The following is a 49,462-nucleotide window of genomic DNA, read 5'->3' on the forward strand; positions in this document are numbered from 1 at the left end:
GCTCTTCCGATCTTCTAACCCTCTTTGCCACTCACGACCCCCTCGCCAAACCGGGCATATGACCTTGAAGCGCGCATTTCGTCGCTGGAAGGCGACCTTTGTGGACACTGAAGAGCGCAACTGATTCCTGTCGGCCAGTCCGGAACCACGCCGCGAAGGCCACTTCTCTGCCTTGACCCACCGAAGTGGTCCTTCACCGCAGAGGCTCGGTCACGCCACCTTTGACTTACCCCTCAATAGAACCGTCCCTACCACTCACGAGGTCGTCTTCCCGGTGCTCCGGGCGGCGGTCGACGACGCGGCCGAGCGGGCGCAACAGCACGTTGACCCCGACGATCACCACGGTCCCGGCGAGCGCGACGACGTAAAGTCCCGCTCCCGCAAGGGATCCGACGGCCGCCGAGCACCACAGCGTGGCCGCCGTGTTGAGCCCGCGCACGTTCAGCCCGTCCCGCAGGATCACCCCGGCGCCGAGGAAACCGATACCAGAGACGATCTGGGCCGCGACGCGCGTCGGGTCGGCGTCGCCGCTGGTGTTCAGCCCGCCGAAACCGTGGGCGGACAACAGAACGAAGAGCGTCGCGCCGACGGCGACGAGGGCGTTGGTGCGGAGTCCGGCCATCCGGGCGCGGTACTGGCGCTCGATGCCGATGACGGCGCCGAGGCCGACGCCGGTGCCGACCCTGAGCAGCATTTCGAAGGTGTTCATGATTCCGGCTCTTTTCTGGCGTGCGTACACAAAGCCAGACAGGGAAAGGAGACCGGTGAAGGTCAGCGCACCGCGCACACGGGTGAACGGCGACCATGTCCGGTCGGTCCAGAACTGTCTTCCGGCATGTGCCGCTCACCTCGCTTCCGTACTCGATCGGTGTTGATCAACCTTCGGGACTGTACCACCGGACGAGCCGAGCGCGGCGTGGATCGTGTCACGCAGCCAGCGCTGGGCGGGGTCGGCGTCGAGTCGCGCGTGCCAGAGCTGGCAGACCTCGATGGGCGGAAGTTCCGCGGGGACCGGGAACCAGCGGATTCCGAGCGACCGGCCGTACTGCTCGGCGAGCCGCTGGGGCGCTAGCCCGATGTAGTCGCTCGACGCGACCAGGAACGCGGCGACGGCGGAGGTGGGGACGACCGCCGCGACCCGGCGCTGGAGACCGGCCGCCTCGAGCACGTCGTCGAGCGGTCCCCTGCCTCGCCCGCGCCGTGAGGCGGAAACGTGCGGATACCGGCAAAGCTGTCTCAACGTCGGGCGGCGCACGCCGCCGAGCGGGCCGTCCGCCCTGACGATCGCGACCACTCGTTCGCGGTACAGCAGCGTCGAACGGATGTCGGGCGCGGCGATGTCGCCCGCGCCGATGTCCAGGTCCACCGAACCGTCCCGCAGGGCCTCGGTGCTTTCGCTGCCTTCGGCGACGAAACGCAGGACGACGCCAGGCGCGACCGCGGCGGTCGCCTCGGCGGCGGCTGTCACCAGTGTGGCGGCGACACCGTCGTTGATGCGGATGGTGAAGGTCCGTTCGAGGTCGCCGATCGCCAGCTCGCGGTCGGCGCTGATCAGGGCCGACGCCTCGTCGAGCAGGGACCGCACCCGCGGGGCCGTCCGGAGCGCGAACGGCGTCGGCACCATCCCGCGGCCGGCGCGCACCAGGATCGGGTCGCCCATCGCCCGCCGCAACCGGCCCAGCGCCCGGCTGGCCGCGGGGATCGACAGGTGCAGCCGTTCGGCCGCCGCCGTCACGCTGCCCTCTCGCAGCAACGCGTCGAACACGCGCAAGAGGTTGAGGTCCAGCTGATCGGCCATTGTTGCATCGTACGCAACTCTGGGTTGTGAAAGTTGCGTGGCACGAAGAATGCGCTGGCCCCTAGCGTCGTGGACATGCCACTCCGACTTCAAGTCCGCGACGCTCCCGAAGTCGCAACGGACCCGCGCGGCCTGCTGACCGCCATGTGCGCCTGTGTCGTGCTCGTGGTCGGGATGGTCGCCGCGATCAACCTCGCCGTCCCGATGCTGGCCGCGAGCGAGCTTCACCCGTCCGCGTCGGCACTGATCTGGATCGTCGACACCTACGTCATCTTCTTCGCCTGTCTCGTGATCCCCGGCGGAGCGGCGGGCGACCGCTTCGGCCGCAAGGGTGTCCTGCTCGCCGGCCTGGCGCTGTTCGCCCTCGGTGCGCTGCTGTCCGCGCTCGCGCCCACCGTGCCTTTCCTGCTGGCGGGCCGGGCGATCACGGGGATCGGGGCCGCCGCGGTGCTGCCCAACACCCTCGCCGTCCTGCTGCACGCCGTCCCCGCCGAACGCAAGGGCGTGACCATCGCGACCTGGGCCTCGATGACCGGGATCGGCGGTGTCCTGGGGAACGTCGGTGGCGGAGCGGTGCTGACAGGAGGATCGTGGCGATGGCTGTTCGCGGCCGCCGTCCCGCTCTCCCTGGTGCTCCTCGCGCTGGCCGCCCGGATCGCGCCGGTGTCCCCGCGGCACGACCGGCCGCTCAGTCCGCTCGGCGCCGTCCTGCTCGTCGGCGCGTCGGTCGCGTTACTGCTCGGCATTGTCGAGGGACCTGAAGCGGGTTGGGGTAGCCCGATCGTTCTGTCCGGGTTCGCCGGTGCGGTCGCGCTCTTCGCCCTGTGGACGTTCGTGGAACTGAAGGCCGAGCACCCCCTGCTCGATCCCCGGTTGTTCCGCGTGCCCGCGCTGCGCAGTGCCTGCCTCGGCATGACCGCGATCTTCTTCGGGATGTTCGCGCTGTTCTACGTCAACGCGTCCTTCCTCCAGTACGGCAAGGGATTCAGTGTGCTGCTGACCGGGCTCGGGATCATCCCGCTGACCGTCCCGGTCATCCTCGGCGCGCGGCACGTCGGCAAACTCGTCCGGCGCGCCGGCGTCGACGCCACTGTCGCCATCGCCTTCGTCTTCTGCGGCTGCGGCCTCGTCGGCCTGTCCACAAGTGACTCTTCGACTCCGTACCCGGTCTACGCGGCCTGGCTCGTGGTGACCGGGATCGGTGTCACGCTGGCCCTTCCGACGCTTTCCGCCGCGATCTCCGGTTCGCTGCCTCCCGCCCAGGCCGGTGTCGGTGCCGGGCTGCAGGCCACCACCCGGGAATTCGGCAGCGCGCTCGGTGTCGCGGTCATCGGCACCATCCTCACCGGACGGTTCGTCGCCGCGCTGCCGTCCGATGTCCGCGCGGACCGCGATCCGCACACCGTGGCGCAGGCGCTGGCAACCGTCCCCGGCCGCTCTCCCGAAGTGATCTCCGCGTTCGTCACCGGCGCGAGCACGGCCCTCCGGGTGATCGGCGTCAGCGTGCTCGTCCTCGGGGCGCTCGTCGTCCTGCAATCAAGGCTTTCCCGTAACCCCCAGTAGAAGGAGCTTCCATGCAGGTATCCGTCACCGGGGCGACCGGCTGGATCGGCTCGGCCGTCCCGGATCCGCGGCGACGACCTGGACGATCTCGACGGCCTCTGGCGAACAAGCACGACTGGGCGCGTTCCCGAGAACTCCTCAAGTGAACCCCGTACGGAGCCCATGACCCAGGACATCGAAACCGGTGACCGAAAGGAAACACCATGTCCGAAGTGACCGCGTTCATGCTGGTGAAGACCACACCGGAATGGCTCGGCCTCACCGTCGAGCAACGGGTGGAGTCCTTCAAGACCGAAATCCTCCCGGTGATCGAGAGCAAGGTGAAAGGTGTCCGGTCCCGGTTCTTCGACACGGAGTTCTACTCCGCGCGCGTGACCGACGTGTGGGTATGGGAGGCGGAGGACCATCACTCGTACCAGTCGCTCATCGAGGCGCTGCGTGAGACGCCCTTCTGGGACCGGTACTTCGAGGTCGTCGACCTCCTGGTCGGGGTCGAGAACGCGTACGCGGCGAACTACGGTCTCGACGCCTACGCGAGCGTCAACGTCTGAAGCCGGAAGGCGCGTCTCGCCGGTAACCCACCAGAAGACGGCCTCCCGCACCGTCGAGGACCGCGGCGGCGACCCGCCGCATCAGAGCCCGATCCCCACTGCATACGACCTGCCGGTAGCCGAGCAGGAGTTCCCGGCAGGTCTCCGGATCGGCCTCTCGAAGCCGTCGCAGGAGCCATTTGCCGTGGGATCGCCATCGTCCCCCGGCCAGGAGGATCAGCTCGGCCACAGCGGTCAACAGCCGATCGGCGATGAAGATCAGTTCGTCGGCCCCGTCAAGATCGTCCAGAAGGTCGGTGAGCAGATAACGATGCTCCTCCAGTTCGGCCGCGGACAACGGCGGAGGCCCGGCGCGCAGTCGCGCCCGGGCTTCCGCCCGGGTCCGACACCCGAAGCCGTCGCGATCGAGGAGAACGACACCCTCAGCGCACATGTGCAGGAGAGGCGAGCGGCGGTTCGCCGTCTCCTGACCGGCGAACCGCTCGTACGACTCAGTGGTATGGCAGAAAAGTTCCACCGGCACGCCGTCGTGTTCGGTCGTTTCGCGGTACGGCGCGGGTGGGCCGTCGAGGATCACGACGATGTCGAGATCCGAACTCGCGGTACGCCATCCGGTGATCGCGCTTCCGCCCAGAATCGCGGCCCTCGCGCCGGGAAAGCGACCCTCGACCACCTGGCGGGCGATTCGGACCGGATCCATCCGTCCAGCATGCCTCAGCCTCGTCGGCCGGTGGGTGAGCCAGGCGCACCGGCGGCCGCGACCACGCCGAAGCCGGTGCCCTGGTTACCCACCCGGATGGCCTGGACGAGCAGTCGTCCGGCCTATCCGGCCCTCCCCGTCCGGAACCCTAGGGCCGGGCGTTGGGGACCGGTCCCCGGACGCCACGAAGGCCACCGCCGAGACGGTGGCCTTTGTGGTCGTTCGCCCAGGATCAGGCAGTGGTTTCGAACGGCTGGACGTTCGGCTGGAACACCTGGCCGTTGGCCGGGACCTTCAGATCGATCAGGTAGTCGGCCGTCACCTTGTCCACCCCGAGCGAGTCGCCAAGGATGCAGTGCCCGAAGGCGTCGACCGAGAGCAACCGGGCGTTGCCCAGCTGGTCGGCCATCCGCTTCGAGAACAGGTACTGGGTCGCCGGGTCGTAGTAGTTGCCGATGACCAGCACCGGGGTGTCGGTCTTGGCCTGCCACGGGCCGCGATAGACGTCAGGCTTCTTCGCCGGCCACACCGGGCACGCCGCCACGTCCGAGAACGCCTGGTAGCGGCCGAAAGTGGGCGATTCCTTCTCCCACTTCGCGGCGATCTCGGGGACCTTCTCCTGCTTGATCGTGATCTTCTTGTCCGAGCAGTTCACGGCGAAGTACGAGTCGTCACCGGTGTACGGGCTGTCCGGGCTCACGTCCGCGCGCCCGTTCGCCCCCGACCGCAGCACCTTCAGCTCGACGGCCTGTGCCGTCTGCGTCTGCGCCGCGGGCGGGTGGACGATGTTGTACAGCGCCTGCAGGTCGTCGGCCAGCGGCGGGAACGACGTCGGCGAGTACAGCACCCCGGCCACCGTGCTGGTGAAGGCGTTGATGTCGTAGCTACTCCCGTCCGGCAGCTTGATCGGCTGCCGGCGCAGCTGGTCGCGGATCTCGTCGAACTTCTCCCGCGGCGTGCCTGGGCTGAAGGAGCACTTCGGCCCGACCTGCGCGCACTTGCGCAGGAAGGCGTCCAGCGCGGTCTCGAACCCGCGAGCGCGCTCGCGGTCGTACTGCACACCGTCGCTGGTGCGCAGCGCCGGGTCGACGTTGCCGTCGATGACGATCGCCCGGCTCTGCTTCGGGAACATCGACGTGTACGTCGACCCGATCAGGGTCCCGTACGAGAAGCCGACGAAGGTCAGCTTCTGGTCGCCGACGGCCGCCCGCATCTTGTCGAGGTCACGCACGACGTCCTTGGTGGACATGTGGTTCAGCAGCGCGCCCGCGTTGTTCTTGCAGAACTGGCCGTAGTCGCGGTACGAGGCCAGCGTCCCGGAGATCTCCTGCCGGGTCAGCGGCACGGGGATCTGCGCGGAGAAGACGTCGTCCGCGTCTTCCTGCGTGGTGAAGCACTTGAGCGGGTTGCTGGCCCCGACCCCGCGCGGATCGAACCCGATCAGGTCGAACCGGTCCAGCACCTGCGGCTGGAAGTAGTTCGCCGCGCCGATCGGCATCCGGAAACCGGAACCGCCGGGACCGCCCGGGTTGAGGAACAGCGAACCGACCTTCTTGTCGGGCGTCTTCGCCGCCCGCTTCAGCATCGCGATGTCGATGGTGCCGAGCGCCGCGTTGTCGTGGTCGATCGGCACGCGATACCGCGCACAGCTGTAGAACTCGGCCTGGTCGGCGGGAACACCGCGGATCTGGTCCGCCGTGCAGGCACCCCAGTTCACCGGCGCCGTCGCGCCGATCCGGGCGGCGGGCGTCCCGGCCTCCTGGGCGGCGACCGCCGTCCCGGACGCCCCGGTCAGCGCGGCGCCGGCCACGAGTGCCCCTACCAGTGCGAAACCGCGCACCGGCCTCCTTGTGGATCTCGGCAAAACGACTCCTCCCTCGGCTGGCGACGTGATGGGCCACGTCGCTCGGCGCGCCGTCGACGTCACGGCGCGTAACACCAAGCGAGCCTCGCACAAGCCGGTAACCCAGTCACCGGCCGAAAGGATGGTACGAACCTATCGAGTGGTTGTCTTCAACTCGAAAATCGGTAACACACGGCGAGCGGCTTGCTCCTCCATGGAGTAACCGGGCCAGAATTCCAGCAGCAGTTTCCACATCGCTTCGTACTCGTCTCCGCGCAGTTCCCTGGCCCTGACCGGGATCTCCTTGCCCGCCAGCGCGACGACCGCGTCGGGATTCGACCTCAGGTTGTGTGTCCACGCGGGATCGTTCGGCCTCCCCCAATTGGAGCCGACGAGCACGAAGTCCTCAGCGCGCGGGAAGTACAGGAGATTGGTACTGCGGGGCAGGCCGCTCTTGCGGCCGGTCGTGGTCAGCCGCAGGGAAGGGAGCCCGGCCAGCGCGACCAGACTCACCTTCCCCTTGAACAGCCGGTGGAGTCTCTTGTCCACCCAGATGATCCCGCCCGCGAGCCCCATCAGCCACGGTTTCGTGCCGAGCGCGCGGGCGAGCGACGTGAGAGGGTTAGCCACGGACAGATCTTGCCAGGCTCACCCCGAACCGCGATTCCGAGTCCGTCCACCATTTCTCCACCGAGAAACCGGCGGCGGCCAGTTCCGCGGCGATTCCCTCCCGCCGGAACTTCGCGGAGATCTCGGTGCGCACGTATTCGCCCTCGGCGAACTTCACCTGCAGGTCGGCGCCCGGGATGTCGACGGTCTGCGGTTCACGGGCGCGCAGACGCATTTCGATCCATTCGTTCTCCTCGTCCCAATGCGAGACGTGGTCGAAGGCGGCCGGGTCGAAGTTCGCGCCCAGACCGTTGTTGATCACGCGGAGCATGTTGCGATTGAACTCGGCGGTGACCCCGGCCGCGTCGTCATACGCGCGTTCCAGGGTTTCCCGGTCCTTCACCAGGTCAGTCCCGAGAAGGAACCACTCCCCCTCGTCGAGCACCTCGCGGACCGAGCGCAGGAAGGTGGCGCGGTCGGCGGGAAGGAAATTGCCGATCGTGCCGCCGAGGAAGACCACCAGCCGCGGACGGTCGCCAGGCAACAGGTCCAGATGACGGGTGAAGTCACCGACCACGCCCCGGACTTCGAGGGACGGGTAGTCGGCCGTGATGGCTTCCGCGGCTTCGGCGAGCGCGGTTTCGGAGACGTCGAGCGGGACGAACTCCTTCAACGTGCCGTGGCTCGTGAGCGCGTCGAGGAGGAGCCTCGTCTTTTCACTCGATCCGGAACCGAGTTCGACAAGGGTGTGCGCGCCCGAACTCTCGGCTATCTCGCCACCGCGCGCGGCGAGCACCTCCCGCTCGCTCCTGGTCGGGTAGTACTCGGGGAGGGCGGTGATCTTCTCGAACAGTTCGCTGCCGCGAGCGTCGTAGAACCATTTGGGCGACAACCATTTCTGATCCGCCTCCAGGCCGGCGCGGACGTCCGCGCGCAGCTGCTCGGTGATATCCGATTCGCTGTGGTGTACGTCGAGGTCGACTTCGGTCATCGTGCCTCAGGGCTCCGATCGGGCTTCGAGGGGAAGGATTTCCACGCCCGCGCCGGTGACCCGGACGGCGTGGCGGTCGGGAACGGGAGTCCAGCCGGGATCGTCGTCGCACGGTTCCGACGCGACGAGCACACCGCCTCCGATGTCCCGATAGGACAGGGAATGCGTCCACGCGGTACCGACGAGTGTCCGGCCGTCGGTCAGCAGGAGATTGAGCCGCGAACCCGGCCCCGCCTCCTCGACCACTCCGGTCAGCCACGTGACGGCCGCGAGCGGGTCTTCGCCCGCCTCGAGCCGCTCACTCAGCAAAGCCCACAGCAGTACCGAATCCGTGGTCGCCTCCAGCGTCAGCAGCCGGGTGATCGGCAGTTTCGCGGCGAGCTCGGCCATCGAGTCCGGCCAGCCCCGCACCAGCCCGTTGTGGCTGAAGAGGTAACGGCCGCCGGTGAACGGCGCGTTCGCCGCCTCGACCACGGGCATCCCTGTCGTCCCGTTCCGGACCGCCGCCAGGAAGGCGTGCGACCGGACCGAGCCGGCCAGTGCCGGCAGATCCCCGTCCGTCCACAAGGGAGCAGACCTGCGCAGCCGCAGCGGTTCGGAGCCGTCGGCGTACCAGCCGAGGCCGTACCCGTCCGCGTTGACCGAACCACCGCCCCGCATGTCACGGGGAGCGTAGGACTGCACGAGCAGCGAATGAGGGGCGTGAAAGAGTGTCTCGGCGGGCGAGCACGGCTCGCCGAGATACGCGAGGTGACGGCACATGCCCCTCAGGCCACCTCGCTCGGCCGTGCGTCCCGGGCACAACGGAACCCGGAGAAGATCTGTCGCCGGATCGGGTGATCCCAGTTGCGGAAGGTGCCGCGGATGGCCGCCGCGTCCGTCCCGAACGAGCCACCGCGCAGGATCCGGTAGTCCCCGCCGAAGAACACCTCCGAGTACTCCTTGTACGGGAACGCGGCGAATCCCGGGTACGCCTCGAAGCCGCTGCTGGTCCACTCCCAGACGTCGCCGATCAGCTGGTGCACGCCCAGGGGCGAAACGCCCGCCGGGTACGCGCCGACCTCCGCGGGCCGCAGGTGCCGCTGCCCGAGGTTGGCGTGGTCGGGGGTGGGTTCCTCGTCGCCCCAGGGGAACCGGCGTGACCGGCCGGTCGCCGGGTCGAACCGGGCGGCCTTCTCCCACTCCGGTTCCGTCGGCAGGCGCCGGCCTGCCCAGGCGGCGTACGCCTCGGCCTCGTGGAAGGAAACGTGGACCACGGGTTCCGCGGCGGGCACCTTCTCGTAGACGCCGAACCGCGTCCGCCACCAGCCGTCCTGCTCCCGCTTCCAGAACCGCGGCGCGTCGATGCCGTGCTCGCTGCGATACGCCCAGCCGCGCTCACTCCACCACTTCGGGTCTTCGTAACCCCCGGAGTCGAGGAACTCGGCATACGCCCCACAGGTGACCGGCGTGGTGTCGATGAAGAACGCCTCCACCGCGACCTCGTGCGCCGGACGCTCGTTGTCCAGTGCCCACGGCTCGGCGGAGGTACCCATGGTGAAGGCACCGCCGGGCACGAACACCTCCGCGGGCAGCGGCCCGGACCGTGACAGCGGCGGGGCGGGCGCGTGCAGCACCGGATCGCCCTTGCGGAGCTGATGGGTGGCCAGCATCGTCTCGTCGTGCTGCTGCTCGTGCTGGGTGATCATGCCGAAGGCGAAGGCGTCCTCGGTGAGCCGCCTGCCTTGCAGCGGAACGCTTTCCAGGATGTCGAAGGATTTTTCCCTGACTTCGCGGACGTACTTGCGCGCTTCCTCCGGGCCCAGCAGCGGCAGCGCCGGACGATCCACGCGAGCGTGCTGGAACGCGTCGTAGATGTCGTCGATGTCGGGCCGGAGCGCCTCACGGCCGCCCACGTCACGCACCAGCCAGAGCTCTTCTTGGCTGCCGATGTGCGCGAGATCCCAGACCAGCGGCGACATCAGTTTCGAATGCTGGCGGACCAGGTCTTCGTCGTCCACGTCCGTCAGCGCGACGCTGCGCTCGCGGGCCCTGGTGAGCGCCTCTGCCGCGTGCGCCCGCAGGTCTTGCGGGCTCAGCGCGCGAAGCGGGTTGGTCTCGGTGCTTTCCACGCTCATGACTGGTGGCTCCTCGAACGGTGCACGAGGGACTGCACGCCCTCGCTGATCTCCGTGATGGTCTCCGGCGGCAGACCGGTGGTGCCGAGTTCGGCACAGCCGAGGTCCACCACCTTGCTCGCGACGCCGGCGATCGCCGGGTCGGCCAGGCCGTACCGGGCCGCGCGCTCCCAGCGGCCCGTGACCGGTTCGCACAGTTCGAGCACCTTGTCCACTGTGGACGGCCGCGCGAGCAGCGCGGCCAGCAGGGCGACCGAGTGCAGCCACCTCGCGGCGGGCTGGGCGTCCAGGTACCGGATCTCCAGATACCCCTGTGGACGGACCGGGGTGAAGAACGTCGTCAGGTGATAGGCCAGGTCTTCCTCGGTGGGCCTGTCGAGCCCAGCGCCCTCGCCCCTCCCGTCGATCCAGTCGGCGAAGGTCAGGGAATCGGGCGCGTCCCAGCGGCCGTCACGGCCGGGAAGGACCATCAACGGGGTGTCCAGGATCCTGCGTGCCCACTCCCCCGCCGGATCCTTGCCCGGTTCCGCCGACCGGGTGCGGACCCGTTCCGTTTCCATCACGGCCAGCCAGCGCGCGGACGCGTGGCCGGTGTCGCGTCCGGCGTGGACCCGGGAGTTGGCGAAGGTGGCCAGCAGGGGCGGACCGAGCGCGTGGACGGCGGCCCAGCGGTCGGCCAGGTCGCCAGCCTCGCCGGTGTCGACACAGACCTGCAGGCCGGCGGTGCTGCACATCATCGTCGCGCCCCCGGCGCCCATCGGCGCGAAGCGGCGTTCCATCGCGGCGTAGCGCGGTGTGCCCAGTTTGCGGGCGGGGGCGCGATACCTGTCTATCCCGGAGTCCCCCAGGTGCAGGCCTCGGGCGGCGAGAAGATTTTCGAGGTGGGCCAGATCGGCCGAGACGACGGCGTCCAAGTGGCGCAGCGTGGTCTGTGGTTGAGCGGAGATCTCCACCTGACATCCGGGCTCGAGGCTCAGCGGTGAACCTGCCGGAAGCGGGAGGGCGGGGCTGTCGGGGCGCAGGGTCCGCGGGGTGTGCGGGCCGAGCGCGGTGGCGAGATCGTCGGGATCGAGAGGCCGGGCGGGCTCGTCGGCGTAGTGCACGGTGAATTCCAGCTCTACGCCGAGGAGTCTCGGTGGCCCGTGCTTGAAGCACACGGAAGCCACATACGCCTCACCCTCGGCGCGATCCGAGAGGACCTTCGCCGTCGCGTTCGACGCGCTCCCGGACTTCTCGGGGAAATCATGAACAGTAGTCATCTTTCCGCCGTCCAGTCGGTTGTCCGATAACTGAGATACCTTGACTTCGGACGCTACACGCGGAGTCCGACAAATTCAGGCCGGTTCTTGCGGGGCAAGATCCTCCGACCACCTCTTAGGACCGGACGATTCAGGGCAAAGCAGGCTCCGTGCCCAGCCCGAGCGCGGCGGCCGCGTCGCGGACCGCCTCGATCACCAGCTGCAGGGCCGGTCGCCGTGAAGACGTAGTCCGGTAGGCGATCGAAACCGTCCGAAGCAACGGTGTGGTCAACGCGACGACGTCGATCCCCGGCGGCCGAAGCCCGAGCCCGAGATCCGAAACGAGGGTTACCCCGAGCCCCGCCCGGACCATCGCCATCGCCGTCGATTGCTCCTCGACCTCGTGGTTGATCTTCGGCTCGAACCCGTGGCGGTGACACGCCGTGCGCACCGCGCGGCCGAAGTGACTCTTCGGGCTGGCGAGGATCCACGGGTGCTCGGCCAGTTCGAGCAACGACGCGCTCCCCGCGGGGACGGCACCGGCCGGCACCGCTGCGTGCAGCCGTTCGACCGCGATGACCGCGCGTTCCAGACCGGCGTCCCACGGCATCGGCGCGTCGGAGTAGTCGATCACGAACGACAGATCCAGTTCGCCGTCCCGGACGGCGTCGGCGGTGTCCTCCGGCGCGAGCTCACGGGTCCGGACCTGGATCCCCGGATGCTCACCCGCCAGTGCGGCCAGCGCGTGCGGAAGCAGTCCCGAAGCGACCGACGCCCACACCCCGGCCATGAGCCGTACCGAAACGGTCTCCTGCGCCTCCTCCAAGGCCAGCGTCGCCCGCTCGACGGACCCCAGGATCTCCTCGGCGTGCTCGGTCAGCAACAGCCCCAATTCGGTCAGCTGCACCCGCCTGCCGAAGCGTTCGAACAGCTTCGCACCCACGTCCCGCTCCAACTGCGCCAGCTGCTGCGACACCGCCGAAGCGGTGTAATGCAGCGAAGCGGCGGCCGCCGTGACGGTGCCACGTCGGCTCAGCTCGCGGAGCATCCTCAGGCGGTGCAACGAAAGCTCCATGACCCCAACGTAATCGGGTGCGGTCACGGACGCCGGATGGCGCGTTACACCAGTTTCTCTGCACGACATCGTTCAGATTCGGTAAATGGACGCCCGTGCCCGGCAGGGCGCACCCTCGGAAGTGGCGCAGGACGACCCCGAATCCCGAAGGAGGTGGCCGCATGGCCGCGAGGAACGCCGAACCGCTGATGAGGCTCATCTGGACCGACCCCGTCACCGGTGCCACCGGCTACCTCGTAGTGCACAGCCTGGTCTCCGGCATCGCGACCGGGGGGACCCGGATGCGCGCGGGCTGCACGATGTCGGAGGTCGAGGACCTGGCTAGGGGGATGGCGAACAAGACCGCGACCTTCGGCCTGCCGGTCGGCGGGGCCAAGGGCGGCATCGACTTCGACCCGAAGGACGAGCGTGCTTTCGGTGTGCTGGAACGGTTCTGCTCGTTCCTGCGGCCGTGGATCGACAACCACTGGGTGACCGCCGAAGACCTCGGCGTACCCCAGCACCTGATCGACGAGGTGTTCGCGAAGCTCGGGCTCGAGCAGTCGTACCACGCGGCGATCCGCCGTTCGGCCGACCCGGCGCACACCCTTCGCCGCGTGCAGGCCGGGTTGAGCACACCGGTCCCCGGCGGCCTCCTGCTCGGCGACGTGATCGGCGGCTACGGCGTCGCGCAGGCCTGCCTCGGTGTCGCCGACGCCTGGGAATGGGCGGCCGAGAAGACCACGGTCGCCATCCAGGGCATCGGCACCATGGGCGGCGGCGCGGCCTGGTACCTGCACGAAGCCGGCATGAAGGTCGTCGCGGTCGCCGACGCGGCCGGGACGCTCTACCGGCCCGAAGGCCTTGACATCCCGGCGCTGCTGGAGCTGCGGGACTTCTACGGCGAGATCGACCGCAGCCGCCTTCCCGCCGACGTCCGGCTGCTCCCGCGCGACGAGATCGTGGCGACGGACGCCGACATCCTCGTCCCGGCGGCCATCTCCTACGCGCTGCGCGCCGGGAACCAGGGCGTGGTCAAGGCGAAGGTCGTCATCGAAGCGGCCAACGCGGCGACCACACCCGACGCCGAGGCGGGGCTGGCGGCCCGTGGCATCCCGGTGATCCCGGACTTCGTCGCGAACGCGGGCGCGGCCGCGTGGGCCTGGTGGCTGCTGCTCGGTGAGGTCGGCGCCGATCCCGCCGATTCGTTCCTGCGCCTGCGAACCGAGATGCGGGCGAAGGTGGCGCTGCTGCTGAGCTCGTGGAACCTCGACCGGATCGCGCCGCGCACCACCGGGCTGCGGCTCGCCGAAACCACCCGTTCGGACGCCACCACTCCCGAAACCGCCCCGGCCCTGGTCATCCCCTGAGAATGCGCGTGAAGGCCTCCTTCCCTCGGGGCTGGAAGAGGCCGACTCCTGGGCGGTCGACGGGCACAAGTGGCTCAACGTCCCCTACGACNCTCGCGTCTGGCGCGAGGAAGGGGGCCTTCATGTACTTGGCCTGTGGCTAGCCTGGCAGGGTCCCGGCGACGTGCCGGAGCGCGTCGGCCAGCTCCGCCGGACCGGCAGGTCCGATGTGGACCACCGCGTCGTTGCCGTGTCCGGTCGTGTAGCTGAGGTACCGGCCCCAGTCCGTGTCGGCGAAGTGGAGCGGATCCTCGACGGACACGTGCCTGCCGATTTCGTCCCGCTTGCCGACGTAGAGCTCGCCGCTCCCCTCGACCGGGCGCTGCACGAGGCTGACGATGTCCGCGATCACCGGCGGCAGCGAATGCGTGTCCGGGCCGCGCCGGGCCGCCTCTTCGAGCTCGTACGCCCGGACCGTGCGAAGCCTGCCGCCGCCCGCCGGGACGGGCGGCAACTGTTCGATCAGCGTTTCCGGCAGCCGCCGCCGATCGATCTCCTGAAGCCCGACCCAATCACCGGACGCAACGGCCAGCACCGCCTGCAGTCCCAGCGACGCGGCGAGGACGCCGTAGGTCTCGCCTCCGGTGTTCACCCAGCCGTAGTACTCGATGGCCGGTTTCGTGAGCACCGGAAGCCAGTCCAGGAAGTCGACCGACGTGCGGCCACTCGAGTCCAGCAGCCCGGCTTGCGCCAACGCCGCTTCCACTCGCTTGTCCGCCTCCGCGCGGGCCGTCCTGGACAGCCAGCGCGGTTCGGGACGCACCGTGATGTGCAGGTCGCCGACGCGTTCGCGTTCGGCGAGCACCGCCAAGGCTTCGACCGGGACGTCCACCCGGCCCGTTCTGACGGTCATCCGTTACTCGCCGATGACCGGCGGGCTGGTCCGCTGGTCGGTGCCGAAGATCGCGTCGGGGTCGGCCTCGATCAGGTAGTCGGGACGCTGGTGCTCGTCGTCCTCGTCACCATCGGCACGCCTGCCGCCTGCCCCCATCGGGCCCATCGCTCCGGCGCCACCACGGCCGGCACCACCACGCCCACCGGCCAGGTCTCCGCCACCCAGGCCGCCGAGCCCGCCCATGCCGGACCCCCTGCCCGCGCCCAGACCGCCGGAACCCGGCCCACCGGGACCGCCCGCGCGGCCACCGGCGCCGCCCTCGCCACCGAGAAGCCTGCCCGCCGCGCTGTTGGGTCCGGGAACGTTGCGTCCGCTGGTGCCGCCGGGCGGGTTCTGGCCCGGGCCACCGCCGGGGTTGTAGCTCTGACCCGGCCCGTTCGGGAGGCCGATGACGTTGTCCGAGTCACCCGGTCCGCGTCCGGGCGTCCTGCCCGGGATCTCGGTCGTCGGTCCCGGCTTGCCCTTGCCGCCGCCGGTCGGACGCGTGGTGTCGTCGTCGCCGGTACCCGGCGGCTTCCGCGTCGGCGTCGTGATGTTGCCGTCAGGCCTGTCCCTCGGAGGCACCGGACGGTCCTCGTTGGTGCCCGGCCTGTTCTGGTTCTGGTCGCCGCCCGGCCTGTTCTGGTTCTGGTTGGTGCCGTTGTCGTCCGTGCCGCTGGTGTCGGTGCCGTCGTTGTCGTCACCGCTGCCGTTCCTCCCGGGCTTCACCGGGGGGTACGGCGGAATCACGACCGGGGGCGTACCGCCGGGGGTCTTGACGCTGACGTTCGCGCCGTCGTTCTTCAGTACGCCGTAATCGGTCGGCAGGCTGGAGCTGGTGCTGCTGGTGACCGAGTCGTACTGGTCCATCACGCGGACGTTGTTCTGGTTCGCCGCCTCGTGCTTCGCGACGCCCTCTTGGTAGTTCTTGATGTCGTTGTTGACCATGAACGGCCCGGCGATCGGGATCGCGCCCTTCAGGCCGGTGGTCCAGGGGTTGGGCTTGTCCGGCTTGGGCGGCACGGGCACGACCGACGACCCGGAGTCGTCGAAGCTGTCGGCCTGCATGGTGACCGAGGCCTTCGTGGTGAACAGCGGGTCCGCGGTCTCCTTGAAGGCCTGTTCGAGCGGGCCCGCACCGGCGTTGGCCGCGTCCGCGGCGGACCCGGTCCAGGAGGACGTCATCCGCGACTGCAGGGACTTGATGCCCATGCCGCGCTCGACATAAGCGTCCGAGAGTTCGGCGATACGATCGGCCGCCGAACGCAGGTTGCGGGTGTCGCCTTGAGTGAAGTTCTCGTAGATCTGCTTGCCGTCCACCCTCATGCCCCCTTGAGTGTCTTGATCACGGCCGACGCGAGTTTCTGCGCGGTCCCACACGAATCCTGTTCGTTGTCGTAGCCCTTGGCGAGGGTGCTGATCGCCAGATCGTCGGCGACGCCGACCGCGAGGTCGCAATTGCCACCGGCTCGCCTGTCCTGGATTCCGTAATAAGCGGTCGGATAGCCGTCGACCTCGGGTCCGGGCTCGAGGAACCTCAGTTGCCCGGCTTCCTTGGCCTTGTGCAGGCCGGCCAGACCACCCATCCCCTTTTCGCGGTTTCCGCTGCCGAGGATGATCAGCAGGCTGTCGGCCTTGCCGCGGATCCCCCAGCTGCAACTGGGGTTGCTGGTCTCGTTCCCCGGTTCGCCGGGCTGCGTGAACCCCAGTTCCGCGGCGGCAGCGGCCGGAAGCAGTTTGCACGCGTCACCGACGTACGCCGAGGCGTCGAGCGGATTCGCCACCTTCGGGACGTTCGGGTCCTGCGGTGCGGCCGACGACTCCGGTGACGAAGCCGTCCCGGTGCTGGGCGACGGTGTCCCGGGGTTCTCTCCCGAGCAGCCCGCGACCGCGACGGAAACGAGCACGAGCGCCGCCGCGGCGACGCGATTCCTCAACACGTTCGGCATCCTCAGGTCGTGCGCAGGGTGTTGGCCTGGTCGGTCGCCATGGTCTTCGTGCGGGCGATCTCCAGCTTCTCGATGTAGCCCTCGATGTACGCCCGCATCGAGTCGTTCTGCTTCTGCAGGGAGAGCAAGGAGTCGATACCGGAGTTCACATAGCTGGCGCTGGCCTCGTCCTGGCCCGGCGGCATCAGGTCGGCGAGAATCTCATCGATCTTGTCGCCGTCTTTTACGACCTTCTTCAGCTCGTCTTCCCAGAGCCCGATGACGGTCTTCAGCTCCTCGGGGCTCATCTCGAATCCGCCGCCACCGCCGCCGCCACCGCCGTAAACGGTCGGCTCCTTCGGCGTGGTCAGGTCACCCCAGACGGCCTTGATCGCGCTCGCGGCGTCGTCGATGATGTTCACGCCCGCACCTTCCCCTCAGCATTCACGCACCGTGACGGACAAAGCGTAGCCAAGCGGCGGACGGCGTGTCAGCCGATCCGGCCGAGTAGTCCGACGTGTCGCGAAGCCATCCGGTTCCCCGACCGGCGGAACATCCCGCGAACTGGTCACAGTACGTACGTACGGATTGCATTGACCGGGTTCCCGGTGACAGGATTCCAGAATGCCACGGGTCAGCCAGGATCACCTCGACGCACGCCGGCGCCAGATCCTCGACGGCTCACGCGTGTGCTTCGCACGCTATGGCTACGAGGGTGCCACCGTCCGGCGCCTGGAAGAAGCCACCGGCCTTTCCCGTGGTGCGATCTTCCACCATTTCCGGGACAAGGAGTCCCTCTTCCTGGCCTTGGCCGAGGACGACGCGGTGCGCATGGCCGACATCGTCGCCGAGCAGGGTCTCGTCCAGGTGATGCGCGAGCTGCTGACGAACCGCAGCGAGCACCCCGCCGACTGGCTCGGCACGCGGCTGGAGGTCTCCCGGCGGCTGCGCACCGATCCCGAGTTCCGCGCCCGTTGGGCCGAGCGGTCCCACCAGCTGACCGCCGCGACCCGCCGCCGCCTGCTCCGTCAGCGCGACGCCGGGATCCTGCGTGACGACGTCGACGTCGACGTCCTGACCGCGTACCTCGAGCTCGTTCTCGAAGGTCTCGTCTCCCATCTCGCGATGGGCCAGCCGGGTGACGATCTCGGCCCCGTGCTCGACCTGGTCGAGGAGAGCGTGCGGCGGCACCGGGCCCACGCGGCCGGGGGAACGCGTTAAGATTGTCCCATCGTCGCAGTACAGCGGCGGTGTCTGTTGGTTTCCGATCGAGGAGTGACTCTTTTCGTGCGCGACGCGCAGTCACCTGGTGACAGTATCGAGCCGGGTGGCACACCCGGCTGTTCCGTGGCTCTTCCCGCCGACCCCGCCGGCAGGGAATGATGGAAGTCCTGCTCGCCGTTCTCGGCATTCTCCTGTTCCTCCTGCTGACCGTCGGCACCGGCCTCGCCGTCGCCGCCGAGTTCTCCCTCACCGCGCTCGAGCGCAGCACGGTCGACGCGAACGTCCGCCAGGTCGGCGACAAGCGCGCACACACCGTGCAGAAGGCGCACCGCACGCTCTCGTTCCAGCTCTCCGGCGCGCAGGTGGCGATCACCATCACCACCCTGATCACCGGTTACCTCGCGGAGCCGGTGATCGGTGACCTGCTCCACCCGCTGTTCACCGCCGTCGGGTTCTCCGAAGGCGTGGCGAACGGGGTGTCGCTCGCGGTCGCGCTGATCCTGGCCACGTCGCTGTCGATGATCCTCGGCGAAATGATGCCGAAGAACCTCGCGATCGCCCGGCCGCTGCAGACCGCGCGCGCCGTCGCGGGGTACCACTCGCGGTTCTCGTCGCTGTTCCGCTGGCTCATCACCTTGATGAACAACAGTGCCAACTTCCTCGTCCGCAAGTTCGGCGTCGAGCCGCAGGAAGAACTGCGGTCGGCCCGGTCGCCGCAGGAACTCGGCTCGATCGTGCGGTCCAGCGCGGAAAGCGGCACGCTCGACACGTCGACGGCCGAGCTGCTGGACAAATCGCTGCGCTTCGGCGAGCGGACGGCCGACGAGCTGATGACGCCCCGTGTCCAGCTGGAATCGCTGACCGTGGACGACACCATCTCCGACCTCATCGAGATCTCGCGCCGCACCGGCTTTTCGCGCTTCCCGGTCTACACCGAGGATCTCGACGACGTGCAGGGCGCGGTGCACATCAAGCAGGCGTTCACCGTCCCGGCCACCCAGCGCGCCACGGTACGGATCGGTTCGGTCATGCGGCCGATCCCGACGGTGCCCGAATCCCTGCCGGGCGACTCGCTGCTCAACCGGCTGCGTGATTCCCGGTTCCAGCTCGCGATCGTCGTCGACGAGTACGGCGGCACCGCGGGACTGGTGACCCTGGAGGACGTGGTCGAGGAGATCATCGGCGACGTCCGCGACGAACACGACGAGCGGGAAGCGCCGTCCTCCCAGCAGGTCGGCGCCGACAACTGGCTCGTGTCCGGGCAGCTTCGCGCCGACGAGGTCACCGACGAGACCGGATTCCGGATGCCCGACGGCGACTACGAGACCATCGCCGGGCTGATCCTCGAGCGCCTCGGCCGGATCCCCTCCCCCGGCGACGCCACCGATCTCGACGCCTGGCGGCTCACGGTGACCAGGATGGACCGTCTGCGCATCGCCGAGGTCGAAGTCCGGCGGATCAGCGAGACCGCCACGTCCGCCGAGCAGGAGCCCGCCCGATGAGCGACTGGTTCAACATCTTCCTCGTCGTGGTCCTGCTGCTGGCCAACGCGTTCTTCGTCGGCGCCGAGTTCGCGCTCATCTCGTCGCGGCGCGACCGGCTGGAAGCCTTGCTGGAGCAGGGAAAGACCCGCGCCAGGATCGTCATCAACGCGAGCAGGAACGTCTCGCTGATGCTGGCGGGCGCGCAGCTCGGCATCACCATCTGCTCGTTGCTGCTGGGACGGCTCGGCGAGCCCGCCGTCGCGCACCGGCTGGCCGGTTTCTTCGAGCTGTTCGGGATTCCCGAGGTCCTGCTGCACCCGATCTCGTTCGCGATCGCGCTGGCGTTCATCACCATCCTGCATGTCCTCATCGGCGAGATGGTGCCGAAGAACCTCGCGATCGCCGAGCCGGAGCGGCTGGCACTGTGGCTGGTGCCGGTGCACGTGGCGTGGGTGAAGCTCGCCAACCCGTTCATCTGGCTGCTGAACTTCGTGGCGAACTCCCTGCTTCGGGTGTTCAAGGTCGAACCGAAGGACGAACTCGAAACCGCCTACACCTCCGACGAGCTCGCGGAACTGCTCAGTGAGTCGCGGCGCGAGGGGCTGCTGGAGCACTCCGAACACCAGCGGCTGAGCAAGACGCTGTCCTCGGTGGAGAAGACGGTGGCCGACGTGCTGGTCCCGACCGCTCAGCTGACGACGCTGCCCTGCTCGCCCACGTTGGGCGACGTCGAGCGCGCGGTGTCCTCGACCGGGTTCTCCCGCTTCCCGGTGTGCACCGACGACGGGACACTGACCGGCTACATCCACGTCAAGGACATCCTCGACCTCGTGGGCGAGGACCCGACCACCGTGGTGCCGCCGGACAAGACGCGGGCGCTCACCGAACTGCACGCCGACGCCCGGCTCGATGAGGCGTTGTCGGCGATGCGCAAGGAAGGCAGTCACCTGGCGCGGGCGCTCAGCCCGGCCGGGGCCGCGGTCGGCGTCGTCGCACTGGAGGACCTCGTCGAGGAATACGTGGGAACTGTCCGCGACGGTACCCACGTCAGGTCATGACCGGCCCGATCGTCCTTCCCGAGCCCGTCTGGCGGGCTCGGGAAGACGAGCACGTCACGCGGATGCGGCGCTGGACGACACCGCACCAGCGGCGCCGCTCGCGGGGCGAGAAGCATCCGGTGCTCGACTTCCTCTTCACCTACTACTCGCACCGGCCCGGGCATCTCGAACGCTGGCAACCGGGCCCCGGGATCGTGCTCGAAGGCGCGTCCGCCCGGCAGTTCCTGGAGAGGAAGGGTTACATGGAGACGCCGGAGGGCGTCATGCTCGATCCGGCGGGCTTCACCGAGGGCCGCGCCAAGACCGCCGAATTCGTCCTCGGACTGCTTTCCGCGACCGCGTCCCGCTCTCCGAGACTCAGTTGTTTCGGCCTTCACGAATGGGCAATGGTTTACCGGGAATCGGCGAACGAGGTCCGTCATTCACAACTTCCGCTCCGGCTCGGTTCGGCCGGAACCGACGGCGTGGTCGAGTCGCTGGAGATACGGTGCGGGCATTACGACGCGTTCCGTTTCTTCACCGAGCCCGCCCGGCCCCGTAACACGCTGCGGCCGGCGCGGGAGAACCAGGCCGAGTTCGAGCAGCCGGGCTGCCTGCACGCCAACATGGACCTTTTCAAGTGGGCCTACAAACTCGATCCGTTCGTGCCCGCCGAGCTGGTCGGGGACTGCTTCGAGCTGGCGGCGGACATCCGGGAACTGGACATGCGGGCGAGCCCGTACGATCTGGCGGAGTTCGGGTACTCGCCCGTGCGGATCGAGAGCCCGGATGGTCGGGCCGAGTACGCCCGCGCGCAGGCCGCTTTCGCCCGCCGGGCGGCGCCGCTGCGTGAGCACCTGATAGCGCATTGCCAACGGCTCCTCGCCGAGTTAAAGAAGGCGCCCGCGACACGCGGCAAACAACTGTGAGTCGTCGCATTCCCCGTAACATCCTCCCCTGTTAGAGTGATAACGGTTTGATTGCATACGCAGCGCGAGCGCGCACGTTTCGAAAGGACAACGATGGGGCGACACAGCGTGGCCGAGGAGCCGGTGCCGCATCCCCTCGACCCGCCGAAGCGGCCTCAGGGTCGCGGTGAGGCGACCGGTTCACACCGGATCGTCGGGAAGAAGGCCCCGCGGCGCCGGATCGCCAAGTGGCCGATCGCTTGCCTGGTCCTCGTGGTCCTGGTCGCGATCGGCGTCTTCGGCTGGAACTGGGCCGACGGTGAGCTCAACACCCGCGCCGAAGCCCAGGCCAAGGCGTGCAGCGCCGGCGACACCCCGATGCGGATCATCGTCACCCCCAGCATCGAAAAGCCCGTGCGAGCGGCGGCCGAGCGGTGGAACAACGCCGCGACCGTGGTCCGCGACCACTGCGTGGTCATCCAGGTCGACGCGCTGTCCTCCGCTTCCGTGCTCGACGGCCTCGTCGGCCGGACGAACCTGGACTCGATCGGCGGCCTCCCCGCAGCCTGGATCCCAGAGTCCACCTACTGGGTGACCGAACTGAACACAGCCAAGCCCGAACTGGTCGGTTCACCCGCCCAGTCTGTCGCGACGGCGCGTTCGGCCGACTACCCGCTCGTCGGGCTCGCCGGCAAGAGCATCGACGAGGTCCAGATGCGCGCCTCGCAGACGTTCCGGCAGTACCTGCAGCAACCCGCCCAGCAGGCCGACTTCGCCGCCGCGGGTATCAAGGCCACCTGAGCCGCCTTTCCCGTACCTCGTGAGTGGTAAGGACGGCTAGAACCGTCCTTACCACTCACGAGCCGAAGGTATCCGGGTCCGGGCCGGTGCGCGTCCCGTCGTCGAACTCGGCGAGAGCCGCGAGATCGTCCTCGGCCAGTTCGAAGTCGAAGACGTCGAAGTTCTCGCGAATCCGGGACGGGGTCACGGATTTCGGGATGGCGACCGTGCCGAGCTGCAGATGCCAGCGCAGCACCAGTTGCGCGGGGCTCTTCCCGTATTTGGCGGCGAGGGCGGTCAGTGTCGGGTCCGAGAGCAGCGATCCCTGCGCGAGCGGGCTCCAGGCCTCGGTGACGATGCCGTGCTCGGCATGGAATTCCCGCAGCGCCTTCTGCTGGAGCCGCGGGTGCACCTCGACCTGGTTGACCGCGGGCACGATCCCGGTTTCGTCGAACAGCCGCCGCAGATGCGGGACGTGGAAGTTCGACACCCCGATGGCGCGCGCCCGGCCGTCCGCGTAGAGCTTTTCCAGCGCCCGCCAGGTTTCGACGTACTTCCCGCGGGCAGGCGTCGGCCAGTGGATCAGGTACAGGTCCACGCGGTCCAGGCCGAGTTCCGCGAGGCTCGCGTCGAACGCGCGGAGCGCCTCGTCGTAGCCGTGGCCCGGATTCGGCAGCTTCGTGGTGATGAACAGCTCTTCGCGGGGCACACCCGCCGAGCGGATCGCCTCGCCGACACCGGCTTCGTTCCGGTACGACGCGGCGGTGTCGATGCTGCGGTACCCGGCCTCGATGGCGGTCCGGACGACCTTGGCCGTGTCGCCCGCGGGTACCTGCCAGACGCCGAAACCGAGTTGGGGGATGGCTACCTCGTTGTTCAGGACGACGGAAGGCACGGCCATGGAAGAGGGATCCTCACTGGAGTCTGTGGCAGGACTTCTTGTCCCGCATCATTCAACCCCGCGCGCGACGTACGCGCGCAGATATTCCGCCGTGTCCGCGTCGGCCGGGAAGAAGGACTCGATCACCAGCTCGGCCACTGTGACGTCCAACGGCGTCCCGAAGGTGGAGACCGTGCTGAAGAACGTGAGTTCTGCGTCCTCGTGGCGCAGCTTCAACGGGACGAAGATGTCGCCCGGTCCGGGGACCTCCACCTCGGGGACGGGATCCGCGCACGGATAGGACAGCAGTTCCTCCAGGAGCTCGGTCAGCGCCGGGTCGGCCGTCTGGGTCACCTGCCGCCGCAGCCTGCCGAGCAGATGAGCGCGCCACTCCCCCAGGTTCAGCACGTGCGGCGCCATCCCCTCCGGATGCAGTGTCACCCGCAGGACGTTGACCGGAGGCGTCATCAAGGCGGGCGAGACCAGGCTGGTCATGATCGAGATGCTCGCGTTGGCATCGACCAGGTTCCACCAGCGGTCGGCGACGGCGGCCGGATACGGCTCGTGACTCGTCATCAGCTGACGGACCGCCTTGCGGACCGCCGCCATTTCCGGGGCGCCAAGACCGCTTTCGGCGTACGCGGGCGCGTAACCCGCCGCCAGCAGCAGCTGATTGCGTTCCCTCAAGGGCACCTCCAGGTGCTCGCCGAGCCTCAGCACCATCTCGCGACTGGGCTTGGACCGGCCCGTCTCCACGAAGCTCAGGTGCCGGGTGGAGATGTCCGCCGAGATGGCGAGATCCAGCTGGCTGATCCGGCGGCGGTCGCGCCATTCGCGGAGAAGTTCGCCGACGGGGCGGCCCGCACGGCTCGCGGTCACTGTGGTCGTCACGATCACGAACCTACGGCCACGCGCGCGGAGCCGCCATTACCTCCCGCGTAATCGACGGGCCCCACCTTCAGCCGACAGAGTTGCGACATCGGTTACCCCACAACAGAACGAGGAGACACCATGTCGGACATCCAGCGCGTCGCCGAGCAGTACATCGCCGTGTGGAACGAGACCGACGCGGACAAGCGCCGCGCGCTCATCGCCGAAGTGTTCACCGAGGACGCCGCCTACACCGACCCGCTCGGCGCGGTCACCGGCCACGACGGTGTCGACGGCTTCATCGCCGGCGCGCAAGCCCAGTTCGCGGGCCTGGAGTTCAGCCTGCCGTCGGCGCCCGACGCGCATCACGACATCGCGCGGTTCCAGTGGCACCTCGGCCCGGCGGACGCGGAAGAGCCGCTGGCGATCGGTTTCGACGTCATCACCGTCGAGGACGGGCGGATCAAGCAGGTGCTGGGTTTTCTCGACAAGATGCCCGGCTGAGCTGCAGCGTATGCCAGTGAACCCGCGACCGCGATCGACGTCGGCAGGGCGCTGCCCGGTCCTCCACGCCACGACGGCGAACAAGGCGCCCTGCCACCGCGATAGCGGGGCCTTCGGCCGGGGCGGGTTCAGGCGAAGGCCTCCGGTGGCGGGCAGGAGCAGACGAGGTTGCGGTCCCCCGCGGCCCCGTCGATCCGCCGCACCGGGGGCCAGATCTTCGACGCGGTGAACCCGGCCGGGAAGACCGCGATCTCCCTGCTGTACGGGCGATCCCACTCCCCAGCGAGGCAGCGCGCGGTGTGCGGGGCGTTGCGCAGCGGGCTTTCGGCCACCGGCCACTCCCCAGCGGCGACCTTCTCGATCTCGGCGCGGATCGCGATCATCGCGTCGCAGAACCGGTCGAGTTCGCCGAGATCCTCGCTCTCGGTGGGCTCGACCATGAGTGTCCCCGCGACCGGGAAGGACATCGTCGGCGCGTGGAGGCCATAGTCGGCCAGCCGTTTGGCGACGTCGTCGACCGTGACGCCGGTGCGTTTGGTGATCGCGCGGAGGTCGAGGATGCACTCGTGCGCCACGAGTCCCTCGTGCCCGGAGTACAGCACCGGATAATGCGCGGCGAGACGTTTCGCGACGTAGTTGGCGTTCGCGACCGCGGTCAGCGTCGCCCTCCGCAGGCCGTCGGCGCCCATCATCCTGACGTAGGCCCAGGAGATCGGCAGGATCGACGCGCTCCCCCACGGCGCGGCGCTGATCGGGCCCACGCCGGTGGCCGGGCCGGCGTCCGGTTGCAGTGGGTGGTTCGGCAGGTACGGCGCCAGGTGCGCGCGTACGCCGATCGGCCCGATGCCCGGCCCGCCGCCGCCGTGCGGGATGCAGAAGGTCTTGTGCAGGTTCAGATGGGAGACGTCGGCGCCGAACTTCCCGTACTGCGCCACCCCGATCAGCGCGTTCAGGTTCGCCCCGTCGACGTACACCTGACCGCCCGCGTTGTGCACCAGCGCGCAGACCTCACGGACGGTGCCCTCGTAGACGCCGTGCGTCGAGGGATAGGTGATCATGATCGCGGCGAGGTCGTCCGCGTGCTCGTCCACAGTCGACCTGAGGTGGCCGAGGTCGATGTTGCCCTCGTCGTCGCATTTCACCACGACCACGCGCATCCCCGCCATGACCGCGCTGGCGGCGTTCGTCCCGTGCGCGCTGGACGGGATCAGGCAGACGTCACGCGCCGCGTTCCCGCGCTCGCGGTGATAGGCGCGAATCGCCAGCAATCCGGCGAACTCGCCCTGGCTGCCGGCGTTCGGTTGCAGTGAGACCGCGTCGTAGCCGGTGATGCCGGCGAGCCACCGCTCCAGATCCTTCACGACGGTGAGCAGCCCGGCCGCGTCCTCGGCGGGCGCGAACGGGTGCAGGCCGGCGAACTCCGGCCAGGTGATCGGCTCCATTTCGGCCGTGGCGTTGAGTTTCATCGTGCAGGAGCCGAGCGGGATCATGCTCCGGTCGAGCGCGACGTCCTTGTCGGACAACGACCTCAGGTACCGGAGCAGCGCCGTCTCCGAGCGGTGTGCGTGGAAGACGGGATGCGTCAGATAGTCGCTGGTGCGGCGCAGATCCGGCGGGAAACCGTCCGCGGTGTCCGCGTCGAGCGAGTCCACATCGGACACCGCGACCCCGAACGCCTTCCACACCAGGGAAAGGTGCTCACGGGTCGTCGTCTCGTCGCAGGCGACGGCGACGTGGTCCGCGTCGACGAGCCGCAGGTTGACCCCGAGTTCCCGGGCGGTGCCGACGACCCCGGTCGCGCGGCCGGGGACGGCGACCATCACGGTGTCGAAGAACTCGCAGTGCACGACGTCGACACCGCTCTCGGCGAGTCCTGCCGCGAGCACGGTGGCCATCCGGTGCGCGCGGTTCGCGATGGCGCGCAGGCCTTCGGGACCGTGGTACACCGCGTACATCGACGCGATCACCGCCAGCAGCACCTGGGCGGTGCAGATGTTGCTCGTCGCCTTCTCGCGGCGGATGTGCTGCTCACGGGTCTGGAGCGCGAGCCGGTACGCCGGAGCGCCGTCTGCGTCCTTCGACACCCCGACCAGACGGCCGGGCAGCTGCCGTTCGAGACCCTGCCGGACCGCGAGGTACGCCGCGTGCGGCCCGCCGAAGCCCATCGGGACCCCGAACCGCTGCGTGGATCCGATCGCGACATCGGCGCCGAGCTCACCGGGCGACCGCAGCAGGGTCAGCGCCAGCGGATCCGCGGCCATCACCACCGCCACGCCCAGTGCCTTGGCCTCGCTGATCGTGTGGTCCCATTCGCGGACGACTCCCGACGCGCCCGGGTACGACAGCAGCACGCCGAAGAAGTCGCCGCCCAGGCCCAGTCCGGTGATGCCCTGGGACAGATCCGCGGTCACCAGCTCGATGCCGAGCGGTTCGGCTCGGGTGCGCAGGACCTCGATCGTCTGCGGAAGGGTGTCCTCGTCGACCACGAACCGGTTCGACTTCGCCTTCCCTGCCCGGCGAACCAGCGTCATCGCTTCCGCCGCGGCGGTCGCCTCGTCCAGCATGGAGGCGTTGGCGATCGGCAGGCCGGTCAGGTCGGACACCATGGTCTGGAAGTTCAGCAGCGCTTCGAGGCGACCTTGCGAGATCTCCGGCTGATACGGCGTGTACGCGGTATACCAGGCCGGGCTCTCCAGCACGTTCCGGCGGATCACCGGCGGGGTCACGGTGTCGTGGTAGCCGAGGCCGATCATCTGGACCATCGGCCGGTCGCGCGCGGCCAGCGCGCGGAGTTCGGCGAGCGCGCCGGTCTCGGTGGCGGGCGGCGGCAGATCCGGCGGTGTCGCGGACTCCCGCAGCGACGCGGGGACGGCCCGCTCGGCGAGCTCGTCCAGGGAAGCGACGCCGACGACGGCGAGGATGCGCGCGAGCTCCTCGGCGCCGGGACCGATGTGCCGGTCCGCGAAGGGGGTCCCGGATTCGAGAGCGGCCAGTGAAACGGGCTCCATCGGGGACCTCCCAAGACGCGGGGGTGGGGCCGGGACGATTGTCCTGGCCCTCCCCACTCTGTCCGTACCCCCGAGGGGGCGCCTGAGAGTTTCGCCCGAGTGTTGAGCCGGGCTTGCACCGTCGGCGGGGCCGCCAGGCTGTGACCTGGCGAACCACTTTCCAGAGGCGTCTCTTCCGCGCGGTCCAGGGTGCCTGAGAGGTTCCGGGGAGGACTTGCTCCTTCGGCGCCGAGCTCAACGGTTATCGGCTCGGTCTCTCCCGCGCGGATTCGTCGACCGCGGAAGTGAGCCTACCCTGCCGCCCGCGCGGCTTCATGATCAGCCGGTGCGACGTGCGTTACGGCGCTGCGTGAGCTCGTCCGGCCTGACCGTTTCGATCACGCCGCCGTCGGCTCGCTCGGCCGGGAACTCGTGGATGGTGCCGCTGATCTCCTGCATCGCGCCGCTGACCGCGATCCCGAAGACACCTTGCCCGCCCTGGAGTAAATCGACGATCTCTTCGGGCGAGGTGCACTCGTAGACGGTGGTGCCGTCGGAGAACAGGGTGACCTTGGCGAGGTCACGGACGCCGCGCAGACGCAGGTGGTCGACGGCGACGCGGATGTTCTGCAGGGAGACACCGGTGTCCAGCAGGCGCTTGACGACCTTCAGGACGAGGATGTCCTTGAACGAGTAGAGCCGCTGCGAACCGGAGCCGTGCGCCGTGCGGATGCTCGGCGCGACCAGCTTCGTGCGGGCCCAGTAGTCGAGCTGCCGGTAGGTGATCCCGGCGATCTGGCAGGCGGCGGGCCCGCGGTAGCCGACGAGTTCGTCCGGAAGGGAAGAGTCGGGGAACAGCTCGCCCTGCTCGCCGTCAGCGACCGGAACGAGCGGCTCTTGAGGGCTACCAGCCTCGACCACGCCATGCCTCCCCTCGCCCGACCTGGCGGCCGGCGAACAAAGCCGCGCGGACCCACGTGAGTCCGCACCGGAGTGAACCGTCAAGACGAATGCCCCAGACATCCGAATCACACCTTGGCGATTCACCTTCATTGACGGTAAGCGCGTCCGGCAAAGCGGTCAACGCGACGCGCGGTCCACCTCAAGCTCTTCTTGAGGCTTGCCGGGCGACCGTCCCCCGTTCGGCCGCACGCTTGCCACTTTTACTCAGTCGTGTTATTTTTTACTCATGCAAGTAAATCCCTCCACTCGGAGCGCCATGCAAGAGGTCCAGGCGGAGCTGGGGCTGTCGGTCACCGAGGCGGCCAGGCGGGCCCAGATCATCGGAGCCACGATCGCGACGATCTCCGACCTCGGCTACCACAAGACGTCGTTCGCGAAGATCAAGGAGCGAGCCGGGCTGTCCAGCACCCGGATCATCTCGTACCACTTCACCAACAAGGCAGGCCTGATGCAGGCCGTGGTCACCACCGCGACCGGGATGAAGGACAAGTTCCTCGAGGAGCGAATCCAGGGCACGACCGACCGGGCCGGGCTGCTGCGCGGCTACATCGAGTCGGAGATCGCGTTCCTGGGCTCGTACCCGGAACTGGTGCGGGTCATGGTCGAGATGGGCTCGAGCGGCTCGGACGCCGAGGGCTGGTTCATGTCGGCACCGCTGGTCGAGGAGTTCCGGACCGGCAGGCTCGAACGTCAGCTCCGGCAGGGGCAGCAGGAAGGCGCTTTCGGCGAGTTCGCGCCGGACGTGATGGCGCTGTCGATCGCGCAGGCCATCGACGGTGTCGCGGCGAAGTTCGCGGCGGATCCGAAACTGGACCTGGAGCGGTACGGGCGGGAACTGGCGGACCTGTTCGTCAAGGCGACCGCTGCCTGACCGGGTCGCGCGAGTCGCGAGTGCGAGGCGAAGGGCATCTTTCGGTCCGCCTGAGGTCGGCTCGCCCCGATCGGGAAAGTCCGTGACCGGACGTCGGCCCCAGGCGCACCAACAGTCACAGCAACCGCGCGTGAAGGCCGAGTTTTCTCGACTCAGCCGAGGAAACTCGGCCTTCACGTACTTGAGGCGCGGCCGGCCGTCGCGCACGCATTCAGAGGACTAAACGCACGCACGACGAAGGGGCGGCGCCGAGAAAGTTCNGAAGTACCGGCTGCTGGGCGTCTACCCCTTCACCCCCGACTTCACCCTCGGATGTGGTGCGGGCGCCGCCCCTTCGTGCGAAATCCCAGGATGCGATCAGGTGTCGGCGCCGCGGAAGTCCTCCGGCGAGACCGAGTCGAGGAACTCGCGGAACTTCTCGACCTCGTCCTCCTGCTCGTCGGGGATGATGAGGCCCGCTTCCTCCAGCACCGCGTCCACGGCGTGGATGGGCACTCCCACCCGCAGCGCCAGCGCCACCGAATCGCTCGGTCGCGCCGAAACCCGGATGTCCCCGTCGAAGACCAGTTCCGCGAAGAACGTGCCTTCCTTCAGATCGGTGATGACGACCTGTTCCAGCTCACGGCCCAACGCTCCGATGACCTCCTTCAGCAGGTCATGGGTGAGCGGACGGGCCGGGCGGACTCCCTGCTGCTCCAAGGCGATGGCGGTGGCCTCGACCGAGCCGATCCAGATCGGCAGGTAACGCTCGCCTTCGGTTTCCCGCAGCAACAAGATCGGCTGATTCGCGGGTAGCTCCACCCGCACGCCGACGACGCGCATCTCGCTCATCGGGCTTCGCCTCCCTCTCGTGCGCACGGGCTGCAACGCTTGTCTCGACGACCAAGCGACGGCAGTCCCGACGCTACCCGTCTTCCGAGCGCTGTGCTCGCTGTCTCCGACATTCTCGGTTCGCCCGTGGCAAACCCAACTCTCACGGTACGGCATAGGGTGCCGAACATTCAGGCATTGACAAGTGGCCGCACTACCGCTCCCGGCCCCCGAAGCCGTTCAACCGCCCGTGACAGCCCGTATTCCGGCCTTCACCAAGAGCGTGTGCAACGCCACGGTCAAGGCGGCCAGCTCCCGGACGACCTCGTCACCCCTCGCCTGGGCGTCCTCGTCACGATGCCGATACACCGGGGTCACGATCTGCTCCAGCAGGCCGACCTCGCGGTCGGCCGCGGCCCGGAAGGCACGCAGATGTCTCGGCTCTATACCGAATTCGGTCATCGCCTTCACGGTCTTCGCCACGAGCACCGCGTCCGGGTCGAAGAACCCCGCCGCGCCGGGGCGGACGAGACCGTATTGCCGCAGCTCAGCCAGGGTGGCGGCGTCGATGCCGGCCTGGCGGAGCAGATCTTCCTCGGTCAGCCTGATCTCGCGGTCGGTCTCGAAGTCCCCCGGGGACGGCAGTCCGCCGTTCTCCCCGGGGGCGTCGAGTGACACGAGTTTCCGCGGCAGCCGCGGCATCGCCGCCGAGGGCGCGGCGCCCTGATCCGCCGCGTCCAGCTGTTCCTTGATGACCTTCAGCGGGAGGTAGTGATCCCGCTGGGCGGACAGGACGAACCGCAACCGCTCCACGTCCGCCGGAGCGAACTGCCGGTACCCCGACGGGGTCCGGCCCGGCTGGACCAGACCCTCCGCCTCGAGGAACCGGATCTTGGAGATGGTGACATCGGGAAAGTCGCCGCGCAGCTGTGCCAGCACGGCTCCGATGCTCAACCCATCGCGCTGCGACGCGTCCCGATCAGGCCGCCCGGCCGCCGTCACCGTGCCCCCTGGCCCCCGTGACCCGGGCCGGTCAGGAAGACCAGACGGAACTTGCCGATCTGCACCTCGTCGCCACCGGCGAGGACGGCCTGGTCGACCGGCTCGCGGTTGACGTAGGTGCCGTTGAGGCTGCCGACGTCGATGACGACGAACTCGCCACCCTCACGGCGGAACTCGGCGTGCCGCCGGGAGACCGTGACGTCGTCGAGGAAGATGTCGCTGTCCGGGTGCCGTCCCGCGCTGGTGGTGTCGCGGTCCAGCAGGAAGCGCGAACCCGCGTTCGGGCCCCGCTTGACGACCAGCAGCGCGGAACCCGCGGGCAGCGCGTCCACACCCTGGACGGGGGCCTCGGCAGCCGGAGGAGCCTCAGTGCCTTCGACGTCGGCCAGGAAGTCGGCCCGGAAGACAGAAGTCCGCTCCGGAGACTGCTCCGGGGGAACGCCGGGCCCGTCGTTCGTGCTCACCTGAGCTCTCCTAACGCATGTGTGTTGCCACTACTCAAGAACGTGTGGAGGTCAAACGTACCGTGCCTGATCGAATCTCCGGCCCGCGGCTCCCCCTACTCTTCCCGAAGGGCCGCGGCCTGCGGCTATTCCTTGATCAGAGCCTGGTACGCCTCGGCCTCCAGCAGGGATTCCACCGAGCTCGCGTCGTCGAGCCGGAGCTCGATCAGCCAGCCCTCGCCGTAGGGGTCGCTGTTGATCAGCTCGGGCGACTCGGTCACCGCGTCGTTGACCGCGACCACCTCGCCGTCGAGCGGGGCGAACAGCTCCGAAACGCTCTTGGTCGACTCGACCTCGCCGAACGCGTCGCCCGAACCGACCTGCTTGCCGACCTCGGGCAGTTCGACGAACACCACGTCACCGAGCTGGTCCTGGGCGTACTCCGTGATGCCCACACGCACGAGCCCTCCATCGCGCACGGAGACCCACTCGTGTTCCTCGGTGTACCGCAGTTCTTCTGGAGTGGACAACGCCGCTCCCCTTTCTGATGCCCTCGCTCGAAACCGACGCGCGCAGTTTCGCATCCCACCGGGTCACGCGCCCGGCGCCTCCCGCAACTCGACGGGTCCGGCCGGTCGTAGCGCCCGTGCGGTCTGGACGACGTACAGCACGCCCGAATAGACGTACAGGACCGCACCCCACGCCGTGAAGGCGTAGCCGATCGGCCTGGCGATCGCGGCGATGTCGGAACCGCCCTGGGTGAGCAGCAGGAACGGGAAGGCGTACATCAGCACGAAAGTGGCGCCCTTGCCGATGTAGGTGACCTCCGGCGGGGCGAAGCCGCGGTGCCGGAGCAGCAACACACAGACGCCCAGTACGGCCTCGCGGACGACCAGCGGGACCACCAGCCACCACGGGATGATGTCGCGGATCAGGAAGGCGATGAGGGTCGCGAGGATGTAGAGCCGGTCGGCGGCGGGGTCGAGCAGCTGGCCGAGCCGCGACATCTGGTTGAGCCAGCGGGCGAGTTTGCCGTCGAGCCAGTCGGTGAGCGCGCTGAACACGAGCAGCGCGAGTGCCCAGCCGTCCTCCTTCGGGCCGAGGAGCAGCCACAGGAAGACCGGCACTCCGGCGAGCCGGAGGATCGAAAGCATGTTGGGAACGTTCAGGGCCTGCCGCAGCAGGGAAGGCTCTTCGCTGGTCACGCTCGGTTCGGGGGGCGTACTCACCCGCTCAGCCTAGCCAGCGGCGGCAGGTCCTCCCCCGTCAGCTGGCCCGGGTGTGGGTCCAGCCGCGGCGTTGCAGGTCCGCGCTGGTCAGCGCCACGGGCCTGCCTCGGTGGTCGGTGCCCATCCAGCGGTTGTGGCCGGCGGAGGTCTCGAGGACGTACGGGCGGCCACTACACCAGACGACGGTGCACGGCGCCGTCGGTGGCAGCTCCGCACTCGCCGGTGCGGCGGCCTGGGGTGACGCGGGGTCGGTCTGTTCGTCGGTCTTCATCACTCTCACGGTTTCGTGACGGGGACTGGGACACGCCGGAGCGCTACCTTTGTTTTCGGCAGATCGGGTCCGCGCGTTAACGGATCCGGCATGGATTCGTCCGATCGGTTCGCGACGACAGCAGGATGTTGTCGCGCTGTGAACGGCATATTAATAGTCCACAATGGACAGTCGATGGGCGGTCCTCGCGTACCGCGGCGGCGGGGTCGCGATAGCCTCCCGCGAATCGAACATGGCTCAATGCCACGGCATCGGGCCCGGCCGGGTCAGAATGAGCCGGCCACGACCGGCCGACGAAAGGATCGCCTTGCCCGTCTCGACCACCACGGGAACGTGGCGGCGCCTGTTCGCGGCCTGCGCCGTCACCGGAACGCTCGCCGCCTGTTCGGGCGAAGATCCGCCACCGCCTGTCACCTCGATGTCGGTCTCGCCGCCCTCACTCCCTTCGAGCGTTTCCCCAGTATCGGTGCCGCCGATCCCGTCGCAAACCGCGCCGAGTCCGTCCGTCGCCCCGACTTCCGCCCCCGAACCTGAACCCGCTGAACCGGTACAGGGTTCCTGCGGAACGGTGACCGCGGCGAGCGGGCTGACCTTGCAGGTACTCAACGGCCCCGGCGTCTCGTGCGCGGACGCGACCGGGATCGTCGGTTCGTTCCACCAGAGGATCGCCGGACGGCAGTCCGCGGGCTCGGACGAACCGGTCAGCGAGACCGTGGACGGCTGGCTGTGCGTCTCCGGCGCTCCCGCCGCGCAAGGCGGTACCAGTTGCAGCAAGGGCGAACAAAACGTGTTCGCCGCCGTCGTCCCCGTCGAATGAACCATCCTCGAGAAGAAGGGCCCATGAAGAGCCTCGCCGTGCTTCCCGCCGCGTTCGCCGTCGTCCTGCTGAGCGGTTGCGGTGCCGATCCCGCTCCCGCGGCCGCGCCGCCGCCCTCCCCCGCTCCCACCCCCACGGCCGACCAGGTCCTGGCCGGTACGCCGTGTGGCGAGGTCACCGGGTTCCAGGGCGCGAAGAACAAGGTCGTCGTCCGCGGGAAGACCGACTGTGCCGAAGCAACGCAGGTGCTCACGGACTACTTCGCCAAGCTGACGCCCGCTGAAGCAGCGTCGCCGCAGGGACCCGGGCCGGTGGTGTTCGGCGCCTGGACGTGCGGGAGCGGGCCGAACGATCCGGTGACCAGCTGTTCGACCGAGGATGAGCGGCAGATCGAAGCCACCCGCTCCTGAGCCTCAAGGCTCGCGAGCGACAAGGACGTACCCGCTGGGACTTCCCGGCTGTGGTTCAACCCCCAACTCGCCACGTACGTCCTCCTGCGGCAGGAGTCACGGCGGCCGCACGTGATGGACCCTTCCCTCGGCTCAGCCGAGGAAACTCGACCTTCACACCTTGCCCAGTACATGGCCGGTGCCGAGCCGTTCGAGTCTCGTGAGTGGCGATTCGGGTCAGCGTCTTGGGTACCTACTGGATTCGGCTGGGGCTGATCATGTGTCCGTGAAGGCCTCCTTGCCTACCCTGAAGGTAGTGAAGGAGGCCTTCACTACCTTCAGGGGCGCCGCTCTCGTCCCAGGTGCACCAGCGACCACAGCAGGCACAGCAGGCACAGCGGCCGCGCGTGAAGGNGGGCACGGGCGCCGGTACCGAGCCCACCGAACGCCTCGTGAGTGGCGATCCGGGTCAGAACCCGAATCGCCACTCGCGAGACCCGAACCATGCTTGCCAATCCAGGTAAGAGTCGTCTAGACTCAAACTATGCTCACCAGGGAAGACGCCGTGAAGGCGGTCGAGAACGCGGTCGACGCTGCCGCTCTGTTCGCCCGCCATCGCTACCGCGAACTGGCGGCCGTGCTCCACCCCGACCGCAACCCCGGCGACGCGCGCGCCCACCGGGCCGCCGCCACCCTCAACCGCCTTCACGACGATTGGAAACGCGCCAGGCGCCAGACGGTCACGACGGCGACCTCGACGTACACCCTCACCGCACCGCACGCGGTGGGCAGTGTCGCCACGACGTACCGGACCACCGGGCCACACCTGGTGAAACTCGTCCGCGACCCGGCGCTCAATCCGCTGATCCACGCCGAATGGGACGCGTTGCGGGCGCTAGACGGCTTCACCGAACGGCACCGGTGGCTGCGCCCCTACTACCCGCGGCTGCTGGACACTTCCGGTCCGGTGGCCAGAGGTGACCGCGCGTTCAGCGTCCTCGATCCGCTCGTCGACGGTTTCGCCACCCTCGCCGATATCGGAAAAGCCTTCCCCGGCGGGCTCGACGGCCGCGACTACGCGTGGATGCACCGCCGCCTCCTGCGTGCCGTGGCCGGCGCGCATCGGGCGGGTGTCGTCCACGGCCATCTCACCGCGGACAACGTGCTCGTCCATCCGGGACGGCACGGCATCGTCGTCGTCGGCTGGTCGTTCGCCGTCGAGGACGGTGTGCTCCCGCTCGCGGCGGACAACTCCATCGACTACCCACCGGAAGTCCACAAAGGACAACCGGTGACCACGGCGACCGACGTCCACATGCTCCACCGCATGATGCTGGAACTCCTGGCACCGGACGAAACCCGCCAACGCGAGTTCGCGACCTGGTGCACACAGGAATCCCCGGCACAACGACCCGACGCCGCCGATCTGCTCGACGAGTACGACGCGCTGCTCGACGACCTGTACGGCCCCCGCACCTTCCGACCCTTCACCATCCCCGAGACAGGAGCCTGACCATGGGACACGGACACTGGGACGACAACGCCTACGCCGCCGCGAAGACTTTCCGGCGGGCCAAGGGCGAGGACGACTTCGGCTACACCGCCGATCTGCGCTCCAAGCCCGCGAAAGACTGGAAGGTCGCGCCCGCGCTCGACCCGCTGAACGCCGTCCGGGAATGCCGTGATTCGGCCGACCACACCGATTCGACGCCGATCGCGGTGCTGTTCGACGTCACCGGTTCGATGCGCCGGGTGCCGCGGGTCATGCAGGGCAAGCTCGGCAAACTGCACGGCCTGCTGAAGCGCCGGGGCTACCTGGCCGACCCGCAGGTGATGTTCGGCGCGATCGGCGACGCCGACAGCGACCGGGTTCCGCTGCAGGTCGGGCAGTTCGAATCGGACAACCGGATGGACGAGCAGCTGCGCACGATCTTCCTCGAAGGCGGTGGCGGCGGGCAGAAGAGCGAGTCCTACGAACTGGCCGCCTACTTCATGGCCCGGCACGTCGTGACCGACGCGTGGCAGAACCGCGGCCGCAAGGGCTATCTGTTCATCATCGGCGACGAGCTGAACAAGCCCGCGCTGGAGGCGCGCCACATCCGCCGGGTGATCGGGGACGAGGTGCGGGAGGACATCGACCCGGCCTCGGTGTACCGGGAGCTGGCCCGCAAGTGGCACGTCTTCTTCGTGCTGCCGAACCAGTCGTCGTACTACAACGACCCGGAGATCGGCGAACACTGGAGCGGCCTGCTCGGCCAGAACTTCCTGAAGCTCGACGATCCCGGCGCGGTGTGCGAACTGATCGCGGCCACCATCGGGCTGGAAGAGCGGGTCGTCGACGTCGACCGTGCGCTCGCCGATCTCGCGGACGTCGGCTCGGCCGCCGAAAGCAAGGCGGTCGGCAAGGCGCTGGCGAAGCTGGGCACCAAGACGGTCGTCACGTCGGCGGTGCCCGAGGCCGAGGGGCCGAGCGACGTGGTGCTGCGATGAGTCTCCTGGACGGTCACGTGGTGGTGGTCGGGCTCGGCTTCGGCGACGAAGGCAAGGGCGCGGTTGTCGACGCGCTCTGCGCCGGCCTGCCCACCACCGCCGTGGTCCGCTTCAACGGGGGCGCGCAGGCCGCGCACAACGTCGTCGTGGACGGGCGGCACCACACCTTCAGCCAGTTCGGGGCGGGCACGTTCGCCGGCGTGCCCACCCATCTGTCGCGGTTCGTGCTCGTCGAGCCGTTCGCGCTGGCCGCGGAAGCGCGGCGGCTGGAAGCGGCGGGTGTCCGGAATCCGCTCTCGCTGCTGAGCATCGACGGCCGGGCTCTGCTCACCACGCCGTTCCACATCCACGCCAACCGGGCCAGGGAGGAGGCCCGGGGCGTGAACCGGCACGGCTCGTGCGGCAAGGGCATCGGCGAGACCGTCTGGTACTCGCTGTTGCCCGGGGCCGCGCCGGGGGACGTCGTGGAGAGCCAGGAGGTGATCGGGACGCCGGGGGAAGCGCCCACGGTCGCCGACTGCGCCCGGCCGTCGGTGTTGCGGCGCAAACTGGACGCGCTCGCGCGGTTCTACGCGCCGCTCGCCACGCCGCCGCACAGCGTCGACGAACTGGTGGCGCTGTACCGCGATTTCGCGGGCGCGGTGCGGATCACCGACGGGGACGAAACGGGGCGGCTGGCGGATTCCGGGCGGCTGGTGTTCGAGGGAGCGCAGGGGGCTCTCCTCGACCAGTACCACGGGTTCCATCCGCACACGACCTGGTCGACGACCACGCCGCACAACGCCCGCGCCCTGTTGGGCGGACGTCCGCACACCGTCATGGGGGTGACGCGGACGTACCTCACCCGGCACGGCGCGGGGCCGCTGCCGACCGAATCCGCCGCCGTACTCGCCCGCTTTCCCGAGGCGCACAACGAAACCGGCGAGTTCCAGGGCGCGTGGCGGGCGGGCCATCTCGACGCGGCCCTGCTGGATTACGCGATCGCGGCCTGCGACGGCGTGGACGCGCTCGCGGTGACCCACCTCGACGCGACCGGGCTGAAGGTCGTGCCCCGTGACGGCTCGGCCGCCGTCGACCTGCCGGATCCGCTGGCGTGGTTCGGCGCGCGGCTGCCGGTGGCCGTCATGGGGTACGGCCCGGACAGGGCCGGTTACCGGGTCGCGGAGGCAAGGTCGACAATCAACGCGTGATCGATTCGACGCCGGTGTCCGTTGACGTGCTCGTGGTGCGGTTCGCCCCCGGCACCCGGAACGTGCTGCTGGGAATCGCGCCGCGGGCGGCCGAGCCTTTCGAGGGCGAACTCGCGCTGCCCGGCGTACTGCTCGGGCTCGGGGAACGGCTGAGGGAGGCGGCGCACCGGGCGGTGGTCGGCAAACTCGGCCTGCCGTCCGACGCGCTTTCGGCGACGGGACAGCTCGCCACCTTCGACGAGCCGAACCGTGATCCCCGCGGTCCCACCCTCTCCATCGCCTTGTGGGCCACGGTGAATCCCGCCCTCGACGATCCGGGGAACGTGGTGTGGGTTCCGCTGGACGAGGTCCCGCCGCTGGCGTTCGACCACGACCGGATCGTAGCGGACTGCCGCCCGATGCTGGCCGAACGGCTGTGGCGGGATGTCGCCTTCACCGCCGGGCTGCTGGGGCCGATCTTCACCACGGCACAGGCGCTGGACGCCACCGAAGCGCTGACCGGGGACCGCCCCTATCCGGCCAACCTCGGCCGGACGATGGAGCGGGTCCCCGGTTTGCGGCGTACCACCGAACACGCGGCCGCCCTCCCCAAGGGAGGACGGCCGCCGTCACTGTGGCGCTGGGAGTGACGAGGTCAGATCCCGCAGGACGAGGCCGACCAGAACCGCGTCGACCGGTGTGCCACGTGCGTGTGATCGTTGTGGCCGGGGTAGCCCGGCCCGAGGATCTCCGCGAACCCGTGGTTTCGGGCCTGCTTCGCCAGTCCGCAGAAGCCCTGTGAGCCGGCACCGAGATCGACGGCGTCACCGTAGAGATGACGGCTATTGGTCGCGCCACCGACCGCGTTGTTGCAGGCGACGCTGCGGAAGCCGCCGTTGACGTCGATCGGCCGGTCGCCCATGGCGTGCCGCATCGCCTGCAGCTTCCACATCGAGACCAGCGCGTTGGCCTTCGCCGTCGCCGCTGAGACGTTGCCGCCCGACCAGTCGGAGTTGCACCGGTTCAGTTCGGCGTAGGTGAAGTTGACCGGCGTGCAGTCGTCGTCCTGCAACGCGTAGAGCTTCGTGAACGTGGCCGACCCGGCGATGCCGTCCGCGGCCAGCCCGTACGCCTGCTGGAAGCGAGTGACCGCGGCCTTGGTGCCCGCGCCGAACTGGCCGTCGATGGCGAGCACGCCCCCGTAACCGGGGTAACCGGCGACCCGGATCTGCAGTTGCCGGACGTCCTCACCGGACGCGCCCTGGGACAGCGTGCGCCCCCAGGAGTAACAGGCGTCGGCGACGGACACTTCGCCCGCCGTCACCGGGCCCGGATCGGCGGCGGCCGGAGTGGCCACCGCGGTACCGAGCCCGGCCACCAGGGCGAGCATCGGCAGGAGGAAACGAATGCGCATGACAGGAACACCTTTCAAGCAGGGAAGGTGAGACCCGTGACCCCCACGGGTTGTCAACGATTCACTGCCGAGGATGCTAACGCGGTTCCGGTTACCGCGCTGTGGGTCGTTCGACCCACACGGCCTGTCGTGCCTGCCGAGTGACCGATGCGAGGTGAGGCGGCCCTAGCGTCGCCAGGGACCACATCGGAGGTCCGTGAAGGCCTCCTTCCCTACCTTCAGAGTAGGCAAGGAGGCCTTCACGGACATCAAGCAGCGGGCCGTCAGCCCTTCAGCTGCGGGAAGTCCTCCTCGCGGAACTCCCCCGCCGGCCGTCCGTCGGCCTCGTTCTCCCGCCCGCGCAGCTCGACGCGCCGGATCTTGCCGGAGATCGTCTTCGGCAGTTCGGTGAACTCCAGCCGCCGGATTCGCTTGTACGGCGCCAGATGTTCCCGGCAGAAGGCCAGGATGGACACCGCGGTGTCGGCGGTCGGTTCGTGCCCGTTCGTCAGGACGACGTACGCCTTCGGCACCGCGAGACGGATCGGATCGGGCGCGGGGACGACGGCGGCTTCGGCGACCGCTTCGTGTTCCAGCAGGACACTTTCCAGTTCGAACGGCGAGATCCGGTAGTCCGACGCCTTGAAGACGTCGTCCGTCCGGCCCACGTAGGTGATGTAGCCGCGTTCGTCGATCGAACCGACGTCACCGGTGTGGTAGAAGCCGTTCGCGAAGGCCGCGGCGGAACGTTCCTCGTCGTCCGCGTATCCGGCCATCAGCCCGACCGGCGGCTTCTCGAGGTCGAGGCAGATCTCACCCTCCTGCGCCCGTTCGCCGGTGACGGGGTCCACGAGCGCCACGGTGAAGCCCGGCAGCGGGCGGCCCATCGACCCCGGCACGACGTCCTGCCCGGGCGTGTTGGCGATCTGGACACTGCTCTCCGTCTGCCCGAAACCGTCGCGAATCGTGACCCCCCAAGCCTTTTCGACCTGGTCGATCACTTCGGGGTTGAGCGGCTCACCCGCGCCGACCACCTTGCGCGGCGGCGTCTTCAGCACGGTCAGATCCGCTTGGATGAGCATCCGCCACACCGTCGGCGGAGCGCAGAAACTGGTGATGCCGCACCGATCCATCTGCGCCATCAAGGAGACCGCGTCGAACCGCGCGTAGTTGTAGAGGAACACCGTCGCCTCGGCGTTCCACGGAGCGAAAACGTTGCTCCACGCGTGTTTCGCCCAACCGGGCGACGAGATGTTGAGGTGGACATCGCCCGGTTCGAGACCGATCCAGTACATTGTGGACAGATGACCGACCGGGTACGAGACCTGCGTGTGCTGCACCAGTTTCGGCTTCGCGGTGGTCCCTGACGTGAAGTACAGCAGGAGCGGGTCTTCCGCCGCCGTCGGGCCGTCGGGCGTGAAGGTGCCCGCTTCCTCGTAGGCGTCCACGAAGGATCGCCAGCCCTCGACCGGTTCACCGACGGCGATGCGGGTGTAGCCGCCCTCGACGTTCTCGAACTTGTGCGCGTCGACGGACCGGATCACCACGTGTTTCGCCGCGCCCCGCTCGACCCGGTCGGTGAGGTCCGCCGGGCCGAGCAGGGTCGAGGCCGGGATGATGACGGCGCCCAGTTTGATCGCGGCGAGGATCGTCTGCCACAGCTCGCCCTGGTTGCCGAGCATCAGGATCAGCCGGTCGCCCCTGGCCACGCCGAGTGAGCGCAGCCAGTTCGCGACCTGGTTGGACCGCCGCGCCATCTCCGGATAGGTCCAGCGGTTCTCGATGCCGTCCTCTTCGACGATCCACAGCGCGTACCGGTCCTGGTTGGCCGGGTCGGCCGCGACGACGTCGAACCAGTCCAGCGCCCAGTTGAACTCGGCGGGCCGGGGCCAGGTGAAGTCCCGATAAGCGGTTTCGTAGTCCTCGCGATGGGCCTGCAGATAGTCCCGTGCGTCGCGGAACGTGCGGTATGCCTCCGAAGCGCTCACGATCGTCCTCCTGGTCCGCTGGTTGGGCCGCCGGTTCTTTCTACTCCCCCTTGAACTCGGGCGCGCGGCGCTCGAGGAAGGCCTGCACGGCCTCGCCCAGGTCCTTGCTGGGCAGGAAGGCCGCGTTCCAGGCCGAGACGTAGCGCAGGCCGTCCGCGACCTGACGTTCGGTGTTGGCCGAGAGGACGTTCTTGGTGCCCTGCACGACCAGCGGCGGGTTCGTCGCGATCTCCGCCGCCAGCTTGCGGGCCTCGGCCAGCAGGGTGTCCTGGTCCGCGTAGACGTCGTTGACCAGGCCGATCTTCTCCGCGCGGGCGGCGTCGATGTCCTTGCCGGTCAGGGCCAGTTCGCGCAGGTGTCCCTCGCCGATGATCGGCGCGAGCCGCTGGAGGCTGCCGAGGTCGGCCACGATCGCGACCTTGACCTCGCGCACGCTGAACTTCGCGTCGGCGCTCGCCAGGCGGATGTCCGCGGCCGCGATCACGTCGACGCCACCGCCGATGCACCAGCCGGAAATGGCCGCGATGACCGGTTTACGGCATTCCGCGACCGAGGACACGCTCGCCTGGAGGGCCCGGACCTCGTCGAGGAACCTGGTCCGCGGGCCCGCGAGCGCGTCGCCGCCGAGCATTTCGCCCCAGCTGGGCATCATCGCGGGCAGGTCGAGCCCGTAGGAGAAGTGCTTGCCGCTCCCGGTCAGCACGACCGCCCTGACCTGGGGGTCCGCGTCGAGCGCGCGGAAGACGATCGGCAGCTCACGCCAGAAATCGGGGCCCATCGCGTTGCCCTTGGACGGACCGAGCAGCGTCACTTCGGCGACGTGCCCGTCGATCTCCACCTTGAGCGAAACGAGATCGGGAAGACTGTCAGCTGTAGCGGTCATGGGGTCATCTTGACTCATGTGATTGACAGGCTGCCAACGGCCACTGTGCCCGGCCGCGCCTGAGATGCTTTCCTGGTACCAGCGAGTACTACCGGTGAGTACCACGATCGACGAAGGACGGTGGGATATGAGCCCGGCCAGCAGCGCCACCGCGGTCGCCGACCTGCCCGCGCCGGCACCCGGACGGCGACGGGAACGATCCTCCCGGCCGATCGAACTGTCGGGATCCTTCACCCATGAGGGTCACCGGCTCGCCTACACCGAGTTCGGCTCCGGCGACCGGGTGGTCGTCCTCACCCACGGCATCATGCTGACGAGGCGGATGCACGCCCCGCTCGCCCGCAGGCTCGCCCGGGCCGGTTTCCGGGCGGTGACCCTCGACCTGCTCGGGCACGGCGATTCGGACCGGCCCACCGACTCCTGGCTGTACTCGATGCCCGCGTTCGCCGAGCAGACCGTCGCGCTACTCGACCACCTGGAGATCGACGCCGCCGTCATCGGCGGGACGTCGCTGGGCGCCAACGTCGCGCTCGAGGTGGGCGTCGCCGCGCCGGAACGCGCGCTCGGCCTGGTCGTCGAGATGCCCGTGCTGGACAACGCGATCGTCGCCGGGCTGATCACGTTCGCACCCCTGCTCATGGCCGCCCGGTTCCTGCCGGTGACCGTGCAGGGTGTGGCGCTGGCGGCGAAACTCGTACCGCACGGCAACCAGTGGGTCGACGTCGTCACCGACACGCTGTCCCAGGAGCCCGCGCCGATGGCCGCGCTTCTGCACGGCGTGCTCTTCGGCCGGATCGCGCCGCCCAAGTCAATCCGGCGGAAGATCGAGACCCCGGCGCTGGTCATCGGGCACGAGCGCGATCCGATCCACCCCTTCGGCGACGCGGACACGCTGGCCGCGGACATGCCGGGGGCCGAGTTCGTCCAGGCCCGCAGCCCGGTCGAACTCCGCTTCGACCCCACCCGCCTGACCGACACCATCGCCGACTTCTCCGCGCGCTGTCATGACCGTTGAGCCTGCCCCGACCCGGGGCGCGGGCGCGGAAGAACTGCGGACCGGGCGGCTGCTCTTACGCCGCCCGGATCCCGGAGACCTCGACGCGATCTTCGCCCTTCACACCGATCCGGAGGCCTGCACGCACAACCCTTCGGATCTGCTGGGCACGCGCAAGGAGGCGGAGCTTCTGCTGCTCCGCTGGTCGCACCAGTGGAACAGGTACGGCTTCGGATACTGGACGATCCGTCGCCACGACTCGGCGGAGCCGCTGGGGTTCTGCGGGCTGAAGATCGTCGGCTTCCGGCGCCGCCCGGTGCTGAACCTCTTCTACCGCTTCTTCCCCTCGTCCTGGGGTTCCGGCTACGCCAGTGAGGCCGCCGCAGCGGCGGTGGGCTGGGCCCGCGCCCACCGGCCGGACGACCTCGTGATCGCCCGCGTCCGGCCGGAGAACGTCGCGTCGCAGCGGGTGGCTTTGCGGGCCGGACTGGTCCGCGCGGAGCACCTCGACACCGCCGGCGACGACGGCACCGACTGGTTCTTCGTCTCGGACCCCGGCTACGAAGGCTGAGCCAGCCCCGCCACCGGGCCGAAGACGATCACCGCGGGCGGCCGCACCCCGGCCGTCGCCGCGTCCTCGACCACCTTGTCCAAAGTGGAGCGGAGCACCCGCTGCGTACGCATGGTGCCGTCCTCGATGATCGCCACCGGCGTGTCACCCGGCCGCCCCGCCTGGAGCGCCTTGGCGAACAGCGGCAAGCGCTCGACGCCCATCATCAGCACGATCGTGCCGCGCATCTTCGCCAGCTGATCCCAGTCCACCAGTGACTTCTCGTCGTCCGGCGCGACGTGACCGGACACCACGACGACCTCGTGCGCCACACCCCGGTGGGTCACCGGGACGTCCGCCGCGGCGGGGACGGAGAACGCGCTCGTGATGCCGGGGACCATCGTCACCGGGATGCCCGCTTCGGCGCAGGCGAGGACTTCTTCGAAGCCACGGCCGAACAGGTACGGGTCGCCGCCCTTGAGCCGCACGACGAACTTCCCGGCCTTGGCCCGGTCGATCAGGGTGGAGTTGATCACGTCCTGGCTGGCGGCGCGGCCGTACGGGATCTTCGCGGCGTCGACGATCTCGACATGGGGCGCGAGTTCGTCGAGCAGTTCGCGCGGGGCCAGCCGGTCGGCGACGACGACGTCGGCCCTGGCGAGGAGACGGCGGCCGCGGACGGTGATCAGTTCCGGGTCTCCGGGGCCACCGCCCACGAGAGCGACGCCGGGAAGGTCGTCGTGGGCGTCCGGCACCCGGCCGTCGGCGACGGTGCCTGCTCGAAGGCCGTCGAGGACACTGTCCCGGACGGTGGCCGACCGCAGCGGCTCACCGCCGGAGAGCACGCCGACCAGGAGCCCGCCATGCCTGCCGGAGGCCGGGGTGACCGCGCTGCCGCGATCGCCGTCGTCGGCGCGGACACAGAACACCCGCGCGCGTTCGGCCTCGGCGCAGACGGCGGCGTTGACCTCGGGGTCGTTCGTGCACGCCAGCGCGTACCAGGCGTCGGTGAGGTCGCCCTCGGCGTAGCGGCGCTCGTGCCAGGCGATCTCGCCTGCGTCGGCCATGGCACTCACCGACGGCGTGGTGTGCGGCGAGACCAGTTCGACCCGCGCGCCGGCGCTGATCAGCCGCGGCAGGCGGCGCTGGGCGACCGTCCCGCCACCGATCATCACGACACGACGGCCGGCCAGGTCGAGGCCGGAGAGGTAATGCGGGTCATCCATGCGGGGCAGTGTAAGGATTCAGAGCCCCGGACCGCGATCCGAGTGAGAACCGCCTCAGCTCTCCAGCAGGGCCAGCAGCTCAGTGTTGCCGAACATCCTGGCCGCGTCGATCGCCGACGGCTCCCCCGCCATCGCGTCCGCGCCGCCCTTCAGGAGCGCCTTCACGACCTCGGGCTCGTTCTTGAACACCGCGCCTGCCAGCGGGCTCTGCCCACGGTCGTTCTCGCGGTTCGGATCGGCGCCGCGTTCGATCAGTGCCGCGACGGTCTCGGCGTGACCGTGGTAGGCGGCGAGCATGACCAGCGTGTCGCCCCGGTCGTTGGTCAGGTTCGCCGGGATACCGGCGTCGACGTACGCGACGATTTCGGCCGTCGCGCCCGCACGGGCGAAGCCGAACACCTTGGCCCACAGCTCCAGCAGTTCGGGATCGAATTCCTCGGCCTGTCCGGGGTTCTCCGTCATGGGGCCGATTCTTCCACAGGAACCGCGGCCCGGGCGGCGTCTCGCACCGCCCGGACCGGCGGTGTCAGCGCCCCGCGTTGGGGTAGGGCAGCAACGCCATCTCGCGGGCGTTCTTGATCGCCGTGGCGACCTGTTTCTGCTGCTGGGGCGTCAGCCCGGTGACCCGGCGGGCGCGGATCTTGCCGCGGTCGGAGATGAACTTCCGCAGCAGATCGACGTCCTTCCAGTCGACCTCAGTGATCTTGTTGGCGTGCAAAAGGTTCGTCTTGCGCTTGTACGGACGGTCGCGGTTCGGCTTGCCCATCGCGCTCACCAGCTCGACTTCGTGACGCCGGGCAGTTCGCCGTTGTGCGCCATCTGCCGCATCCGGACCCGCGAGAGCCCGAACTTCCGCAGGTAGCCGCGAGGACGGCCGTCCGCGGCGTCGCGATTGCGGATCCGGGTCGCGCTGGCGTCCCGCGGCATCGCCTGCAGGGCCGACACGGCGGCCGCCTTCTCCTCCGGCGACGCGGAGGGCGAGGCGATGGTGGCCTTCAGCTCGCGACGCCGTTCGACGTAGCGGGCGGCGACGACCTTGCGCTGCTCGTTCTTGGCGATCTTCGACTTCTTGGCCATCAGCGCTCCTCCTTGAACTCGACGTGCTTGCGCGCGATCGGGTCGTACTTGCGCAGCACCATGCGGTCCGGGTCGTTCCGGCGGTTCTTCTTGGTGACGTAGGTGTAACCGGTGCCGGCGGTCGAGCGGAGCTTGATGATCGGCCGGATGTCGGTGCTCTTGGCCATCAGAGCTTCACCCCTTTCGCGCGGAGCTCGGCCACGACGGCTTCGATGCCCCGCTTGTCGATGGTCTTCATGCCCTTCACCGAGACCCGCAGCCGGACCCAGCGCCCTTCGCTCGGCACGAAGTACCGCTTGGCCTGCAGGTTCGGCTCCCAGCGCCGGGACGTGCGCCGATGCGAATGCGACACCTGCTTCCCGTAGCCCGGTTTGCGGCCGGTGACCTGGCACACGGCGGACATATACCCTCCCAAGTTGATATCGGTTGTCGTTTTCATTTACTCTACACAGCCGAACCAGAACGCCCTCGACGCCCCGGAGCTTCAGTGACCGACAACCCCCGCGTGCCCCTCGTCCTGATCAGTGGCCTCGCACCGGGACCGAACGCCGACCTCGCCGAGCGGCTGCGCCTCGCCGAACCCGGCACCGCCGTCGTGCATCACGACCTGCGGCAGATTCACTCCGGAGTGGTCCGACGGCGGATCCGGCTCGGCGACCGCGACCAGCTGACGGTTCTCGAACTGGCGCACGGCTGCGTCTCCTGCACCTTGCGCGAAGACCTGTTGCCGTTGCTGCGCAAGCTCTCCCAGATGCCGCAGGTGCGGCGGATCGTGGTGCGGCTCGACGAGGCCATGGAGCCCGAGCCGGTCAGCTGGGCGCTGCACAACGTCCTCGTCGGCGAACGGCCGGTCATCGAGGACGTCGACCTGCGGGCCGTGCTGACCGTCGTCGACTGCGCGGGCTGGCTGGCCGACAGCACCGGCGACGACACGCTGGCCGAACGGAGCCTGCGGGCCAGCCCCGAGGACGAACGCACCGTCGCTCAGGTCGCGCTGTCCCAGGTCGAGTTCGCCGACCTGCTCGTCCTCGCCGGCGCGGCGGCCGACGCGTGGTCCGCGGCGAAGGCTTCGGCCGTGCTCGACCGCGTCGCGCCGTCGATCCCGCGCGTCGACCTGTCCTCTGTGGACGGGAAGACCGTGCTAGACGCCGTCCCGTCCGACGCCCGGCGCGGCGAGGTCACCGACATGCACGGACCGCTGCTGCGCGGCCAGCCGCCGTTGCACACCGACTGTGGCATCGGGCTCCTCACCTTCACGTCGCAGCGCCCGTTCCACCCGGAACGCCTCCACGACGCGATCGACGTCCTGCTCGACGGCGTCGTCCGCACCCGGGGACGGCTCTGGGTGGCGAGCCAGCCCGACATGGCGCTGTGGATCGAGTCCGCGGGCGGCGGTCTCGGCGTCGGGCACGCCGGACCGTGGCTCGCCGCCCCGGACGGTCCGGACTGGGCCGCTGTCTCCCCCGAGCGCCGCACCCTCGCCTCCCTGCGCTGGGACCCGCTGTTCGGCGACCGCGCGCAGGAACTGGTCGTCGTCACCGATCAGGCCACCCCGGACGAGATCGAAGCCGCCCTGAACGGGGCGTTGCTGACCGAGGAGGAACTCGCCGCAGGTGAGCAGGAATGGCTCCGTTACCCGGATCCGTTCGGCGAGTGGCACGAAGAACCGTGCGAGGACACGGAAACCGACCCCGAGAAGCACGACGTGAACACGTCGAACCGAAAGGACGAAACGCAGTGAAACCGGGAATCCACCCCGACTACCACCCCGTGGTGTTCAAGGATCTCTCCACCGGGGACGCCTTCCTGACGCGCTCCACCGCCACCTCGGACCAGACCATCGAGTGGAGCGACGGCAACACTTATCCGGTGGTGAACGTCGAGATCAGCTCGTGGTCGCACCCGTTCTGGACCGGAAACCAGCGGATCATGGACAGCGCCGGCCAGGTCGAGAAGTTCCACCGCCGCTACGGACGACGCGGAGGATCGAAGTAATGGCCGTCCCGAAGCGGAAGATGTCGCGCAGCAACACCCGGTCCCGGCGTTCGCAGTGGAAGGCGGCCGTGCCGGATCTGGTGCCGATCAAGGTGAACGGTGAGACGAAACTCGTGCCCCGCAAGCTGATGAAGCATTTTCACGAGGGTGGGAAGTGACGACGCCGGTCACGGTGCTGTCCGGTTTCCTCGGTGCGGGCAAGACGACCGTGCTCAACCACGTGCTCGCCAACCGCGACGGGCTGCGGGTGGCGGTGATCGTGAACGACATGAGCGAGGTCAACATCGACGCCGCGCTGGTGCGGGACGGGAACAGCCTGTCCCGCACTGAGGAACGGCTCGTCGAGATGACCAACGGCTGTATCTGCTGCACCCTGCGCGACGACCTGCTGGAAGAGGTCTCGCGGCTGTGCGAGGAAGGCCGGTTCGACTACCTGCTCATCGAATCGAGCGGCATCTCCGAGCCGATGCCCGTGGCGGCGACGTTCTCCTTCGCCCGTGAGGACGGCGCCACGCTGCTGGACTCCGCGCGGCTCGACACGATGGTGACCGTGGTCGACGCGGTGAACTTCGAGCGCGAACTGACGGCCGGGGACGCGCTGACCGAACGCGGGCTGGACCAGTACGACGGGGACGAGCGGACGGTCAGCGACCTGCTGATGGACCAGATCGAGTTCGCGGACGTCCTCCTGCTGAACAAGGCGGACCTGGTCCCGGCCACCTCCCTCGAACGGCTGACGGCGGTGCTGCGTCGGCTCAACCCGGCCGCCGACGTCGTCGTCTCGACCCACGGCCGGGTGCCGCTCGGCCGGGTTCTCGGTACCGGACGTTACGACGTCGAGCGGGCGCAGGAGGCACCGGGCTGGGTGGCGGAACTCAACGGCGATCACGTTCCGGAGACGGAGGAGTACGGGATCTCGAGCGTGGTCTTCCGCGCCGAGGTCGCTTTCGATCCGGAGCGGCTGTGGGACTTCGTCGGGCGGCTCGATTCCGGGGAGTTCGGGACGGTCTTGCGGTCGAAGGGGTTCTTCTCGCTGGCGTCGCGGCCCGGGGTGACCGGGCTGTGGTCGCAGGCGGGTTCGGTCGCCCGATTCGAACCGCAGGGTGTCGAGGAGGTGCCTCGGCAGGAGCTCGTGTTCATCGGCGTGGGGCTGGAGGAGGACGCTCTGCTGGACTCGCTCCGGTCTTGCCTGGCCGCCGGTTCGGCGGGAGCGGATCCGTTCCCGGAGTGGGAAGCGGTACACGTCCACTGAGGCCGCGGGTCGGGTGTCGCAGCGTGGGCTCGGACCGATGACGGGGCGTGCCGTGCCCCGACTGTCCACATGGGACGATTCCGGGCCACCTGATGCCCGATTGATGCTCGTATGCGCTGTTCTGCCTAAGGTCGTGAGTGATAAAGAGGGTTCCAACGCAATGTCACGCAGCTAAGTTGATCTTGGACGAGGTTGACAGGTGGGGTGAAGGCTCCTTTCGCTGCGTCTGATGCGACAAGGGGCACCTTCAGCCCTGGTCGCAGGTCGGGTTGGTCGTGAGTGGCGTTTCGGGTTCCAACCC

At 68.9% G+C, this 49,462-nt stretch carries 55 protein-coding genes and 1 riboswitch; of the genes, 21 read left to right on the forward strand and 34 right to left on the reverse strand.

Features of this window, described 5'->3' with window-relative positions; translation table 11 throughout:
• Positions 1-226 precede the first annotated feature (226 nt).
• Positions 227-709, reverse strand: a complete 483-nt coding sequence (locus LCL61_RS25965; protein ID WP_425341934.1) for an MgtC/SapB family protein — start codon at positions 707-709, stop codon at positions 227-229.
• A 135-nt stretch (positions 710-844) separates the two neighbouring features.
• Positions 845-1,798: a LysR family transcriptional regulator gene (locus LCL61_RS25970; protein ID WP_340682134.1), complete on the reverse strand. Its 954-nt coding sequence runs from the start codon at positions 1,796-1,798 to the stop codon at positions 845-847.
• 144 nt (positions 1,799-1,942) lie between these two features.
• On the opposite strand from LCL61_RS25970, the gene LCL61_RS25975 reads away from it, so the two are divergent.
• The gene (locus LCL61_RS25975) at positions 1,943-3,361 is read left to right on the forward strand and encodes an MFS transporter (RefSeq protein ID WP_340688680.1); all 1,419 of its coding nucleotides are present in this window, start codon (positions 1,943-1,945) and stop codon (positions 3,359-3,361) included.
• A 203-nt stretch (positions 3,362-3,564) separates the two neighbouring features.
• Positions 3,565-3,912, forward strand: a complete 348-nt coding sequence (locus LCL61_RS25980) for a darcynin family protein (RefSeq protein ID WP_340682135.1) — start codon at positions 3,565-3,567, stop codon at positions 3,910-3,912.
• On the opposite strand, the gene LCL61_RS25985 is transcribed toward LCL61_RS25980, so the two are convergent.
• The 8 genes from LCL61_RS25985 to LCL61_RS26020 form a co-directional block, all read right to left on the reverse strand.
• Positions 3,902-4,612, reverse strand: a complete 711-nt coding sequence (locus LCL61_RS25985) for a nucleotidyltransferase domain-containing protein (RefSeq protein WP_340682136.1) — start codon at positions 4,610-4,612, stop codon at positions 3,902-3,904. The two genes, LCL61_RS25980 and LCL61_RS25985, sit on opposite strands and share 11 nt — an antisense overlap.
• Before the next feature lie 232 nt (positions 4,613-4,844).
• Positions 4,845-6,452 (reverse strand): alpha/beta hydrolase, encoded by a 1,608-nt coding sequence (locus LCL61_RS25990; RefSeq protein WP_340682137.1) that lies wholly within the window; start codon positions 6,450-6,452, stop codon positions 4,845-4,847.
• 156 nt (positions 6,453-6,608) lie between these two features.
• Positions 6,609-7,031, reverse strand: a complete 423-nt coding sequence (locus LCL61_RS25995; RefSeq protein WP_425342065.1) for a nitroreductase family deazaflavin-dependent oxidoreductase — start codon at positions 7,029-7,031, stop codon at positions 6,609-6,611.
• A gap of 46 nt (positions 7,032-7,077) precedes the next feature.
• Complete coding sequence (egtD, locus tag LCL61_RS26000) at positions 7,078-8,055, reverse strand: L-histidine N(alpha)-methyltransferase (RefSeq protein ID WP_340682139.1); 978 nt, start codon at positions 8,053-8,055, stop codon at positions 7,078-7,080.
• Between the two features lie 6 nt (positions 8,056-8,061).
• Positions 8,062-8,817: an ergothioneine biosynthesis protein EgtC gene (gene egtC, locus LCL61_RS26005; RefSeq protein WP_340682140.1), complete on the reverse strand. Its 756-nt coding sequence runs from the start codon at positions 8,815-8,817 to the stop codon at positions 8,062-8,064.
• 5 nt (positions 8,818-8,822) lie between these two features.
• On the reverse strand, positions 8,823-10,172 hold the full coding sequence (gene egtB, locus LCL61_RS26010; protein ID WP_340682141.1) for an ergothioneine biosynthesis protein EgtB: 1,350 nt from the start codon (positions 10,170-10,172) through the stop codon (positions 8,823-8,825).
• Positions 10,169-11,431 (reverse strand): glutamate-cysteine ligase family protein, encoded by a 1,263-nt coding sequence (locus LCL61_RS26015; protein WP_340682142.1) that lies wholly within the window; start codon positions 11,429-11,431, stop codon positions 10,169-10,171. The genes egtB and LCL61_RS26015 overlap by 4 nt, the downstream gene beginning before the upstream one ends.
• Before the next feature lie 130 nt (positions 11,432-11,561).
• The gene (locus tag LCL61_RS26020) at positions 11,562-12,485 is read right to left on the reverse strand and encodes a LysR family transcriptional regulator (RefSeq protein WP_340682143.1); all 924 of its coding nucleotides are present in this window, start codon (positions 12,483-12,485) and stop codon (positions 11,562-11,564) included.
• A 161-nt stretch (positions 12,486-12,646) separates the two neighbouring features.
• Between LCL61_RS26020 and LCL61_RS26025 the strand changes: the two genes are divergently transcribed.
• The gene (locus LCL61_RS26025) at positions 12,647-13,834 is read left to right on the forward strand and encodes a Glu/Leu/Phe/Val family dehydrogenase (RefSeq protein WP_340682144.1); all 1,188 of its coding nucleotides are present in this window, start codon (positions 12,647-12,649) and stop codon (positions 13,832-13,834) included.
• A gap of 139 nt (positions 13,835-13,973) precedes the next feature.
• Here the strand turns inward: LCL61_RS26025 and LCL61_RS26030 are convergent, their stop codons facing one another.
• From LCL61_RS26030 to LCL61_RS26045, 4 genes are read right to left on the reverse strand one after another with little or no spacing between them, the layout of a single operon-like run.
• Positions 13,974-14,705: an ESX secretion-associated protein EspG gene (locus tag LCL61_RS26030; RefSeq protein WP_340688681.1), complete on the reverse strand. Its 732-nt coding sequence runs from the start codon at positions 14,703-14,705 to the stop codon at positions 13,974-13,976.
• A 24-nt stretch (positions 14,706-14,729) separates the two neighbouring features.
• Positions 14,730-16,073: a hypothetical protein gene (locus LCL61_RS26035; RefSeq protein WP_340682145.1), complete on the reverse strand. Its 1,344-nt coding sequence runs from the start codon at positions 16,071-16,073 to the stop codon at positions 14,730-14,732.
• The gene (locus LCL61_RS26040; protein ID WP_340682146.1) at positions 16,070-16,696 is read right to left on the reverse strand and encodes a DUF3558 domain-containing protein; all 627 of its coding nucleotides are present in this window, start codon (positions 16,694-16,696) and stop codon (positions 16,070-16,072) included. Before LCL61_RS26040 ends, LCL61_RS26035 begins: the two co-directional genes overlap by 4 nt.
• Positions 16,697-16,698: 2 nt before the next feature.
• A complete protein-coding gene (locus tag LCL61_RS26045) occupies positions 16,699-17,097 on the reverse strand; it encodes a hypothetical protein (RefSeq protein ID WP_340682147.1) in 399 nt (132 codons plus the stop codon).
• A 202-nt stretch (positions 17,098-17,299) separates the two neighbouring features.
• On the opposite strand from LCL61_RS26045, the gene LCL61_RS26050 reads away from it, so the two are divergent.
• The 5 genes from LCL61_RS26050 (at position 17,300) to LCL61_RS26070 (ending at position 22,129) form a co-directional block, all read left to right on the forward strand.
• Positions 17,300-17,896, forward strand: coding sequence for a TetR/AcrR family transcriptional regulator (locus LCL61_RS26050; protein ID WP_125678272.1), 597 nt, complete (start codon positions 17,300-17,302; stop codon positions 17,894-17,896).
• A 158-nt stretch (positions 17,897-18,054) separates the two neighbouring features.
• On the forward strand, positions 18,055-19,401 hold the full coding sequence (locus LCL61_RS26055) for a hemolysin family protein (protein WP_340682148.1): 1,347 nt from the start codon (positions 18,055-18,057) through the stop codon (positions 19,399-19,401).
• Positions 19,398-20,441 carry a hemolysin family protein gene (locus tag LCL61_RS26060; protein ID WP_340682149.1) on the forward strand — a complete coding sequence of 348 codons (1,044 nt, stop codon included), beginning with the start codon at positions 19,398-19,400 and terminating at the stop codon, positions 20,439-20,441. The genes LCL61_RS26055 and LCL61_RS26060 overlap by 4 nt, the downstream gene beginning before the upstream one ends.
• A complete protein-coding gene (locus LCL61_RS26065) occupies positions 20,438-21,349 on the forward strand; it encodes a 3-methyladenine DNA glycosylase (protein ID WP_340682150.1) in 912 nt (303 codons plus the stop codon). Before LCL61_RS26060 ends, LCL61_RS26065 begins: the two co-directional genes overlap by 4 nt.
• 93 nt (positions 21,350-21,442) lie before the next feature.
• Complete coding sequence (locus tag LCL61_RS26070; protein WP_340682151.1) at positions 21,443-22,129, forward strand: hypothetical protein; 687 nt, start codon at positions 21,443-21,445, stop codon at positions 22,127-22,129.
• A 55-nt stretch (positions 22,130-22,184) separates the two neighbouring features.
• Here LCL61_RS26070 and LCL61_RS26075 read toward each other — a convergent pair whose 3' ends face one another.
• On the reverse strand, positions 22,185-23,009 hold the full coding sequence (locus LCL61_RS26075) for an aldo/keto reductase (protein ID WP_340682152.1): 825 nt from the start codon (positions 23,007-23,009) through the stop codon (positions 22,185-22,187).
• Positions 23,010-23,057: 48 nt separating this feature from the next.
• Positions 23,058-23,885, reverse strand: a complete 828-nt coding sequence (locus LCL61_RS26080; protein WP_340682153.1) for a helix-turn-helix transcriptional regulator — start codon at positions 23,883-23,885, stop codon at positions 23,058-23,060.
• A 114-nt stretch (positions 23,886-23,999) separates the two neighbouring features.
• Between LCL61_RS26080 and LCL61_RS26085 the strand changes: the two genes are divergently transcribed.
• On the forward strand, positions 24,000-24,362 hold the full coding sequence (locus LCL61_RS26085) for a nuclear transport factor 2 family protein (RefSeq protein WP_340682154.1): 363 nt from the start codon (positions 24,000-24,002) through the stop codon (positions 24,360-24,362).
• 128 nt (positions 24,363-24,490) lie between these two features.
• Here the strand turns inward: LCL61_RS26085 and gcvP are convergent, their stop codons facing one another.
• Entirely contained in the window at positions 24,491-27,370 is a 2,880-nt protein-coding gene (gene gcvP, locus LCL61_RS26090; protein WP_340682155.1) for an aminomethyl-transferring glycine dehydrogenase, read from the reverse strand.
• Between the two features lie 170 nt (positions 27,371-27,540).
• Positions 27,541-27,642, reverse strand: a riboswitch (glycine riboswitch).
• A 46-nt stretch (positions 27,643-27,688) separates the two neighbouring features.
• Complete coding sequence (locus tag LCL61_RS26095; RefSeq protein WP_340682156.1) at positions 27,689-28,270, reverse strand: MerR family transcriptional regulator; 582 nt, start codon at positions 28,268-28,270, stop codon at positions 27,689-27,691.
• Positions 28,271-28,568: 298 nt separating this feature from the next.
• On the opposite strand from LCL61_RS26095, the gene LCL61_RS26100 reads away from it, so the two are divergent.
• The gene (locus LCL61_RS26100; protein WP_340682157.1) at positions 28,569-29,183 is read left to right on the forward strand and encodes a TetR/AcrR family transcriptional regulator; all 615 of its coding nucleotides are present in this window, start codon (positions 28,569-28,571) and stop codon (positions 29,181-29,183) included.
• 357 nt (positions 29,184-29,540) lie between these two features.
• Here the strand turns inward: LCL61_RS26100 and LCL61_RS26105 are convergent, their stop codons facing one another.
• The 7 genes from LCL61_RS26105 to LCL61_RS26135 form a co-directional block, all read right to left on the reverse strand.
• Positions 29,541-30,014, reverse strand: a complete 474-nt coding sequence (locus LCL61_RS26105; protein ID WP_005150031.1) for a bifunctional nuclease family protein — start codon at positions 30,012-30,014, stop codon at positions 29,541-29,543.
• A gap of 219 nt (positions 30,015-30,233) precedes the next feature.
• Positions 30,234-30,995 carry a MerR family transcriptional regulator gene (locus LCL61_RS26110; RefSeq protein WP_340682158.1) on the reverse strand — a complete coding sequence of 254 codons (762 nt, stop codon included), beginning with the start codon at positions 30,993-30,995 and terminating at the stop codon, positions 30,234-30,236.
• Complete coding sequence (gene garA / locus LCL61_RS26115) at positions 30,992-31,459, reverse strand: glycogen accumulation regulator GarA (RefSeq protein WP_005150023.1); 468 nt, start codon at positions 31,457-31,459, stop codon at positions 30,992-30,994. The genes LCL61_RS26110 and garA overlap by 4 nt, the downstream gene beginning before the upstream one ends.
• Before the next feature lie 125 nt (positions 31,460-31,584).
• Positions 31,585-31,968, reverse strand: a complete 384-nt coding sequence (gcvH, locus tag LCL61_RS26120) for a glycine cleavage system protein GcvH (RefSeq protein ID WP_005150021.1) — start codon at positions 31,966-31,968, stop codon at positions 31,585-31,587.
• Positions 31,969-32,031: 63 nt separating this feature from the next.
• Complete coding sequence (locus LCL61_RS26125; protein WP_425341935.1) at positions 32,032-32,667, reverse strand: CDP-alcohol phosphatidyltransferase family protein; 636 nt, start codon at positions 32,665-32,667, stop codon at positions 32,032-32,034.
• A gap of 37 nt (positions 32,668-32,704) precedes the next feature.
• Positions 32,705-32,938, reverse strand: a complete 234-nt coding sequence (locus tag LCL61_RS26130; protein ID WP_340682159.1) for a hypothetical protein — start codon at positions 32,936-32,938, stop codon at positions 32,705-32,707.
• Positions 32,939-33,175: 237 nt separating this feature from the next.
• Positions 33,176-33,712 carry a hypothetical protein gene (locus LCL61_RS26135; protein WP_340682160.1) on the reverse strand — a complete coding sequence of 179 codons (537 nt, stop codon included), beginning with the start codon at positions 33,710-33,712 and terminating at the stop codon, positions 33,176-33,178.
• 66 nt (positions 33,713-33,778) lie between these two features.
• Here LCL61_RS26135 and LCL61_RS26140 point away from each other — a divergent pair, with 66 nt between their 5' ends.
• From LCL61_RS26140 to LCL61_RS26160, 5 genes are all read left to right on the forward strand, one after another.
• Positions 33,779-34,165: a hypothetical protein gene (locus tag LCL61_RS26140; protein WP_340682161.1), complete on the forward strand. Its 387-nt coding sequence runs from the start codon at positions 33,779-33,781 to the stop codon at positions 34,163-34,165.
• 523 nt (positions 34,166-34,688) lie between these two features.
• A complete protein-coding gene (locus tag LCL61_RS26145) occupies positions 34,689-35,657 on the forward strand; it encodes an adenylate cyclase (protein WP_340682162.1) in 969 nt (322 codons plus the stop codon).
• Positions 35,658-35,659: 2 nt separating this feature from the next.
• A complete protein-coding gene (locus LCL61_RS26150; RefSeq protein ID WP_340682163.1) occupies positions 35,660-36,634 on the forward strand; it encodes a hypothetical protein in 975 nt (324 codons plus the stop codon).
• Positions 36,631-37,824, forward strand: coding sequence for an adenylosuccinate synthetase (locus LCL61_RS26155; RefSeq protein WP_340682164.1), 1,194 nt, complete (start codon positions 36,631-36,633; stop codon positions 37,822-37,824). Before LCL61_RS26150 ends, LCL61_RS26155 begins: the two co-directional genes overlap by 4 nt.
• On the forward strand, positions 37,821-38,453 hold the full coding sequence (locus tag LCL61_RS26160) for an NUDIX domain-containing protein (RefSeq protein ID WP_340682165.1): 633 nt from the start codon (positions 37,821-37,823) through the stop codon (positions 38,451-38,453). The genes LCL61_RS26155 and LCL61_RS26160 overlap by 4 nt, the downstream gene beginning before the upstream one ends.
• 5 nt (positions 38,454-38,458) lie before the next feature.
• Here LCL61_RS26160 and LCL61_RS26165 read toward each other — a convergent pair whose 3' ends face one another.
• From LCL61_RS26165 to LCL61_RS26175, 3 genes are all read right to left on the reverse strand, one after another.
• A complete protein-coding gene (locus LCL61_RS26165; RefSeq protein WP_340682166.1) occupies positions 38,459-39,217 on the reverse strand; it encodes a D-Ala-D-Ala carboxypeptidase family metallohydrolase in 759 nt (252 codons plus the stop codon).
• 263 nt (positions 39,218-39,480) lie between these two features.
• Positions 39,481-41,184, reverse strand: a complete 1,704-nt coding sequence (locus tag LCL61_RS26170) for an AMP-binding protein (protein ID WP_340682167.1) — start codon at positions 41,182-41,184, stop codon at positions 39,481-39,483.
• Between the two features lie 40 nt (positions 41,185-41,224).
• Positions 41,225-42,067 (reverse strand): crotonase/enoyl-CoA hydratase family protein, encoded by an 843-nt coding sequence (locus tag LCL61_RS26175; RefSeq protein WP_125690501.1) that lies wholly within the window; start codon positions 42,065-42,067, stop codon positions 41,225-41,227.
• A gap of 127 nt (positions 42,068-42,194) precedes the next feature.
• On the opposite strand from LCL61_RS26175, the gene LCL61_RS26180 reads away from it, so the two are divergent.
• Together LCL61_RS26180 and LCL61_RS26185 are read left to right on the forward strand one after the other, a co-directional pair.
• Positions 42,195-43,082: an alpha/beta hydrolase gene (locus LCL61_RS26180; protein ID WP_340688683.1), complete on the forward strand. Its 888-nt coding sequence runs from the start codon at positions 42,195-42,197 to the stop codon at positions 43,080-43,082.
• Positions 43,072-43,632, forward strand: coding sequence for a GNAT family N-acetyltransferase (locus tag LCL61_RS26185; RefSeq protein WP_340682168.1), 561 nt, complete (start codon positions 43,072-43,074; stop codon positions 43,630-43,632). Before LCL61_RS26180 ends, LCL61_RS26185 begins: the two co-directional genes overlap by 11 nt.
• Here the strand turns inward: LCL61_RS26185 and cobA are convergent.
• From cobA to rpmB, 6 genes are all read right to left on the reverse strand, one after another.
• The gene (cobA, locus tag LCL61_RS26190; RefSeq protein WP_340682169.1) at positions 43,620-44,837 is read right to left on the reverse strand and encodes a uroporphyrinogen-III C-methyltransferase; all 1,218 of its coding nucleotides are present in this window, start codon (positions 44,835-44,837) and stop codon (positions 43,620-43,622) included. The two genes, LCL61_RS26185 and cobA, sit on opposite strands and share 13 nt — an antisense overlap.
• Positions 44,838-44,891: 54 nt before the next feature.
• Entirely contained in the window at positions 44,892-45,299 is a 408-nt protein-coding gene (locus LCL61_RS26195) for an ankyrin repeat domain-containing protein (protein ID WP_340682170.1), read from the reverse strand.
• A 64-nt stretch (positions 45,300-45,363) separates the two neighbouring features.
• Positions 45,364-45,612: a 30S ribosomal protein S18 gene (gene rpsR, locus LCL61_RS26200; protein WP_240598783.1), complete on the reverse strand. Its 249-nt coding sequence runs from the start codon at positions 45,610-45,612 to the stop codon at positions 45,364-45,366.
• Positions 45,609-45,914 (reverse strand): 30S ribosomal protein S14, encoded by a 306-nt coding sequence (gene rpsN, locus LCL61_RS26205; protein WP_016334058.1) that lies wholly within the window; start codon positions 45,912-45,914, stop codon positions 45,609-45,611. The genes rpsR and rpsN overlap by 4 nt, the downstream gene beginning before the upstream one ends.
• Positions 45,914-46,081, reverse strand: coding sequence for a 50S ribosomal protein L33 (rpmG, locus tag LCL61_RS26210; RefSeq protein WP_016334057.1), 168 nt, complete (start codon positions 46,079-46,081; stop codon positions 45,914-45,916). The genes rpsN and rpmG overlap by 1 nt, the downstream gene beginning before the upstream one ends.
• On the reverse strand, positions 46,081-46,317 hold the full coding sequence (rpmB, locus tag LCL61_RS26215; RefSeq protein ID WP_005149951.1) for a 50S ribosomal protein L28: 237 nt from the start codon (positions 46,315-46,317) through the stop codon (positions 46,081-46,083). Before rpmB ends, rpmG begins: the two co-directional genes overlap by 1 nt.
• 84 nt (positions 46,318-46,401) lie before the next feature.
• On the opposite strand from rpmB, the gene mrf reads away from it, so the two are divergent.
• From mrf to LCL61_RS26235, 4 genes are read left to right on the forward strand one after another with little or no spacing between them, the layout of a single operon-like run.
• Complete coding sequence (mrf, locus tag LCL61_RS26220) at positions 46,402-47,655, forward strand: ribosome hibernation factor-recruiting GTPase MRF (protein ID WP_340682171.1); 1,254 nt, start codon at positions 46,402-46,404, stop codon at positions 47,653-47,655.
• Complete coding sequence (locus LCL61_RS26225) at positions 47,652-47,909, forward strand: type B 50S ribosomal protein L31 (protein ID WP_007032638.1); 258 nt, start codon at positions 47,652-47,654, stop codon at positions 47,907-47,909. The genes mrf and LCL61_RS26225 overlap by 4 nt, the downstream gene beginning before the upstream one ends.
• On the forward strand, positions 47,909-48,067 hold the full coding sequence (gene rpmF, locus LCL61_RS26230) for a 50S ribosomal protein L32 (RefSeq protein WP_016334054.1): 159 nt from the start codon (positions 47,909-47,911) through the stop codon (positions 48,065-48,067). The genes LCL61_RS26225 and rpmF overlap by 1 nt, the downstream gene beginning before the upstream one ends.
• On the forward strand, positions 48,064-49,161 hold the full coding sequence (locus tag LCL61_RS26235) for a GTP-binding protein (RefSeq protein WP_340682172.1): 1,098 nt from the start codon (positions 48,064-48,066) through the stop codon (positions 49,159-49,161). Before rpmF ends, LCL61_RS26235 begins: the two co-directional genes overlap by 4 nt.
• Positions 49,162-49,462 lie beyond the last annotated feature (301 nt).

This window comes from Amycolatopsis coloradensis, from assembly GCF_037997115.1.
GTDB classification, from domain to species: Bacteria; Actinomycetota; Actinomycetes; order Mycobacteriales; family Pseudonocardiaceae; genus Amycolatopsis; species Amycolatopsis coloradensis_A.

Excerpts from the sequence above, each read along its gene's own strand:
- LCL61_RS25965 (WP_425341934.1), bottom strand. The coding sequence starts at position 709 with ATGAACACCTTCGAAATGCTGCTCAGGGTCGGCACCGGCGTCGGCCTC.
- LCL61_RS25970 (WP_340682134.1), bottom strand. The coding sequence starts at position 1,798 with ATGGCCGATCAGCTGGACCTCAACCTCTTGCGCGTGTTCGACGCGTTG.
- LCL61_RS25975 (WP_340688680.1), top strand. The coding sequence starts at position 1,943 with ATGTGCGCCTGTGTCGTGCTCGTGGTCGGGATGGTCGCCGCGATCAAC.
- LCL61_RS25980 (WP_340682135.1), top strand. The coding sequence starts at position 3,565 with ATGTCCGAAGTGACCGCGTTCATGCTGGTGAAGACCACACCGGAATGG.
- LCL61_RS25985 (WP_340682136.1), bottom strand. The coding sequence starts at position 4,612 with ATGGATCCGGTCCGAATCGCCCGCCAGGTGGTCGAGGGTCGCTTTCCC.
- LCL61_RS25995 (WP_425342065.1), bottom strand. The coding sequence starts at position 7,031 with ATGGGGCTCGCGGGCGGGATCATCTGGGTGGACAAGAGACTCCACCGG.
- egtD (WP_340682139.1), bottom strand. The coding sequence starts at position 8,055 with ATGACCGAAGTCGACCTCGACGTACACCACAGCGAATCGGATATCACC.
- egtC (WP_340682140.1), bottom strand. The coding sequence starts at position 8,817 with ATGTGCCGTCACCTCGCGTATCTCGGCGAGCCGTGCTCGCCCGCCGAG.
- egtB (WP_340682141.1), bottom strand. The coding sequence starts at position 10,172 with ATGAGCGTGGAAAGCACCGAGACCAACCCGCTTCGCGCGCTGAGCCCG.
- LCL61_RS26015 (WP_340682142.1), bottom strand. The coding sequence starts at position 11,431 with ATGACTACTGTTCATGATTTCCCCGAGAAGTCCGGGAGCGCGTCGAAC.
- LCL61_RS26020 (WP_340682143.1), bottom strand. The coding sequence starts at position 12,485 with ATGGAGCTTTCGTTGCACCGCCTGAGGATGCTCCGCGAGCTGAGCCGA.
- LCL61_RS26025 (WP_340682144.1), top strand. The coding sequence starts at position 12,647 with ATGGCCGCGAGGAACGCCGAACCGCTGATGAGGCTCATCTGGACCGAC.
- LCL61_RS26035 (WP_340682145.1), bottom strand. The coding sequence starts at position 16,073 with ATGAGGGTGGACGGCAAGCAGATCTACGAGAACTTCACTCAAGGCGAC.
- LCL61_RS26040 (WP_340682146.1), bottom strand. The coding sequence starts at position 16,696 with ATGCCGAACGTGTTGAGGAATCGCGTCGCCGCGGCGGCGCTCGTGCTC.
- LCL61_RS26050 (WP_125678272.1), top strand. The coding sequence starts at position 17,300 with ATGCCACGGGTCAGCCAGGATCACCTCGACGCACGCCGGCGCCAGATC.
- LCL61_RS26055 (WP_340682148.1), top strand. The coding sequence starts at position 18,055 with ATGATGGAAGTCCTGCTCGCCGTTCTCGGCATTCTCCTGTTCCTCCTG.
- LCL61_RS26060 (WP_340682149.1), top strand. The coding sequence starts at position 19,398 with ATGAGCGACTGGTTCAACATCTTCCTCGTCGTGGTCCTGCTGCTGGCC.
- LCL61_RS26065 (WP_340682150.1), top strand. The coding sequence starts at position 20,438 with ATGACCGGCCCGATCGTCCTTCCCGAGCCCGTCTGGCGGGCTCGGGAA.
- LCL61_RS26070 (WP_340682151.1), top strand. The coding sequence starts at position 21,443 with ATGGGGCGACACAGCGTGGCCGAGGAGCCGGTGCCGCATCCCCTCGAC.
- LCL61_RS26075 (WP_340682152.1), bottom strand. The coding sequence starts at position 23,009 with ATGGCCGTGCCTTCCGTCGTCCTGAACAACGAGGTAGCCATCCCCCAA.
- LCL61_RS26085 (WP_340682154.1), top strand. The coding sequence starts at position 24,000 with ATGTCGGACATCCAGCGCGTCGCCGAGCAGTACATCGCCGTGTGGAAC.
- gcvP (WP_340682155.1), bottom strand. The coding sequence starts at position 27,370 with ATGGAGCCCGTTTCACTGGCCGCTCTCGAATCCGGGACCCCCTTCGCG.
- LCL61_RS26100 (WP_340682157.1), top strand. The coding sequence starts at position 28,569 with ATGCAAGAGGTCCAGGCGGAGCTGGGGCTGTCGGTCACCGAGGCGGCC.
- LCL61_RS26105 (WP_005150031.1), bottom strand. The coding sequence starts at position 30,014 with ATGAGCGAGATGCGCGTCGTCGGCGTGCGGGTGGAGCTACCCGCGAAT.
- LCL61_RS26130 (WP_340682159.1), bottom strand. The coding sequence starts at position 32,938 with ATGAAGACCGACGAACAGACCGACCCCGCGTCACCCCAGGCCGCCGCA.
- LCL61_RS26140 (WP_340682161.1), top strand. The coding sequence starts at position 33,779 with ATGAAGAGCCTCGCCGTGCTTCCCGCCGCGTTCGCCGTCGTCCTGCTG.
- LCL61_RS26145 (WP_340682162.1), top strand. The coding sequence starts at position 34,689 with ATGCTCACCAGGGAAGACGCCGTGAAGGCGGTCGAGAACGCGGTCGAC.
- LCL61_RS26150 (WP_340682163.1), top strand. The coding sequence starts at position 35,660 with ATGGGACACGGACACTGGGACGACAACGCCTACGCCGCCGCGAAGACT.
- LCL61_RS26155 (WP_340682164.1), top strand. The coding sequence starts at position 36,631 with ATGAGTCTCCTGGACGGTCACGTGGTGGTGGTCGGGCTCGGCTTCGGC.
- LCL61_RS26165 (WP_340682166.1), bottom strand. The coding sequence starts at position 39,217 with ATGCGCATTCGTTTCCTCCTGCCGATGCTCGCCCTGGTGGCCGGGCTC.
- LCL61_RS26175 (WP_125690501.1), bottom strand. The coding sequence starts at position 42,067 with ATGACCGCTACAGCTGACAGTCTTCCCGATCTCGTTTCGCTCAAGGTG.
- LCL61_RS26180 (WP_340688683.1), top strand. The coding sequence starts at position 42,195 with ATGAGCCCGGCCAGCAGCGCCACCGCGGTCGCCGACCTGCCCGCGCCG.
- LCL61_RS26185 (WP_340682168.1), top strand. The coding sequence starts at position 43,072 with ATGACCGTTGAGCCTGCCCCGACCCGGGGCGCGGGCGCGGAAGAACTG.
- cobA (WP_340682169.1), bottom strand. The coding sequence starts at position 44,837 with ATGGATGACCCGCATTACCTCTCCGGCCTCGACCTGGCCGGCCGTCGT.
- LCL61_RS26195 (WP_340682170.1), bottom strand. The coding sequence starts at position 45,299 with ATGACGGAGAACCCCGGACAGGCCGAGGAATTCGATCCCGAACTGCTG.
- rpsN (WP_016334058.1), bottom strand. The coding sequence starts at position 45,914 with ATGGCCAAGAAGTCGAAGATCGCCAAGAACGAGCAGCGCAAGGTCGTC.
- rpmG (WP_016334057.1), bottom strand. The coding sequence starts at position 46,081 with ATGGCCAAGAGCACCGACATCCGGCCGATCATCAAGCTCCGCTCGACC.
- rpmB (WP_005149951.1), bottom strand. The coding sequence starts at position 46,317 with ATGTCCGCCGTGTGCCAGGTCACCGGCCGCAAACCGGGCTACGGGAAG.
- rpmF (WP_016334054.1), top strand. The coding sequence starts at position 47,909 with ATGGCCGTCCCGAAGCGGAAGATGTCGCGCAGCAACACCCGGTCCCGG.